Consider the following 56,614-nt stretch of genomic DNA (forward strand, 5'->3'; position numbering starts at 1 on the left):
TTACCCCAATAGATCCTACAAAGCTAGCAGGATTAGCGATGATCATATCAGCTCCCACTGCACTTAAGTAGCTTCCACTTGCTATAGTTCCACCTGCATAGACTATCACAGGCTTTTTAGCTTTAAGATCTTGTATGGCTAAGGCTATTTCCATACTTGGCGCAAAAGCTCCACCAGGGCTATCTATAAAAAGCAAAACCCCTTTTATAGCTTTATCATCTTTGACTTTGTAAATTTGTTCTAAAAGATTGCTCGCATCGCTAATTTCACCTTTAAGATTAATTTGCGCTAAGTTTGCATTAGAAAGCTTGGCATTATCCCCGCTTGGAGTAAGGATCAAAAATACGATAAACAAAAACACAAAGGTTTTAAAATAAGTGTTGATATAAGAGATGATTTTTCCAATTCCTTTAAAAAATGATTTTATAATTTGCATTCTTTCCCTTCTATAAAAAGTTTTAACACTTCTTTGCTTTGTAAGATAAACTGCAAAGGAAGTTGCTTTAAATTTGTGCTATATGGCAAAGCAAAAAGACTAAAATCAGCTATTTTACCTTTTTGAATTTGGCCTAGGTTTAAATTTAAAGCTTTTGCGGCTTTGTTTGTTGCCATTAAAAGCAATATTTTAGCAAAATTTTCTAACTCTAAATCATCATGTATAAGTAAATTTGCTCTCATTTCATCAAGCATACTTAAAGAGGTATTTGAACTTAAACCATCAGTTCCTAGGTGGATATTAACACCATTTTTTAAAGCAGATTTTAATTTAAAAGTGTTTTTACTCAAAAGTCTGTTTGAAAAAGCACAATGCGTGATCGAGTGTAAATTTTTATCTAGTAAATTCCATTCTTTAAAATACACACAATGTGTAAATAAAGTTCTTTGGTCTTTAAAAAGCTCTAAAAAGCTTTGTGGGGTGTAAAATGGCATAGGATTTTTGCTAAATTTAGCCAAGCTCTTTTTAAATCCACCTTTTTTTAACCTTAGCCAGTTGTTTTCATGATTGCTTTCAAGAAAATGCGTACTTAGTAAATGATTATTTTCTCTAGCAAGTTTTATAGCAAATTTGGCAAGTTCTGGGTGGGTTGAGTAGGGCGCATGCACTGAAATAGCAGGGATAAATTTAGAAGTTTTAAAACGCATGCTTTTTTCATAACGAGTTAAAAATTCCTCTTTTTTAGCTTGGATAAAATTTGCATTTGAACCTAAAATTTCATTAAAAAATACCACTCTAGCTTGTGAATTGACACAAGGGCTTAAATCACTCCCAAAGCTTGAAATTTCTCCTATGGTAGCAGTGCCACTTTTTAGCATTTTATGGATATTTTGTGAGATTAATTTTTCTTTGGATTTTTCGTTTAATTGCTCGCGGTTATTAAAAACGCTATCAAGCCATTTTAAAAAGTCTCCAAAGACTAAATTTCCATTATTTGCACTAAATTCTAAATGCGTGTGTGGATTGATAAAAGCAGGTAAAAGTAAGGTATCTTTTGGAGTTGGTATAAGCTTAGCTTGTGGATGGGATTTTTGTAAATTTTCTAAGCTATCAATTTCTAAAATATTATCATCAAAAAGAACTGCTTTGTCTTCTAAAATATTAAAATTATCATCGCAAGTTAAGATGATTTTAGGTGCTATTATAAACATTTTACCTCCTTTAAAAAGGGAAATTGTAGCTAAAATTTAGCTTTAAAATGCTATAATATAGTAAATTTTACTAAATAAAGGTTAGATTATGAAAGTTATGGTGATACAAGGACCAAACATCAATATGCTTGGTGTGAGAGAAACTCATATTTATGGCAATATGAAAATGGAAGATATCCATGAGCAAATGAAACAAGCTGCAAAACAAGCTAATGTAGAGATTGAATTTTTTCAAAGTAATTTTGAAGGTGAGTTAGTTGATAAAATTCAAGAATGCTTAGGTAGTGTAGATGGAGTGATTATTAACGCAGCTGCTTATGCACACACTTCTATAGCAATCCGCGATGCGATTGCAGCGATTAATATGCCTGTGATTGAAGTGCATATTAGCAATACTTATAGAAGAGAAGAATTCAGACAAAAAAGCATGATAGCACCAGTTTGTGCAGGTAGTGTGGTAGGTTTTGGTCCTTTTGGTTATCATATGGCTTTAATGGGACTTTTTCAAATTTTTGATCAAATCAATGCATATAAAGCAGCTCAAGCAAAAGCACAACAAGCAAATCAATGAATTTTATCTTAAAAAACGAAAATGCACTTTTTTATGAGTGTGGATATTCTTGTGATAATGCTTTGTTTTTAAAACTTGAAGATGAAGCATTTTTTATCACTGATGCAAGATATAGCTTTGAAGCTAGCGAAATGATAAAAAATGCTAAGGTAGTTTTAGCACAAGATCTTTTTGCTAGCACTAGAGAGCTTTTAGAAAAAGCAGGAATTGATAGAATATGTTTTGATCCAAAAGACTTTAGTTATTTTGAATTTAAAGAACTTAGTAAAAGTGCAAATATCGTTTTTGAAGAAAAATTAGACTTGAGTAAAAATAAACGCATTATAAAAAATGCTAAAGAATTACAGCTTTTGCAAAAGGCTGTAAATTTTGGCAAAGAATGCTTTGAAGAATTTGCTAAATTTATCAGCCAAGAAGGCTATGGAAAAAGCGAAAAAGAATTACATTTTAAAGCATGTGAAATTTTTCAAAAAAAAGGTGCTTTAGGACTTTCTTTTTCACCTATTGTGGCTATTAATGAAAATGCGGCTAAAGCACATGCTTTACCTAGTGATAAATGTTTAGAATATGGAGATTTGTTATTAGTTGATGCGGGTGTGGTTTATCAAAGGTATTGTTCTGATCGCACAAGAACGGCTTGTTTTGATGAAAATGGCATAGTTTTTGATAAAAATAAGCCAAATTTTAAAGACAAAGAAATTATGCAAATTTATGAAGTGGTTAAACAAGCTCAGCTTCAAGCCATAGAAAAAGCACGCGTTGGTATGAGATCAAGTGAGCTTGATTTTATCGCAAGAGAAGTGATTAAAAACGCAGGTTTTGAAAAAGAATTTATTCATAGTTTAGGACATGGAGTGGGGCTTGATATACATGAGTTGCCAAATATTAGTCCAAGAAGTGATTATGAGCTAAAAGAAGGTATGGTATTTACCATTGAACCTGGAATTTATATCAAAGATAAACTTGGTATTAGAATAGAAGACATGGTCTATCTTGATAAAGAAAAGGCAGTGGTGTTATAATTTGCTGATTAAAGGAGCTAGAAGGTTAGAAAAAATTCGTTTTTTTCCTTTTTATTCAAAGGCAGTTAAAAAAGGAAAATACATAGCCATTATAGGACTTGGAAGCAATATAGAAGATGAAAAAAAACGCTTTCGGAGTTTATTTAGGCTTTTAATGCAAGATAAACGTTTGCAAGTATTGCAAACATCGCCATTTTTGATTAATAAAGCTTTTGGATTTGAAGAGCAAAAAGACTTTACTAATGCAGTGATGGTTGTAAGTACAAGTTTGCACGCAAGAGCACTTTTAAAAGTTTTGTTTTTTTATGAGTTTAAATTCAAAAGAAAAAGAACTTTTAAAAATGCTCCTAGAACGCTTGATTTGGATTTGTTGTATTTTTCAAAAAAAGCGCGTAAAGATGAGTATTGCACAGTGCCTCATGTGGGGGTAAATGATAGAATTAGCGTAACTTTGCCTTTGGGCTTGTTAAGATAAGGAAAAATATGGGACAATTGATTCATACTTTTACAGTTGAAAGCACAGATGAGATTATACCTAAGGTTAAGCAAGATTATGGCGATAAAGCTTTGATAGTAACTAATAAGCAAATTCGTCCAAAAACCATCAATCAAAAGCCTTTGTATGAGGTTATAGTAGCGATTGAAGAAGCTGATTATGAAGAGCATTTAAAACAAAATAATTTACCTATGTCACCAAAGAAAAAACCAAATACAGCAAGTTTTCCTGAGGCTAAAATTCAAGCTCCAAAACTTGAAGATGAAAAAAAAGAAGAAGATGTAGTGCTTGATTTTTCTTCAAAAGCTAAGCAAAAACCTATTAATCCTTATTTAAATACAAGCAAAAAAGATGATAATTTTTTAAATTTAAAAAATAAACTTTCTCAGGTTAGTTCAGAAATTAGCAAGGTTTCAAACTATCAAGATTTTTCTATGCCAAATCCAAATTATGATAAAAAAATTGAAGCCTTTGAAAAGCAAATGAATAAGCTTAATGATAAAATGAATTTGCTTGTGGATATGATGTGGGATGATAAGGCAGATTTACGCAAAGAATTAGCTATACCACCTGAGTTTGCAAGTATTTATAAGCAAGCTAAGGCAAGTGGCATGCAAGAAGCGCATTTAGAAGCGATTATGAAAGCGACTATTGAAAATATGCCAAGCACTATGAAAGCAAATCAAGAAGCAGTGCAAAGATATTTTTACTCACTTTTGCGTAATATGCTTCCATGTCGTTTAGAAAGTGAAATTAAAAAACAAAAAATCATGATGTTAGTAGGCCCAACAGGAGTGGGTAAAACTACTACTTTAGCTAAACTTGCTTTTCGCTATGCTTATGGAGATAGACGCTATAAAACCGGTATTATAACTCTTGATACTTATAGAATAGGCGCAGTAGAGCAACTTTTCCAATATGCTAAGATGATGAAACTTCCTATTATTGATAGTATAGAGCCAAATGACTTAGATGATGCGATTAGAAGTTTAAATACTTGTGAGGTTATTTTAGTAGATACAACCGGAAATTCACAGTATGATAAAGCAAAACTTGAAAAAACAAAAGAATTTTTATCGCATTCTAATGCGCAAATTGATGTAAATTTGGTACTTTCAGCAAATACAAAATATGAAGATTTATTAGAAACTTATAATAATTTTTCATTTTTAAATATAGACACTTTAATCATTACCAAATTTGATGAAACAAAAGTATTTGGAAATGTATTTTCTTTACTTTATGAAACTAGCACTCCGATGAGCTTTTTTTCCATAGGTCAAGAAGTGCCTGATGATATAGAAGTGGCTAATAGTGACTTTTTAGTGCGTTGTGTGTTAGAAGGTTTTAGAAGGGATAAAAATGAGTAATCAAGCAGAAAAATTAAAAGATCTAGTAAAAAATGAAAACTCAAATGTAAAACATACTCATTTTATCGCAGTTACTAGCGGTAAAGGTGGGGTTGGAAAAAGTACTTTTAGTGCAAATTTGGGCAACATCCTAGCTAAAAATGGTTATAAAGTAGGGCTTTTTGATGCAGATATTGGGCTTGCAAATTTAGATGTGATTTTAAATGTGCGTGTGGAAAAAAACCTTTTACATGTTTTAAAGGGTGAATGCTCGCTAGAAGATATTTTAATAGAAGTAAAACCAAATTTATGGCTTATCCCGGGTGAAAGTGGCGATGAAATTTTAAAATATAATGATAAAAATATTTACGAGAGATTTTTAAATCAAACAAGCATTTTAGATGATTTAGACTTTTTAATCATTGATACAGGAGCAGGTATAGGTGGCAATATAGGAAATTTCTTAGAAATGTCTGATGAGGTTATTGTCATCACTGTGCCTGATCCTGCTGCGATTACCGATGCTTATGCTACTATAAAAACCACTTCAAAAACTAAAGAAAATTTATTAATGGTATTTAATGTAGTTAGGAATGAAAATGAGGCTTTGAGAATTTTTGATAATATTAAAAAAGTAGCAGATATTAACATTAAGCATAATTTAAATTTAGAATTTTTAGGATTTTTAGGTCAAAGTAAAGATATTAGTTCTAGTATTAAAAAAAGAACTTTATTTAGTGATGATGACACTAATGCAAGTGATGAGCTCAAAGCCATAGCTTCTAAGCTTTTGTATAGGTTGGAACAAAAAGTGCTTAATAATGTGGGAGATAAAAGCATTATGAGTTTTTTCAAAAAGCTTTTGGATCGTTTTTAGATTGAGGGAAAAAGATGAGACCAGAGAATTTTGTTGCTTTTTTTACTGTTTGTGGTTTTTTTATAGGATTAATGTTTACCATAGTTAATATAGAAGATGCAGTAGAGATAGTTGTATATACTTGTTTGATTACTTTTGTATTTTATGTGTTAATCCATATAGTAATTATGATTTTTGTAGATGTTAATAAAATTAGCGGTAGAAGCTTTAATAAAGAAAAATACGAAAATGAAAATAATAGTTTTATAGCAGAATTAGCCGCAAGAGAAAAGAAAATGGATTACTTGCTTGAAAAACTTCAAGAAGAGCGTGAAGACCTTAAAAAGCTTGAAAGCTCTTCAAAAAGAAAAGTAAAACATGCAGCCGCATAATGCCTATGCTTCTACGCTAAAAAAAGAGCAAGATGACTTAGTTATCTCTTATATGCCAGCATTAAGAGCTATGGCTTTTAGACTTAAAGAGCGTTTGCCTGCTAGCATTGATGTAAATGATTTAATCAGTATCGGTGTAGAGGAAATGATCAAACTCTCACGCCGTTATGATAAAGAACAAAATGATAATTTCTGGGGCTTTGCAAGAAAAAGAGTGAATGGAGCTATGCTTGATTATCTAAGAAGCCTTGATGTAATGAGTAGAAGCAATAGAAAAATTATCAAAGATATTGATGCTATTATAGATGAGTTTTATCAAGAAAATGAAAAAGAACCCGATGATGAGTATTTAGCACAAAGACTAAATTTAGAAGTAGAAAAGGTAAAAGAAGCAAGAGCAGCTCATGCTATATCGCTTGTTATGCCTTTGGATGAACAGCTAAATTGCTTTAATGATAGCAATATCATAGAACAAATAGAAAAAGAAGAATTAATCGAAAAAATCAATGCAGTTTTGGAAGAATTTAAAGAAAGAGAAAAGCTTGTAATACAGCTTTATTATTATGAAGAATTAAATTTAAAAGAAATTGCAGAGATTTTAGAGATTAGCGAGTCAAGAATTTCACAAATTCATAAGCGTTTGCTTAAGAAGATTAGAGAAAGGCTAGTTTAATGGCTGAGATACTTTCCCAAGAAGAAATTGATGCTCTTTTAGAAGTTGTTGATGATGATAGCGATGAGAGTACAGCTTCTTCGAAATTAGAAGAGCTAGAAGATAAAAGAGATATAGTAGTATATGATTTTAAGCGTCCAAATAGGGTTTCTAAAGAACAACTTCGTTCTATTAAAGGGATTCATGATAAATTAGCAAGAAATCTTGCTTCACAAATTTCATCTATGATGAGAAGTATAGTTGAGATTAAATTACATTCAGTGGATCAAATGACTTATGGTGAGTTTTTGATGTCTTTGCCTTCGCCAACAAGCTTTAACGTTTTTTCGATTAAGCCTTTAGATGGAAACTGCGTTTTAGAGATTAATCCAAGCATTGCTTTTCCTATGATAGATAGACTTTTAGGTGGTCAAGGAGAGAGTTTTGACACCTTAAGAGAGCTTACAGAAATCGAGCTCAATTTGCTTGATTCTATTTTGCGTATTATTATGCAAAGACTAAAAGAAAGCTGGATGAATGTTACTGAAATTTATCCAAGTGTTGAAGCAAAAGAATCAAGTCCAAATGTTGTGCAAATAGTTTCTCAAAATGAAATTGTTATTATGGTGGTAATGGAGATTATCATCGGAAATTCAAGCGGTATGGTAAATATTTGCTATCCGGTTGTGCATTTGGAAAGTATTTTGAGTCGTTTGGCAAATCGTGATATTATGATGGGTGAAACTTCGGCTAAAAAATCAAGAAATAAAGAACTTAAAACCTTGATCGGTCGTGCTGAGGTAATTTATGAAGCTATGCTTGGTAAGACTTTTATCAATGTAAATGAATTTTTAGATTTAAAACAAGGAGATATTTTAAAGCTTGATAGAAGTGCAGATGATAAAGCTATAGTAGCTATTGATAAAAAAGAAGTATTTTTAGCTCAAGTGGGGCTTCATAGATTTAGAAAGTCAATTAAAATCTTAGAACTTATCAAAACTGATAAAGATGAGATTAAAGAAATGCTTGAAAAATATGAAGATGAAAGAAGAGCAAAAGCAAATTCGTATGATGATAATGAAGAACTAGAAGAGGAAGACGATGATCAATGATTTTTTAGGCATATTCGTCAATGAATGTGTAAGTACAATAGAAGGTTTAACAGGAAAAAGTGCTGAATTTAGTGAGTATTATGAGTATGATGTAAATTCTCAAGATTCTATGACTCCACCACTAGTTAGTGCTACTTTTAGCGTTAATAATGAAATGAAAATTAAAATCCTAGCCAGTGCAGTTTTAATGAGTGCAATTGGTGAGTGGATGATGGGAGAAGAAGAAATCTCCAAAAACAGTGAGCTTAATGAAGATGAAATGGATGCTGCTAAAGAAGCTATACAAAATATCATCTCAGCATTTTCTACAACCTTAGGCGCGCAAAAAGAAATTCCAAAAATGGAGTTTAGCCTAGAAAATTGTGAATTTGTTGCAGATAGTTTAGAACTTGGTGGTTTTCATAAACTATATTTATATAATGTAAAAATAGCTGATTTAGAAGAAAAAATTTCTTTGGTTTTTGATGAAAAAATTTATAAGATTTTAACCAAAACTGACTTAGAAGAAATTGTAGCAACAAATGAAGATCATACGCAAGATCATAAGGCCTTGGCTAATGTAGAAGAGCTAAGAAATATCGGTTTGATCATGGATGTGCGTTTACCTATAAGAGTGCGTATAGGTAGTAAAAAAATGCTTTTAAAAGATGTTTTAACTATGGATATAGGTTCGGTTATCGAGCTTGATCAATTAGCAAATGATCCTTTAGAAATTTTAATAGGTGATAAAAAAATCGCTTATGGGGAAGTGGTTATCGTAGATGGAAACTTTGGAGTGCAAATTACTGAGATAGGCTCTAAAAAAGAAAGATTAGAACAACTAAGATGAAAGAATGTATTATTGAGGACGTTGCTCATCTTAAAGAATTAGAAAAAATTCAAAAAGGCATAACTTTTTTTGGTTCTGCACGCTTAAAAGAAGATAATGAGTATTGTATTTTGGCTTCAAAATTAGCCCAAAAGTTAGCAGATCTTGGTTATAGTATCATCAGTGGTGGTGGCGGTGGTATTATGCAAGCTGCAAATTATGGGGCTATGCAAAGTCAAGCTTCACATTTAAAGTCTTTTGGATTTAATATACATTTACCATTTGAGCAAAAAGCAAATGACTTTTTAGAGTATAATATCACTTTTAAGAGCTTAGCCATTCGCAAAATGGCTCTTATTCAAAAGAGTCTAGCTTTTGTGATTTTCCCAGGCGGCTTTGGAACATTAGATGAATTTTTTGAAATTCTTACTCTTAAACAACTTAGTTTTAAAAAGGATGTTCCTATTATTTTAGTTGGGCAAAAATTTTGGCAACCTCTTGATGAATTTATCAAAACTTCTTTGCTAGAACTTGGAACTATATCTAAAAATGATGAGTTAAAGTATAGTATAAGTGATGATTTGGATGAAATTATAAGAATGATAAAGGAAAAAGATGAAAATTCTTGTTGCGATGAGTGGGGGTGTAGATAGTACTGTAACTGCTTATAAATTAAAACAAGCAGGACATGAGATCATAGGTTGTTATATGAAGCTTCATGGAAAAGCTAATTATCATGAAGAAAATATACAAAAAGTTGAAAAAGTTGCTAAATTTTTAGACATTAAATATCATATTTTAGACTTACAAGAAGACTTTAAAAATCAAGTTTATATGCCTTTTGTTAATACTTACAAAGAAGGAAAGACGCCAAATCCTTGTGCTTTGTGTAATCGTTTTATCAAGCTTGGCAAGCTTTTAGAATTTGCTAAGAGTTTGGGTTGTGAAAAATTAGCCACAGGTCATTATGCAAGGATAGAAAATGGTTTGATTAAAACTGCAGTTGATGAGAGTAAGGATCAAAGCTATTTTTTAGCAAATGCAGAGAAAGAGGCTTTAGGGTATTTGATTTTTCCTCTTGGAGAGATGAAAAAAGAAGATGTGAAAAAATTTGCTTCTACAATCGATGTTTTAAAATCTTTTGCAACACAAAAGGAAAGTTCTGAGATTTGTTTTGTAGAAGATACTTATGTGCAAGTTTTAGATCAGTTTATGGATACTAAAATTCCAGGTATTGTAAGAGATAGTAGTGGAAAAGAAGTAGGAAAACACGAAGGTTATATGCACTATACCATAGGTAAAAGAAGAGGTTTTGAAGTGCGTGGGGCTCATGAGCCACATTTTGTATTAAAAATTGATCCTAAGAAAAATGAAATCATAGTGGGTAAAAAAGAAGAGCTTAAGATAAGTGAATTTAAACTTGATAATATTAATTTATTTATCGATGCTAAAGAGTTAGATTGTGAAGTAAAAATACGCTATAGATCAAGATCAACCCCATGTAAAGTTTTGATTAATGAAGATAAAAGTGCAAAAATCATCTTACAAGAGTCTGTTTATGGGCTTGCTAGCGGACAAATGGCAGTATTTTACGATAAAGATTTAGTGCTTGCAAGTGGATTTATAAATTAATGCTAAAGGTTTTTCCTTTGGCGTTCACCCTTTATACTAACTTTTTTTAAAAATTAAAATTATTTTATTGTAATAAAAAATAAGAAAATTGTGGTTGAGGTTTTTCTAAGATAGATTAAGCAAATCTTGTCTTAGAAAAATTATATTGCATTTGATAGGTTGATCTTATTCAGTCATATCAACAATTGCTCCACTATTTTGACATCTTTCTTTATTCCATTTTCTTGTATCACACATGCCATAAACTATTTCATGTTTATTCAAATCGCCATTTTTATAGTTGATATAAACAACATCTCCATATTCTATTTCGCCTCTTGCAACTTCTTTAGCTAATTCATCTTGAGTCGGTTTTATCTCTTCAAAATCTTCAGCTACTTCAGGGTGTTTTTCTTTTAAAGCATTTAAATCAACATCTTTAAGGCTTTTTATCACAACATTAGAGCCATAATCTTTTTTTAAAGTTTTAATGAATAAATCATAACCACCTTTAGAACCTCTACTTGAATCATATTTATAATCTACTCCATTAGCACATGCTATAAAAGAAATTAATGCTAAAGCGCCAAACATTGTTTTTTTAATCATTTTTTATCCTTTTTGTTTTAGTTTGTGAAGTTTATCATAAATGAAGTTAAATCAAAAAATTACGAATTAAAATATCTCCATAATACTTATATCAAACCATAAAAGATCAAATTTAAGTAAAATTCCATAAATCACAGCACTAAATAATCCTGCGAAAATTCCTGCTAAAACATCATCTAGCATTACACCTAAACCGCCTTTGGTTTTTTTGTCAATTTTACCTATGATAGAAGGTTTTGTAATATCAAAAAATCTAAACAAAACAAAAGAAAGCAAAAAAGTAAAAACACTTTGTCCACAAATTGCCAAAGCTAAAAACACTCCTACAACTTCATCTATTACAATATGCTTATCATCATGTATACCTGTTTGTTTTTCGTATTGATCGATGATTTTTATAGAGATTAAAAAAAGCAAAATTGCAAGTAAGATCAAGGTTCCTATACCCAAATACCTTAAAATAAAAAAAGCAGGAATTAACGCTGCTATTGTGCCAAAAGTTCCTGGGGCTTTATTGACACTACCTGAATAAAAAAAAGTTAAAAATAATTTTTGCATGATTACACCATATATGACATTTGATGGAGTTTTATAAGTTGCTCATAAAATTCTTTATCGCCTCTATATTCTAAAATACCATGCGTAGGGAAAAGATTGCTATAGATATTTTGTTTATTATGGAAACGATTTGGAAAAAGCTCTGATAAAATCAAAGCAGAAATTTCTCTTCTTATAAAAACTGCTGGTGGAATGATACCAAGTCTGAGTAAATTTTTTAAAGAATCGCCATGATATTTCATATGATGATGAGCTCCATGTGGGCATGATTTGGTACTTACTATCATTTTACACTCATCACAAAATACAAATTCAGGAAGTATAGTTACTTCTATATTGTAATCTTTTGCAAAATCATCAAGTACAGTAAAGGCTCTGTTTTGATTAAAATACATTCCAAGCCCTGCGTGATTTTGTCCTACAAAAAGTTTATTACAATCAAAACTTTTAGCCAAAGCACACTCAAGCACCGGATTTAAATGCGAGGCAAAAATTTTGATATTATGTAAAGGTATGAGTAAAACTCTAGAGGATGGTAAATAATTTTGCGCAAAAACATCAAAGCAACGCTTTTTAAGTTTTAGATTTAAACCATTACTTTCATAAGATTCTATAAGGAAAATAATTACTAGATCAGATTGCTCTATAGCCCATCTTAAAATTCTTTCATGCGCTCTATGAAAAGGATCAAAGCTTGAAACAATAGCAGTGATATTAGAAGGGTTTAATCTTTTTTTGATTTTTTCAAAATCTTCTTTTATAGCCTTGATACGATTGTGATAAATTTCAAATTCACCACTAATGCAAATTTCTCCAAAATCATCAATCAAGCATGTATTAGGTGTAAAAATATCATTAATATTTTTATCGTTTTTAAATTTACTTTCTAAGATGATGTGGCCTACTATTTGATCATTGCATACAAAATCTATTTTGTCTTTAACTTTGGCATTTTCTATGATTTTTTTGTTTTCATTGTGTGGAGCAAAAGTTAAGGCATAGGGAAATTTATATCCGTTTATTGCTTCATTTTTTAAAAATTCATCTCTTTCTTGTTCGTTCATCAATTTTGTAAAAGAACCAAAAATTCCTTCTTTAATGAAACATAAAACTTCGTATTCTTCTTCTGAGATTATAATGCTATTTTTTCTTTGTAATGCCATATTTTTTCCTTTTTTCCCATAAAGATTTTCTTGAAATTCCTAATTTTTTGGATAAATCCGTATCAGGAAAGATATTTTGATAACTAATGATAATATGCTTAACATAATCATCAATGGTTAAAATTCCATTACTTTCAAAACTTTTTTCATCTTCACCTAGCTCTAAAATTTGAAAATTGCTATGCTCAATATTCGTACTTGTATGTATAATAACAGCCTTTTTTAAAGCAAGGTTTAACACCTTTTCTTTTTCTAAAGGCTTTAGGGTCTGAAAATTAACCAAATAATACAAAGAATTGTCTTTGAAAATTTTATCTAAATTTTGCTGGTGTGAAAGATCTATATAAACATTTGCGATGTTGTGCTCATTAGTATAATTAAATACAAAATGATCAGCAAAAATTTGATTATTAGTTTTTAAAATCAAAGGTAATTTGAATTTTTTATAATCAAAAGTTGGTAGTTTTGCTGTTTCAAATTTATGTTTTAAATATGCTTGATAGGTGCTATTTAGCATAGTGATTTTTTTAAATTCTTGAAAATGCTTAATCTTGCGCATTAATTCTTCTATCATGAAAGGTTTTTGTATGTAATCACTAGCACCAGATTTTAAAGGAGCTAAAACAGTATCTGAACTTATGTAAGATATGAGTAAAATAATGATTTTATGCTTAAAAATTTCTATAATATGTTCAAAATTAGCCATACTAGTAGAAAGCAAAATGATTTCATAATCATGATGAGTCAGCTCATTAACATTTGCGATAATATCACAATCATAACCTATAGAATTAAGCTTTGATCCTATGCTTTGGGCTAAATAAAATTCATTTTCTACTATTAAAACTTTCATAATTTCATCCAATCAAAATATTTTAAATTTACACTTGCTAAAACAGCAATCCCTTCTTTCCTTCCTACAAAACCTAGATGTTCTGTAGTGGTAGCTTTGATATTGATTTTATTTGGTGTGGTTTTTAATGTTTTAGCGATATTAAAAGCAATAGCTTCTTTAAAATCTTTCATTTTAGGTGTTTGGGCTATGATGGTAATATCAGCATTTACAAGCTCAAAACCATAATTTTGCACTAAAATATAAGCACTTTGTAATAAAAGCATAGAATCAGCGTTTTTATACTGCATATCATTATCTGGGAAAAGTTCACCAATATCTCCAAGCCCTGCTGCACCCAAAAGCGCATCAATTAGCGCATGAGCTAGCACATCTCCATCAGAATGAGCTTTTAAACCCATATTTTCATGCACTTTTACTCCACCTAAAAGTAAGGCTCTTTGCTCTCCAAATTCATGCACATCAAAGCCATTTCCATTAAAAATATCCCAAGATGGTTTTGGTAAATTTAAGCTTTTCAAATCTTCTTTAAAGGTGATTTTTTTAGCTAACTCATCACCTTGCACATACCAAATTTTACCACCAATAGCTTGTATAGCTGTGCTATCATCAGTGAAGTTTGAGCTTTGTTCTAAAGCTTTTTTTAACATACTTGTGCGCGAAAGTTGAGGGGTTTGTATGAGTTTGATTTTATCTCTATCAATAGCTTCTTGAGCATAAATTGTAGTATCGCTTACTTTTAAAACAGGTGTAATACAATCAGCTTTGTCATGATTTTCTATGATATTGTTAAAAAGATTTTTAGAAATCAAAACCCTTGCAACATCACTAACTAAAACATATTCACTCTCAATCATACTTAAAGCATTGAGTAAAGATTGTGCTCTAGTTACACCACCTTGGACAAATTTATATTCAGGGGCAAATTTTTTCATATAAGAAATATTACCAGAAGTAACAACTATTTGTTTAAAAGGATAAAAAGAACTTAAATTTTTAGTAGCATAAAGCCATAAAGGTTGTTCGCCTAGTCGTAAAAACTGCTTTTTTACCGGAGCATTAAATCTTGATGATTCTCCAGCAGATAGCATAATCAAGGAAATATCTAACATTTGTTACACCCTAATTTCTTATTAATGTTACGATATTATACACCATAAAAGCCAAAATTTATATTTATGTTAGTAGAATTAATCATTTTAAATAATAAGGAGAAAAATTGAAGGAAAAAATCGAAGAAAGACTAAAACAAGTTATATATCCAGGCTTTAAAAAAGATATAGTTAGTTTTGGTTTTGTAAAAAAAATTGAATCAAACGAAAATCAAGCTCATATAGTAGTTGAAATTGTTTCAGCTAATGCTCAAATCGCACAAGAGCTTAGACTAAACATCGCAAATGCTTTAAAAGATTTAAATTTAGAGCTTAATTTAGAAATCATTCAACCAAAAATTCCTGAAGAAAAAAGCAATTCAAGAAGTGGTAAAAATATCGCTCCACAAATTAAAAATTTCCTTATGATTTCAAGCGGTAAAGGTGGGGTAGGTAAAAGTACTACAACTTTAAATTTAGCGATTTCTTTAGCTAAAATGGGCAAAAGAGTAGGGCTTTTGGACGCAGATATTTATGGGCCAAATATACCAAGAATGCTAGGTGAGAGTAAAAGCAAGCCTGAAATTGTAGGTCAAAAAATTCGTCCTATTTTATCTCATGGGGTTTATATGATGAGTATGGGTGTGCTAATAGAAGAAGGTAAAGGTTTGATGTGGCGTGGTTCTATGATTATGAAAGCAATTGAGCAACTTTTAGCTGATGTGCTTTGGCCTGAACTTGATGTATTATTGCTTGATATGCCTCCAGGAACTGGTGATGCACAAATTACCCTAGCTCAAAGTGTGCCAGTGAGTGCAGGTGTGTGTGTAAGTACTCCTCAAGTAGTGTCTTTAGATGATAGCAAAAGAGCGCTAGATATGTTTGAAAAATTACACATTCCTGTTGCGGGTATTATAGAAAATATGAGTGGCTTTTTATGTCCTGATAATGGCAAAGAATATGATATCTTTGGTAAAGGCACCACAGAAGAAATGGCAAAAGCTTATAAATGTGAAGTTTTGGCTCAAATTCCTATCGAAATGAGTGTAAGAGAAGGTGGAGATAGTGGTAAGCCTGTAAGTTTTTATATGCCTGAGAGTGTAAGTTCAAAAAGATATTTGCAAGCTGCTGAAAAAATTTGGGAATTTATAGAAAAAGTTAATCAAGAAGGTAAAGTAGATAATTCAGCTATTCAACCTGTAATGAATGGCAAAAGTGCGTGCTCGCAATAAGGAGAAAATATGCCAATAGAAAGTAAAGAAGAATTTTTAAATTTAATCAAGCAAATCGAACAAAGGATTAATTATAAAAAGCCTAAAGCTTTTGCTATAGCAAGGCTTGATCTAAGTCAAGTTGATCCTAGTAAAAAACTTCAAGCCAATTTTGGTGTGATTAATTTTGAGCAAAATTATGCTGCTGCAGCTGTTATGTTCGAAGCTTTTTTTAGAAGAGGGGTTGATGTTGACTTTAACGAAAGTGAGTTTGTGGCTACTTTGATTAAAGAAGATTTGGATTTTGCACTTGAATGTTTTGCGCCATTTTTGCAAGAGCAAGGCCATAAAAATATAGAAGCAATCAAAGCAGCAAAGGAAAATTTTAGAGAAAATGCTTTTTCTTTTGTTTGTATTTTTGAAGATGAGGCACCAAAAAGTTTAGAAAGTGTGTATTTAAAACTTTATTTGCTTTCCAATAAAAAAGTACCTTTAAGAAGTTTAAATTTAACAGGCGCTTTTGGGATTTTACCAAATGTTGCATGGAGCGATAATAAGCCTATTGATTTAGACTTTTTAAGAGAAAATGAGATTGATTTAAAAATGAGTGGAAGGTATCCAAGGATTGATTATGTAGATAAATTTCCAAGATTTTTAGCTCATGTTATTCCTGAGGATAATACTAGAATTTTAGAAAGCTCTAAAGTAAGAATGGGTGCGGTTTTAGCTGCAGGCACTACTATAATGCCAGGGGCTGCTTATGTGAATTTTAATGCAGGTACAACTGGAGCTTGTATGGTAGAAGGACGTATTAGTTCTTCAGCTGTTGTTGGCGAAGGTAGTGATGTAGGAGGCGGTGCTTCTATACTTGGTGTTTTAAGTGGTACAAGTGGTAATGCTATTAGCATCGGTAAAGCTTGTCTTTTGGGTGCAAATTCGGTTACTGGAATTCCTTTAGGGGATAATTGTATCGTTGATGCGGGTATTGCTGTTTTAGAAGGGACTAAATTTGCTTTAAAAAATAAAGAAGAACTTCAAAAAATCAATCCTGATTTTAAATTTGATAAAGATATATACAAAGGTTTAGAATTAGCAGGATTAAATGGTTTACATTTTAGACAAGATTCTCAAAGTGGAGTGATGATAGTAGCTTTTAATAAAAAGGCTGTAAAACTTAATGAAGATTTGCATTAATTCTTAGCCCTTGTGGGTTAAGAATTTTAATAATTCATGTAGTTTATAAATACACATGCTGGGATGATGTTTAATGCTTCCTGTGTGTAGTAAAATCTCCTTGCTATCTTTTTTATAAAGCTTTTGCACAAAATTAAAATTCCACCATTTGTAAGTTTTGAAATTTAAATTATGGGTGGTATTTATATGAAAATTTATATAAGAAAGATTTTGAAAGTTTTGGTTTAAACCAGGTGCTTGAAAGGCATAGACTTCTTTTACCACGCTAGGAAAGGTTCTTGCAAAAGCTTGAGCTAGATATCCTCCTAAAGAATGTCCTATAATGATGAGATTTTTATCAATGGTATATTTTTGTTTGAGTTGATTATAAAAATACTGCATGGATTGAATTTGACCTTTTGGAGTTTTGTTAAGTAAAATCAAAAAATCACTATAAAGATCTTTAAAATCAAAACACAAAGGATTTAAATCACTCCCTGCAAAGGCTAAAATATAGTTTTTTCTTTTTTTATCATAAATAAAACTAGCCCTAAAACCCATTTTAGATTGAGGGTGTGTTTCGTTGATGTGTTCAAGTATTTCATAATTTTTTACAAATTTTAAAGCTAAAAATGCATTGTTTAAACCACCTACGGGGATTTTTTCTTTTTTATAAAAAGGATTAGTTAAAGCTTTTATAATGGCTTTGTGTTTTTGCAAGCCTTCTTTTTTTAAGCTTTGATTTAAATATGCATTAGCACAATAAGCTACCAAACTATAATCATATAATTTTTGCAATAAATCGATATTTTTTTCAAAATGAGTACGAAGTTTTAATAAGAGTAGTTTTTCTTGGGAAGTTAAATTTGTTTTTTGACTTAAAGCAATAAAGCTTTGCAAGTCAAAAAACATTATAAATTCTTACATAGAGCAAGTATTTTGGATAGTTGAGTTAAGCATCCAAAGAACTTTTTCATATTTTGCAATATTCTCTTGAGCAAATGCTGCTGTTGTAGTATCACTTGCTTTTTCAGCTTCTTCATTTAGCTTTTTAAATTCAGCCAAAAGATACTTATAATCTTCTCTAATAAGTTCTAAAACTTCTACTGGAGTAAAGCAATCTTTTTGAGCCTTAGGTGCTTTTGCATTTTCTAGTAATGTTTTTGAGCAAACGATAGCTTTTTCTCCTAGTTGTAAAGCTCTCTCAGCGCAATCATCAAAAAGCTCTGCCATTTCTTCATAAGCTTTTTCTGTATATTCGTGAATTGAGAAAAATTGTAAACCTTTTACATTCCAGTGATAATTATGAAATTTAATCCATAAACTATGAGCATCCGCTTGTAATTGTAATAATTGTTTTGTTACTGACATGTTATCTCCTTTTTTTATTTTTAAAATTATAACATAAAATTCTTAAATAATAATAATTATTATCTAATAAATTTTAATGTTAGTAATTATTATATTTTCATTATACTCTTTTTTTACAATAAAGCAAATTTATTTACTTAACATATTTTTGAGTATTAATTTTCCTACCTCTACACCAGGTTGATCATAAGTATTAATTCCAAGCATAATGCCACATGCAGAAGTAAATAACTCATAATAATACATCAAATACCCACAATGATAAGCATCTAATTTTTCAAGTTCTATGATATCAACGCTTAAATTTTCAGCAATTAATGCATGCATGGTTGCATCACATTGCGCGTTTAAAAGATCATGCAAATTAACCTCATTAGTAAAATCACAATTTTGCAAATGATTAAAGCTTATGTTTGGGATACTAGGAGATTTTTGACTATCTTTGATTTTTAAAAAAGTAACAGTTTTATCTTTAGGTCCATCCATGATAAGTTGTAAAAAGCTATGCTGATCTCTAGCGCCAATTAAAGCAATAGGAGTTAAACCGATGCGTTTAAAGCCTTGTTTTTTACCTAGACTTTCAGCAATTAGTTGAATATACCATTCATTAAAACCTTTAAAAGCATCTCCATAAGAAAAAAGCACATTAATATGCGCACTTTTATGCGTGCAATAATGATAAGCCTTTTGCAAAATTTGATCACATTTTTTTTCAAAAAAATCCACATAACAAGCTTTTGCACCTTCTAATAAGGCTTTAGTATCATACCCACAAAAGCTCAAGGGAACAATACCAATAGCAGATAAAACACTAAATCTACCACCGACATTTTTAGGTATAAAAAAGCATTTTATGTTTAATTCTTCACCTAGTTTATGAAGTTTTGATTCAAAATCAGTAATAAACACAAAGTTTTCGTGTAAATTTTCATTTTTAAAATCAAAATGAGCAATGATGAGTTTAAATAAAGAAATCACCTCTATGGTTGTACCTGATTTGCTTGCTATAATGAAAAGTGTTTTTTGGGGATTTATTTTTTGCATAGTTTGGGTAAAAGTATGCGAGGAAGTATTGTCAATAATAAAAAGTTTTTTTTCTTCTATTTGATCAAATAAAAGCTCTTTTAAAGCTTTAACTCCACAACTTGATCCACCCATACCTACTAAAACGATATTTTCTATATGTGTTTTAGTAGCGATAAATTCTTTACTTTCTTTGATTAAATCAAAGCTTGTATCTACTAAGTGATAATACCCTATATCGCCACTTTCTAACTCATCATTCATTCTATTTGCATAAGCGGTGATTTTTTTAAAATCTTGGGTTTTAAAAAATAAAGTATTATTTAGCATTTTTACTTTTCTCATAAAAATAATTTGTCGCTTCCACAAAGCCTTCTACGCTTCCACAATCAAATCTTTTTCCTTTAAATTTATAAGCTAAAACCATATTATTAGTTGCTTGTGAAAGTAAGGCATCAGTTAGTTGAATTTCTCCATTTTTACCTGCTTTGGTATTTTCTAAAATGCCAAAAATATCAGGCGTTAAAATGTATCTTCCTATGATAGCTAAGTTACTTGGAGCATCTTTTGGATCGGGTTTTTCTACCATAGAATTTACCATGATTAAATCCTCCTCCACAGCATTTCCTGCTATAACCCCATAGTTTGAAACTTGATCAGCTTCAACTTCCATCACAGCTATAACAGAGCAGCGGTATTTTTCATAAATTTTTACCATTTGAGCTAGGACATTTACCCCATCTTCATTTACGCATAAATCATCTGCTAAAATTACCCCAAAAGCTTCATCTTGCACTAAAGGCTTTGCTTTTAAAACCGCATCTCCTAAGCCTTTCATTTCATTTTGTCTTGTAAAAGTAAAGGTACAACGATCTATGAGTGTTCTTATTTCACTTAAAAGATATTCTTTTTTAGTGCCTGCAATTTGGTGTTCAAGTTCATAAGAAATATCAAAATAATCTTCCAAAGCTCTTTTTCCACGCCCTGTAACAAAACCCATAGTTTCCATACCAGCTTCTAAAGCTTCATCCACACCATAGTGAATTAAAGGTTTTGTCAAAATTGGTAGCATTTCTTTAGGTAGGGTTTTTGTAGCAGGTAAAAATCTAGTACCATAACCTGCTGCAGGAAAAATACAAGTTTGAAGCATAGTTTATCCTTAAATTTTTATAAGTTGTTTTGATTATAATTTTATTTAAATATTATAACTAATTTAAGGAAAAAATGAAAACCATTGATCAAATTTATCAAGCAAAAATAGAAATCAAAAAATCAACTTTTTTGTCTTTTTTATGTCCTTTTGAAGATTTTCAAACTTTAATGCAAAAGCTAAGAAATGAGCATTTAAAAGCCGTGCATTTTGTATATGCTTATCGGTATTTAAATGAATTTGATCAAATCATAGAAGATAAAAGCGATGATGGTGAGCCAAAAGGAACTTCTGCAATGCCTTGTTTGAATGTCTTAAGAGGGGCTTTGCTTGTTAATTGCGCGGTGATTGTGGTGCGTTATTTTGGAGGGATTAAACTTGGTACAGGTGGTCTTGTAAGAGCTTATAGTGAAGCTACAAATGAAGCTATTTTAAATGCAACGCTTTTAGAATTTGAAGCTAAAAATATTTTAAATTTAAACATTCCTTTTCATCTTTATGCAAGATTTGAGCATTTTTTAAATAAAAATAACATTTCTTATGAAAAAAAATTTCAAGAAAATGTTGAACTGGTTTTAAGCGTTAATGCAAAAGAAGAGGAGGAATTTAAAAAATTTGCAAAAGAGTTTGAATTTAGCGGACTTGTTTGGAAGTAAGCGTTTGCTTACTTCATTTTTATAAAGAACTTAAAAGATCTTTTACCATATCTTTTTGTGGTTCTTGTTTGTCTTCTATATTAGCTTGCATAGGAGTTTCGTTTTGTCCTCTAAAACGATAATTATAAATATTTGACATATTTGAGCTAAAAATTCCTGTGCTAAATTGATCTTGACTCATAGCTTTTGAAAAAAGCTCATCAAGTTTTATACTTTGCTCGTTTAAATTTTCACTATTGTTTTGACTAAGTAAAGACATAAAGTCTTCATTAGCTCCTTGAGTGCTTTTATAAGCACTACTTTGACCATATCCATACTCTTTAACCGATAAATTATCATGGTTAACTTGCATGCTTTCTCCTTTCAAAATATTACAAGGAAAAAACAAGCAAAAATCATTCCTTAATCGCCATGAGTTGGGTAGTATTCAGCTTCTATTTCATTGTTTTTAATAAACTCTTCTCTAGCTTTATTACAGCGTTCATCTCTTAGTTTTCTATAAGCATTTCTACTTTCTAATTCTTTAGAAGTTAAAGGGCGATCTTCTAAAAATGAAATGTGAAAATAAGTATCATCTTCTTTGCTGAATTTTTCATAAAATTCAACATAGTCAAAATAATCTTTTTCACTTTGAAAATCAATACTTTCTTCTACATAAATAGTTGGGCCAAAACCTCTGTGATTTTGAGTAAAATGTCCAAAACCAGCTGCATATTTTATCTTAAACGAATTCATTCTAAACCTCCTAAAAATTCGTCATAACTTCCTTTAAAGTCTGTTAGTTTTCCATCTTCTAAAAACCATATACGATTAGCAAAAGCACTAATTAGTTCTCTATCGTGGCTTATGCATATCACACAACCTTTGAAATTATACAAGGCTTCGCCTAATGCAATGATACTTTCAAGATCTAAATGATTATCCGGTTCATCTAAAAGCAAGAAATTTCCGCGTTCTAACATTAATTTTGAAAGCATTAAGCGGTGTTTTTCACCCCCGCTTAAACTAGAAGCCATTTTTTCTTGATCGCTTCCGCTAAAGAGCATTCTACCAAGACATTTGCGAATTTCATCCAAATCTTTGAATTTTTCACTCATTAGCCATTCATAAAGTTTCAAATCTTCATTAATTAAATTCGTTGTATCTTGTGAAAAATATCCCATTTCTATGGTGGCACCAAGGTGAATATGACCACTATCAGGTTCTAATTTTGATGCGATGATTTTAGCTAAAGTGCTTTTTCCAACACCATTTGCGCCAATTAAGGCTATTTTATCACCTTTTTCTAATTTTAATTCTAAATTTTCAAATAAAGTTTTATCATAAGCCTTGCTAATACCTTTTAATTCTAAAACTTCATTTCCTATTTCTCTATTTGTTCTAAAAACTATACTAGGATCACGCCTGCTTGAAGTTTTAATCTCTTCTAGTTCAAGTTTTTCTAAAGCTTTAGCCCTACTTGTAGCTTGTTTGGCTTTTGAAGCATTAGCGCTAAAACGGCGTATGAAATTTTCTAATTCTTCTCTTTCTTTTAAAGTTTTATCGCGTTTGAGTTCAGCTTGTTTAGCAAGTAAGGTTGAAGCCATATACCAATCATCATAATTTCCAGCAAAATCACGTATTTGTTTAAAATCTACATCTAAAATTCTTGTACAAACTTTATTTAAAAAATGTCTATCATGGCTAATTACTACTAAAGTTCCCTCATGTCTTAAAAGCTCATTTTCAAGCCAAGAAATAGCTTCTAAATCAAGGTTGTTTGTAGGCTCATCTAAAAATAATACATCAGCACCTAAAAATAATACTTGAGCTAATAAAACTTTAAATTTATCCGCACTTTGTAAAGTACTCATGAGAGCATTAAAATCTTTTATATTTAAAGAACTAAGAATTTTTTCACATCTAAGCTCGCAATCATAGTTTGGATCTTCTTCTGCTGTTATGATTTCAAGCTCGCTTAATCTATCATTGATTTCATCGGTAAATTCTTCACTCATATAAAGTTTTTCTTTTTCTTTTAGTGCATCGTATAATCTTTTATTTGCACACATTACCGCATCTTTGATAGTGTAATTTTCAAAAGCAAATTGATCTTGTCCTAACACTGCGATTTTTAAATTTGGATCTATACAAATTTCTCCACTGCTTGATTCTATTTCACCTGAGAGAATTTTTAAAAAGGTTGATTTTCCTGCGCCATTTGCGCCTATAAGTCCATATCTTTCACCACGGTTTAATTTTAAATTTACATCTTCAAATAAAAGCTGGTTCGCAAAACGCATAGTGAGATTTTTTACTTCTACCATTAATATCCTTAAAATATTTTTGCTATAATTTTAACAAAAAAAGGTTTATTATTTTGGATTTTTCGTATTTATTGTTAAAAACATTGCCTAGTATGACTTTGGTTTTTAATATCTTAGCTTTATTTTTAGCTTATTTTTTTAAGCAAAATAAGATTTTTTTCTTACTTTTGTTGATTTTATGTGCTAGAGCTTTATCTTTAGTAGCAAGTGAGTATCAAGCGCATTTGTTTATCTCGGTATTTTTGCCTTTTTCTTTTGTACTTTTTGTATTTTTACAAGATAGCAAACTTGTTTTTGAAAGAATTAATCTCATTAAATTTGCATATTTAGCCTTTATGGGTTTTGTAGCGTTAATACTTAGTACAAGTACTAATTTTAATGCAAGCATTACAAGCGAAATTTTTGGTCTTTCGATACAATTTTTTAAGCCTATTAGTGAGTTAAGTTTTTGTGTGTTTTGGGCGGGAATGATATTTTTATTATTTTCGTATTTTAAAAACAATGATTTTCATTTCTTACTTGCTTATATGGGCTTGAGTGTGCAGTTTTTATTTTACAATAGTGTTGATTTGGGTTATTATGAATTTGCTTCTTTAGTGTTGATAGGATTTTTAGCATATAAAGCTTATAAAATAGCCTTTTTTGACACTTTAACCAATTTGCCAAATTCAAAAGCCTTAAGAAGATATGCCCAAGGGCTTGAAAATTTTCATTTAGCCTTGATTGAAGTAAAAAATATCAATGAAATTTATCATCAAAAAGGCTCAAAAATGGGCGAGTTTGTAATGTATGAGTTTGCTAGGATTTTAAAAAAAGCTTTACACGCTAGGGTTTTTAAAGATGATAAGGATTATTTTATCATTGTATTTGAAAATGAAAATATAGCTTTTGTTCAAAGTAAGCTTCAAATGCTTGAAAATTTTATGCAAAAATATAGTTTTGAATTGAAAGAGCAAAATGCAAAATTAGAAATTAAACTTTGTTTATCAAGCAAAAATGAAAACATAGAAGAAAGTTTAAAACAAGCAAAATTAGAACTTAGAAGGCAAAAGGATTAAAATGTTAGATTTGATTTTTAGAGAGTATGATATAAGAGGGCTTTACCCAAGTGAGTTGAATGAAAAAAGTGTAAAAGCTATAGGTTATGCCTTGGGTTTAGAAATGAAAGCAAGAGGTTGTGAGAAAGTAAGCGTAGGTTATGATGCAAGATATAGTGCAAATGAACTTTTTAACTATTTAATCAGTGGTTTAAATAAAGCTAATATGCAAGTTTTCAATATAGGCTTAGCACCAACTCCTATGGGTTATTTTAGCTTGTTTTTCGATGAAATTTTTGATGCAAACATCATGATAACAGGCTCGCACAACCCAAAAGAATACAATGGCTTTAAAATCACGATTAACAAAGAAAGTTTTTTTGGTGCTGATTTGAAAAAACTTTCTTTAAAAGTGCAAGAGTATTTAGAACTTGAAATCAATGATGATTTAAGATATGAAAATTATGATGTTAAAAGCTTATATATAGACTTTTTAGCTAAGCATTTTTCACATCTTAAGGGCTATAAAGAAAAAATCATTATTGATTGTGCAAATGGAGCCACTGGAGTGATTATAAAGCCTTTGGTGGAAAAATTAAATCTTAATGCACAAATTTTATTTGAAAATCCTGATGGAAATTTCTCAAATCATGCACCTGATCCAACAGAGCTTGAAAATTTACACGCATTGCAAGTTGCGCTAAAAGAAAATGAAAATGCAAAAATGGGCTTTGCTTTTGATGGAGATGGAGATCGTTTAGTAGTCGCAAGTAAAGATTATGTGTTTAAGGGCGATGAGCTTTGCTATTTATTTGCTAAAAATATAAAAAATCCTAGAGTTTTAGGTGAAGTAAAATGTTCTAAAAATCTTTTCGATGAGGTAGCTAAATTTGGTTTTATCATGATGGGTAAGACTGGGCATTCTAATATTAAAAAAATGATGAAAGAACAAAATATCGACATAGCAGCAGAGCTTAGTGGGCATATTTTCTTTAAAGATAGATATTTTGGTTATGATGATGGAATTTATGCATTTTTAAGAACTTTAGAGCTTTTAGTAAATGGTTTTGATATAGAAAAATTAGTTAAAGAATTGCCAAAACTTTATGCAAGTGAAGAGATTAAGCTTAAAGTTAGTGAGGAAAATAAATTCCAAATCATAGAAAAATTTAAAGAAAAAGTAAAAGCAAACGCTTTTGAAAATGTGCTTGATTGCAATGAAATTGACGGAGTTAGAATTACCTTTAAAGAAGGCTGGGCGCTTTTGCGTGCTTCTAATACAAGTCCATATCTTATCATGCGCACCGAAGCTACAAGCGCTGAATTTAAAGACTTTTTAGAAGCAAGAGTAAAAGAACTTTTTGAAGAAATCATAAAAGAGCTTGCATAAGTTCTTTTGCATCAATATTTTTTGTGTATAAATATGCTCTTAAGAGTTTAGGGATTTTTGCTTTTCTATAAATTTCTTTAAATTCTTTCGGCATTTTCTCACAACTTATAAAAGGAAAAATCAATACTTTTTCTTGTATATAAACAATGCCTATTTTATGTGAAATCACTCCATCGCCTTTTAAAGCTTCTTGTCTTTGTTTGGCGCTTAAAAGTACTCCAAGTTTTTTAAAGCATTTTGCGATTAAACTTTCATCTTTATGAGTGATGTAAATATTTTTAAATTCACAAATATTTTCTTCTTTTAAGTCTTTTTCTAGGTATTTAAAGCTTTTTTTTACTCCATTTGGATAAAGCTTTAAAAACTCATTAGCAAAATTTTTGCGTATGAAATTTCTAAAATATTTTTCATCATCATTACTCTCATCATGAAAATAAGTGATATTGTTTTCTTTTAGGTAGTTTGAAATTTCTTCTTTTGGAATTTCAAGCAAGGGTCTTATGATGGTAAAATATTTTCTTTTTTCAATATCTTTAAAACCAAGTAATTCTCTAAGCCCTGCACCTTTAGAAAATTGCATTAAAAACCATTCTAGTTTATCATTTAAATGATGAGCTAGTAAAAGATTATCATAAGAGTGATTTTTGCAAAGCTCTTCAAAAAACTCATAACGCAAAGCTCTTGCGCAAGCTTCGAAATTTTTTGTTATTTTGGGTGCGGTTTTGATATAAATTTTTTTATGAAAACGCTTGGCTAATTCTTTAGCACTTTGTTCTTCTTTATCGCTATTTTTGCGAGTTTTGTAGTTTATAAAAGCAAGGTCAAAATCTATGTTTTTTTCGAAAAGCATGAAAAATAAAGCACTAGAATCACTCCCGTGAGAAAACGCTAAAAGATTTCTCCCTTGCTTTAAATGATTTAAATATTTGCTATCAATCATCAAGCTTTCTTAAAGCTTTTGCAATGAGTTTTTTATCTAAGCTCTGTGTGATTTCACACTCATAAAGCTCACCCATTTCTAAATCGCCACAATCACTTTCATTGATGAGAATTTCTCCATCTATATCTCTATCCCAACGCAAATCTTTTGCACCGATGAAAAATTCTCCTTCAGAACTTTGACCTTCACAAAATGCTAAGATTTTTTTACCAATTTGTTGATTAAAGCTTTTTTCTATGCATTCATCAACAATTTTTTCTATCACTTTTAATCTTGCATTGATGATTTTACTAGGAATTTGTTCCATGTCAAAAGCTGCAGTATCTTCTTCTTTAGAATAAGCAAAAACACTAATTCTATCAAAACCAAATTCTTTTATAAAAGCGCATAATTCTTCAAAATCCTCATCGCTCTCTCCAGGGTGTCCTACTATAAAACCTGTGCGTAAAAATGAATTTGGAGCTTGTTTCATTAAATTTAAAAGCTCGATTAATTTAGCTTTATTAGCTCCGCGTTTCATGATTTTAAGCATATTATCGCTGATGTGTTGTAAAGGCATGTCAAAATAATTTACAAAAACTTTTGATTGAATGATTTTTTCTATCACTTCTTTACTAATGCTTGTTGGATATAGATATAAAATTCTAGCAGCCTTTACACCTTGGATATTTTCTATAGCCTCAATAAGCTTTAAAAGTCCATCTTTTTGACCTTGATCAAATAAATACGAACTTGTATCTTGAGCGATAAAAGAAAAGTCTTTATAGCCTTTTTTAACAAGTTCTTTTACTTCATTTACAATACTTTCTAAGCTTCTTGATTTAAGCTTGCCTTTAAAGCTTGGTATGGCGCAAAATGAACATTTTTGATTACATCCTTCAGCTATTTTGATAAAAGCATGATAGTTTGATCCTGTGATCACACGATTTGTATTTTTATCTTGCAAGTAAGTAGAATTTGAAAAAAGGTTAGTTTTTTTAAGTATCATTTCATCAATTTTTTCATAATTTCCCACACCGGTAAAAAGATCAACTTCAGGTAGTTCTTTCATTAATTCCTCGCGGTAGCGTTGCATTAAACATCCTGTTACAACTAACAATGAATCTTTTTTTCTTTGCTCGTGTAAGTCTAAAATCGCATTTATGCTTTCTTTTTTAGCACTATCTATAAAGCCACAGGTATTTACAATCAAAACATCAGCTATGCTTGGCTCATCGCAAATTTCATAATCACTTAATCTTCCAAGCATGATTTCACTATCAACTAAATTTTTATTACAACCTAAAGACATTAAAAAAAGTTTTGGCATATTTCTCACTTTAAATGTTTTATTTTTTTGCTAAAATTATAAGATTAAATTATATCAAAAATTAGAAAGAAAATTTTTATGGATAATTACGAATACAGCGAACTTTTAAAAAAATTAAAAAACAAAGTTGGAAATATCGCTTCTATCATCAAGCCTGAAGAGATAAAAGCAAGATTAAAAGAAATAGAAAATTTAGAAAATTCTCCTTCTTTTTGGAGTGATGTAAAACAAGCAGGAGTGATAGGTAAAGAAAAAACTAAAATTTCAAATTTACTTAAAAATTATGAAAATGCAAACAATGCTTTAAATGATGCAAGTGAGCTTTTTGATCTTGCTAATAGTGAAAATGATTTAGATACTATAGAAGCTTTATTTGAAGATGCAAATAAGCTAGAAGATCTTATCGTAAATCTTGAAATTTCTATGCTTTTAAGCGGGGAAAATGATGGTAAAAACGCCATAGTTTCCATTCATCCAGGAGCAGGTGGAACGGAGAGTAATGACTGGGCTAGCATGCTTTATAGGATGTATTTGAGATTTTGCGAAAGAGAAGGTTTTAAAGTAGAAACACTTGACTTTCAAGAAGGCGAAGAAGCAGGGCTTAAAGATGTTAGCTTTTTAGTAAAAGGTGAAAATGCTTATGGGTATTTAAAAGCTGAAAATGGCATTCATCGTTTAGTAAGAACTTCTCCATTTGATAGTGCAGGACGCCGTCATACGAGTTTTTCTAGTGTGATGGTTTCTCCTGAACTTGATGATGATATAGAAATAGAAATTGAAGAAAAAGATATAAGGATTGATTATTATAGAGCAAGCGGAGCAGGTGGACAACATGTTAATAAAACTGAATCAGCAGTGCGCATAACTCATATGCCAAGTGGTATAGTAGTGCAATGTCAAAACGATAGAAGCCAACACAAAAACAAAGCCACAGCCTTTAAAATGCTAAAATCACGCCTTTATGAGCTTGAGCTTATGAAACAACAAGATGAAGCAAATTCAAGCGAAAAAAGTGAGATAGGCTGGGGTCATCAAATCCGCTCTTATGTGCTTTTTCCTTATCAACAAGTCAAAGACACACGCTCAAATGAAGCTTTTTCGCAGGTTGATAATATCTTAGATGGGGATATTAAAAAAATCATAGAAGGTGTTTTAATAGCGCAAAAAGCACAAGATTAATACTACAAAAGGATATTAAATGGAAAAAATTCTAGTTTGTGTGGATGTTTTAGAGCCTTGTAGGGAAAGTTTGCATTATGGAGTGTATTTAGCTAAAGAGCTAGATCTACCTTTAATGTTTTTATATACCATAGAACCAAATTTTACTAATGCTGAATTAGCTTGTAGTTTTGGTATAGGTGCTAGTGGGTGTGTGATTGAAGATTTAGTAGAAGAGCAAAGCCAAAAAAATGAAAATCTTTGCAAAAAAGGGCAAAGAATTTTAGAAGAATTTTGTGCTTATGCAAAAGAACAAGGCGTAAAAGAATGTTTTAGCGTGCAAAGAGATGGAGACTTAGAAGAAGTTTTAAAAGAATATAATGATCAAATAAGATTAGCCATAGCAGGTTTAAAAGGCGGTGGTAAGAAAAATAAAATAGGCATTCATACAGAAGAATTAGTAAGAGCTTTAAATGTGCCTATTTTGCTTGTAAATTCTGCTTTTAAAGAGATTAAAAGTGTGATGATGGCTTATGATGGGAGTAATTTGGCTAAAAAAGCCATAGAGCAAGCCATTAAAAGACCTATTTTCAAAGAAGCAAAACGTTATGTAGTAAATGTATCTAAAGATGAAAAAGCTTCTTATGAGTTATTAACTCAAGTAAGTCAAATTTTTAAAGAAGCAAATTTAAATGTGCAAACTCAGCATTTAAATGGAGAGATTACTCAAGCTTTATTTGATTTTGGTGAGCAAAATGATATAGATTTATTGATTATGGGAGCTTATTCACATCACTGGTTAAAAAGTATTTTATTTGGTAGTTTGACAAATGATATTTTAACTAAGGCTAAAAAACCCTTATTGCTGATTCGCTAATGTTGCACCATAGACTTTTAAATCATTATATTAGCATTTATCACAAAAGTACCAAACAATTTCTTTTTGTTTGGACTTTGCTTGCTATGGTGCCTTTGTTTTGTAGTTTTTTATTTGATGAACTTGCTATTTATGCAACAGGTAAAATTACTTCTGAAATTTTATTTTTAATTTTAAATATTATTCCTATTATGGTGGCTATAGCATTGATGGTTTTTTTGTTTATTAGTATTTGGGCTGCTTTTAGTGGAAAGATTAATATTAAAGAAAAATTTTTTATTATTTTATATGCATATGTTTTGATATGGTTTGCGTATGGGAATTTGTATTATTTTTCTTGTGATGTAGATAATTATAATAGAATGTTAATTGCTACTCAAAAAAATGAAAATTTAGATATTGCGGATTTGCAAGAAAAAGTTATAGAAGTGCAATTTCAAACACCTATAAGAGGAATTCATAATTTTTGGTCTTTAAATGATGAGTTAAAACCTCAAATTCAAAATAGAATAAAAGGTTTGGTTGATTGTTATTATTTTAGCGGAGTTACTATGCTAACGATAGGCTTTGGTGATGTAACGCCGGTTAGTTCTTTGCTAAGATTATTTAGCGTATTTCAAGGATTTTTAGGGCAGGTTATTGTTGTGATTGCTATGGGGCTTTGGATTAACCAAGTAGGTAAGCAATAGCTTACCTTATAATTAATATTTTATAGCGTATTGATTTTGTATTTCTTCATGTCCTAGTATTTTTTGGATATTGCAATTTTTATTAATATCTAATTTTTTAACATCATAGTGAAAATTAGTACAATTATGCAATAAAAATGCCATTGTTTTAGCATTATGTACATCCCATCTTGATAAATCTTGATCAAATTGTTTGCAATTTTCAAACATATGTGCCATTGTAATGGCATTATGCACATCCCAATTTTCTACTTTATGGTTAAATTTAAGACAATTACAAAACATATATTTAGTATCTTTTACATTTGACATATTCCAAGAAGATAAGTCTTGATCAAAAGATTCACAATCAAAAAACATTCCTTCCATGTTTTCAACATTTTTAACATTCCATTTAGAAATATCATGATTAAAACTTTTGCAGCAATAAAACATATAAGACATATCTTTAACATTTGATACATCCCATTTTTCTATACCATCAAAGTTAGTTCTAGTGGAATAATAGAATAAATAAGACATATCCGTAATTAAGCTTATATCGATTTCATCTAAGGCAATAAGCTCTTCTCTAACAAGAGCAACTAATTCACATTTAGTTTTAGGCGTAAACATGTTAGCTCCTTTTTGGATGTTTATTACAATATAATTATAATATTATTTAAATATAAAGTAGTAAAAATAAATATTAAATTAATAAAAAAGTATAAAATACTATAATATGTTTCATAATGAAACATATTATAAATTTAATAGGAAAATTAAGCTAATTGATATAAAGATTAACCATATAAAAAGCAACAATGCCATTAAAAATGGTTTAAAACCTGCATTTTTTAAAACATTTTTATGGATATTTACTCCCAAAGCTACCATGGCCATAGAAAGTAAAAGCGTGTCTATGGTTTGTATGCTTGGTTTTATATAATTAAGCGCAAAATCTGTATTTAATATTTCAAGTGAGCTAATACCACAAGCAAATAAAAACCACAAAGCAAAATAAGGAATATTTGCTTTAATGGAAATTTTTTCATTATTTTTGTTTAGAAATTTCAATGAAAAAAGACCTAAGAAAATCAAAAAAGGCACTAGCATTAAAACACGCATCATTTTTTCTATGACAGCACCATCTCCTGCTTGCACAGCTTCACCTGCTGCAACAGCATGTGCAACTTCATGCAAGCTTGCTCCCATGAAATACCCCATTTGCTTTAAACTAAAAAAATCAAACCAGCCTAAATTCCAAGCCAAAGGATATAAAAACATCCCCAAAGTTCCAAACACAACCACAGTGCAAACTGCCACGCCAACTTTAGCAGAGCCACCTTTAACAATGCTTTCACTAGCCATCACAGCAGCTGCTCCACAAATGCTTGAGCCACTACTTATAAGTATGCTTTCTTTAAGATCAAGTTTAAATAATTTTCCCAGTAAAAGTCCCATAAAAAAGGTAGAAAATACCACTAAAAATGCTAGCAAAATCCCATTTAATCCAACTTTTTCTAAATCATTAAAAGTAATTCTAAAACCATAAAGTATAATCCCAAGTCTTAAAATTTCTTTTGTTGCTATGCCTAAAACTCCTGATTTTTTGAGTAAATTTGCATTTTGATGTGCTAAATTTCCTATTAAAGCTCCCAAAATCACAGCTACGATTAAAGCTGAAATTCCAAGATTTTTAAAAAAATTAAGCTCAGAAATAGCAAAAGCACAAAAAGCAAGAGTAAAAAGCAGTAAAAAAGCTTCAAATTTTCTATGTTTATATATATTTTTATGCATGAGTTTTCCTTTTTTTGTTTTTTTGTAATCTTAATGATTTTTTTGTGATAAGTAAAATTAATTTTATTTGATATAATGATTAAAAATATTTATCAAAAGAGTACTTATGACTTTTAAACAAATAAAATATTTTCAAGCCTTGTGTAGAAATTTAAACTTAAGAGCTTGTGCTAAAGAATTAAATATAACCCAATCTGCTTTGTCTTTAGCTATATTTGAACTTGAAAAAAGTTTAAACACCAAGCTTTTTGATAGAAATGCTAAATTTTTAAGCTTAAATGAAAAAGGAAAGGTTTTTTTAAAACAAATCACTCCTTTAATTTTAGAATTTGAGCGCATAGAAAAAGCAATGCAAGATGATCAAAGCTATGAAATAAGTATGAAAGTGAGTCAAAATGTAGGCACTTATTTACTAGGATCTTTTTTAGATCAAAAGGCAGAAAATATCAAGTTAAATTTGTCCTTGGATAATAGCCAAAATATCATCAAAGATATTTTAGATAAAGAAATCGATATAGGTTTGATTGAAGGGATTTGCAAAGATAAGGATATAAAAAAGATTAAAATTTGTGATGATGAGCTTATTGTAGTGAGTAAAAATGACTTAAAAAAAGAATTTTTCATAGATGAGTTAAAGGATTTTAAATGGCTAAGTCGCGAGCAAGGTTCAGGTGCAAAAGAAGTGTTTTTAAATGCTTTACCTAAAGATGTAAAGCTTAATTTGGTTTATGAGTTAAACTCAACTGCTATGATAAAAGAGTTAGTTAAAAAAGGTAAATTTTTAGCAGTTTTACCTAAATTTAGTGTTAAAGAAGAGCTTGAAGCTAAAAGTTTATTTGAAATAAGATTAAAAAATTTTAGAATTTCAAGAGAGCTTTGCTTGATTTATCATAAAAATAAAGAACCAAGCAATAAGTTTATAAATTTATGTGAGTTTTTAAAACTTTGCATTCAAAAAGATTTAGCTTAATTCTTGAATACATTTTTTAAAAAGCTCTCCTCTTTCTTCATAAGACTTAAACTGATCTAAGCTTGCACAAGCAGGGCTTAGTAGGGCTACTTCATCATTAGTTAAGTTTTGATTGATTTTTTCTACCGCTTTAGGTAAAAACTCACAAAAATGTGCTTTTAAATTAGCATTTTTAGCATAATCAAGTATTTTATTGGTGCTTTTTCCTATGGCATAAAGCTCTATATTAAGCTCTTTCATAAAAGCAAATAAAGCACTTAAATTCACTCCCTTATCATCCCCACCTATGATAAGATGAATTTTTTTATCCTTATAGCGTTTAAGAGCAGCTAAACTAGCATCCAGGTTAGTCGCTTTGGTATCATTTACCCAAAGTCTATTTTTATGATCAAATATTTCTTCAAGTTTGTTTTTTTCTATCTTAAACTCGTTTAAAAGCTCATAAGAGCAACGATCTAGTATAATTTTTTCTATACTTAAGGCAATAAGTGCATCAAGTAAAAATGGGGTTTTAAAATGAATTTTTTCTAAGTCAATTTGCATTTTTTTAGCTAAATCTTGCTCATCTTCATAGCTTATAACATAAGCATGAGTTGGATAAGCCTCATACTTTTTAGGTAAAATTACTACATCATTTTCATTCATTCTTTCAAGCACGCTAAGCTTGGCTTGCTCATAATTTTCAAAGCTTTTATGCCAAGAAATATGATCAGGTGTGATAGGTAAAAGTGCATAAATTTCAGGTTTAGCTACTTTGGTGTAAAAAAGCGAAAAAGATGAACTTTCCAAAATCCATAATTTAGCACTAATATCCATTTGTGCTAAAGGAGTTCCTATGTTTGCTCCCATTTGTACGTTAATGTGTTTTAAAAGATGGTGTGTCATTTGGGTGGTGGTGGTTTTGCCATTTGTTCCGCTTATCCAAACACTTTTTGGCATGCCATCATAAAAAAAATCATACTCGCTACTTAAATTTCTTGCTTGCTGTATGAGAGAATGATCATTTGGAAAGCCAGGACTTGGAATTTCTAAGTCACTTTTTAAAGGATCAAATTCACAAGGTGGTAAAAGTGTATTATTAAATTCATCTTTACTTATACTTGCAAAATGATCATCATAAATATCGCAATTTCCAAAACGCTGTGCAAAAGCTTTAGTTGTTTTTCCGTATCCAAAAAGTGAAATTTTCATTATCTTAACTTTATACTAATTAATGCAATGATATTTGCAAGTAAGGCTATCATCCAAAAACGCACGATGATTTTATTTTCCACCCAACCTATTTTTTCAAAATGATGATGAATGGGTGCCATTTTAAAAACTCTTTTATTAAAGATTTTAAAACTTCCTACTTGTAAAATCACTGAAATAGTTTCTAAAACAAATACAAAACCTATAAGCAAAAGTAAAATTTCATTTTTACTTACTATACCAAGATAACCTAAAAAAGCTCCTATACTTAAACTCCCACTATCTCCCATAAAAACTTGCGCAGGATAGCAGTTATACCACAAAAATCCCATAAGCGCACCAACTAAAGCCGCGCTTATTACCACAAGTTCTCCTAGGCCTTGAATTTTAGGTAAAAATAAATAAGAGCTATAAATAGCATTTCCGCTTAAATACAAAAAAGCACCAAGGCTTAAAAGAGAAAATATAGAAGGCACAGTTGCAAGCCCATCAAGTCCATCGGTTAAATTCACAGCATTAGAGCTTGATACAATGACTAAAATCCATAAAAACAACATAAACATACCACCATCAAAAATAGCATGCTTGTAAAAAGGTAAATAAAATTCAGTATTTATATCAAATAAATATAATAATCCAATACAAATAAAAGCAGCACTAAATTGTCCTAGAAGTTTCATTTTTGGGCTTAGCCCTGCATGATTGTCTTTTTTTAAAATTTTCCCTAAATCATCCACTAAACCTATAGTGCAAAATAATACCAAACATAATAATCCAACAATTACAAAACTATTATTTAAATCAGCACTTAAAACACTTGCTATGATAGTAGCAAAGATAAAAACAAGCCCACCCATAGTAGGGGTGTGAGATTTAGCTTGGTGTGATTGTGGAGCGTATTCATAAATAGGTTGATTTGCTTTTTTATTTTGAGCCCATTTGATAAATTTTGGCATTAAATACAAACTCAAAAATAAAGCGATAAAAAATGCAAAACCAGCACGCACGCTAATATAAGAAAAAAACATATAATTTGTATATTCTGTAAGATAAAGCAAAATTTTAACCTTGTATTTGTTTTTTAAAAGCATAATTTTAGTAAAATCACATAAATAAATTATAAAAAAGAGTAAAAAATGAGTCAAAAATGTATTTTGATAATCACAGATGGTATAGGACATAATACAAATTCAAACTATAATGCTTTTTTTCATGCTAAAAAGCCAACTTATGATAAGCTTTTTGAAAATACCCCTAATGTTTTGATAAAAACAAGCGGTTTAGCAGTTGGCCTACCTGAAGGTCAAATGGGTAATAGCGAAGTAGGGCATATGTGTATAGGTAGTGGACGCATAATCTATCAAAATTTAGTTAAGATAAATAAAGCCATAGAAAATGATACTTTAAAAGATAATAAGGCTTTAAAAGAGTTATTACAAAAATGCAAAAGAGTGCATATTATAGGGCTTTATAGTGATGGTGGGGTGCATTCTATGCATACACATTTTAATGCGCTTTTAAAAATTTGTAAGCAAGAAAATAAAGAAGTTTTTGCGCATGTAATTAGTGATGGTAGGGATTGTCCTCCAAATTCAGGTTTAGAATTTATAAAATCTTTACAGGAATTTTGCGAAAAAGAAGGGATTAATTTTGCTTCTTTATCGGGAAGATTTTATGCTATGGATAGAGATAAGCGCTATGATAGGGTTAAGTCTTATTATGATGCTTTATTTGCTAAGGCACAAAAGTGTGATGATTTTGTGCAATTTATACAAAAAAGCTATGATGAAAATATTACAGATGAGTTTTTAACCCCAGTTATTAGTCAAAACTTTGATGGGATTAAGGCTGAAGATGGTGTGATTTTTATCAATTTTAGAAATGATAGAATGCGTCAATTAGTTGCTTCTTTAACCCAAGAAAGTTTTAATGAATTTCCAAAAGAAGTGCTTATAAAAAATGCTATTACTATGAGTTTGTATGATGAGAGTTTTAAACTGCCTGTGATGTTTGAAAAAGAAGAATTAAATAATACCTTAGCTTCTGTGATAGCTAATGCAAATTTAAGCCAACTTCACACAGCTGAGACAGAAAAATACGCTCATGTAACCTTTTTCTTTAATGGGGGAAAAGAAGAATTAGAGTGTAATGAAACAAGAGTTTTAATCCCAAGTCCTAAGGTAAAAACATACGATGAAAAACCTCAAATGAGTGCTAAAGAGGTCGCAGATGAGGTGATTAAGGGTATAGAAAATGGTATGGATTTTATCGTAGTAAATTTTGCAAATGGTGATATGGTAGGACATACGGGTGATTTTGAAGCTGCAGTTAGTGCGGTTGAATGTGTGGATGAGTGTTTGGGTAGGGTTATTGCTAAAGCAAGAGAGCATGATTATGCTTTCATTATTACTTCAGATCACGGAAATTGTGAAGCAATGAGGGATGAAAAAGAAAATATGCTCACTAATCACACGACCTTTGATGTTTTTGCTTTTGTGGAAGCTAAAGGAGTAGAAAAGCTTAAAGAAGGCATGGGGCTTAGTAATATAGCACCAAGCGTGCTTAAAATTTTAAACTTACCTATCCCAAAAGAAATGGATGAGGCTTTATTTTAATTTAAAGGAGAACAATGAAATTTAGTGGAAAAAATGTTTTAATAACAGGTGCAAGTAAAGGTATAGGTGCAGCAATAGCTAAAGAATTAGCAAGTCATGGTTTAAAAGTTTGGATTAATTATAGAAGTAAGCCTGAACTTGCTGATGCGTTAAAAGAAGAGATAGAAAAAAGTGGTGGCACTGCAGCTGTGATTAAATTTGATGCAAGTGTCGAAGAAGAATTTATCAGTGCTATTGCAACTATAGTAGAAAGTGATGGTGAGCTTAGTTACTTAGTTAATAATGCAGGTATTACTAATGATAAACTAGCGCTTAGAATGAGTATGGATGATTTTTCTTCAGTGATTAATGCTAATTTAAATTCAAGCTTTTTAGGTTGTAGAGAGGCATTAAAAACTATGAGTAAAAAGCGTTTTGGCGCGGTTGTAAATATCGCTTCTATAGTTGGAGAAATGGGAAATGCAGGCCAAACTAATTATAGTGCTAGTAAAGGCGGTATGATAGCACTAACAAAATCTTTTGCTAAAGAAGGTGCAGCAAGAAATATAAGATATAACTGCATTACCCCAGGTTTTATAAAAAGTGATATGACTGAAGTTTTAAGTGATGAAATAAAACAAAATTATATTAATAATATCCCTTTAAAGCGCTTTGCGGATGCAAGTGAGGTAGCTCAAGCCGTGGCGTTTTTATTAAGCGATCATTCTTCTTATATCACAGGAGAAATTTTAAAAGTCAATGGCGGGCTTTATATGTAAAAGCAAGGTTTTAACCTTGCTTAGTTTCTATAGCCACTACTGCTATAGCAAAACCCCCATCATGTGCTACGCTTACACTTGCTGATTTTATATTAAATTCTTGCATGACTTTTTGAGAAAAACTAATATGTGGAGCATTTTTATTATCTTTAGAGATGATGATGTCAAAAAAAGAACATTCTTTAGAAATTCCAACCCCCAAAGCCTTAGAAGCAGCTTCTTTAATAGCCCAAAATCCGGCTAGAGTGTTGGTATTTTTTATATAACTTTGCTCTTGCTTGGATAAAAATTTATCCAAGAAAAGCGTTTTATGTCTTTCATAAATTTTTTCTATGCGAGAGCATACGACTATGTCACAGCCTATCATTAAGATACTACAAAGTCAGTAAAATAAATATTTTTGATAAAACCATCAGTTAAAACCTCATTGATTTTACCGGTTAATTCATCTTTTAATCTTTCTTTACCCTTTGTGGTGCTTACTTCTTCAAAGGTTTTTGAAGTTAAAGTTCTAATGATAATATCTCTAATAATAGCAACTTTTTTATCAAGTTCTGGGGTTAGAGTTTCAACATTTTGTTCAAGTTGAATGGTGCATTTTACATATCTTGATCCACCATCACTTAACAAATTTAGTGTAAAAGGTGCTAAAGGATACATTACCCCAATATTTGCATAGTCACTCCCTCTAGCTGCTACTGCATTTGTTTTCTTAGGAGCTTGTGCAACTTGTGCGCTTTCTTCAGCTTGTGGAGCAGGATTTTCTTCAGAACCACCGCTAAACATTAAATAAGCAATCGCTCCTACAATCACAAGTAAAAATACAAATAAAAATACAACGATAATAATTACTAAAGTATTGCCACCTTTTTTCTTTGATTCGCCTTGTTCATCCATCATATCATCAGCCATATTTTTCCTTTTATTAAATTTAAAGTGTTATTGTATCAAAAATTACAATTTTTTTAAATTATGATTATTTAATCTTTTGTAAATGTCTATAAACACTAGGCTCAGAAATACCTAAAAGTTCAGCAACCTTAGGAATAACACCTTTTACATTAAACACACCTTTTTCATATAAACTAGCTATCATTTTTTGCTTTTCTTTTGGTTTTAAGCTTTTATTTTTAAAACTTTCTATATCCATACCCGAAATATCTTCGACAATTTCTTCTAAATCAAGTTTAATATATTCTTTGTTTTCTTGCTCAGGGTTTTCATAAGCATTATCATAAATATTTCCAAGATTTAAAATTTCATCAGATATTTTTTTAAACGCTGAGGTATCATGATTAATACAAAGCAAACCTTCGAGTTTTTCATCTTTTTTAATAAAAAAAGTAGAGCCTGACATTGCTTGTGAGCTTTTAGCTGAAGTTTTATAATGTGTTATGTAATCACGCTCTAAATAGATTTTATTTTTAATCATTTCAATGGCAAAACCAGTTAGAGGTGAGTTTATAGTTCTTTTGCTAATATGGTTATTAGCAATTTCTGCTATATTAGCTCCATCTTCGCTTACATCGTGCAAGACTATTTCATAATTTCTACCCAAGGCTTCTGCAAGAAATTTAACTAATTTAATATAATAAGTTCTTGTTTCTTTATCCATAAGCTCTCCTTTTTTTATTAATTTTGTAGTAAAAATATTTAAAATAAGAATGCTTATTCTTATTTTTTAACAATTTTATTACAAAATAAAAATATTTATGCTTAAAAAAAGATTATTTTTTTAAAAATAAGAATTTTATAATCATTTTTTAAATAATGATAATTTTTATCGTTTAATTTTATTTTAATAATATAGGAATATAATTTATCAAATAATAAAAATTATTATTTAAAAAGGAGACACAATGAAAAAACTAACAAATGATTTTGGAAATATCATAGCTGATAATCAAAATTCACTAAGTGCAGGTGCTAAAGGTCCACTTTTAATGCAAGATTATATTTTGCTTGAAAAACTTGCTCATCAAAATAGAGAAAGAATTCCAGAAAGAACAGTACATGCAAAAGGAAGTGGTGCTTATGGAGAACTTAAAATTACTAAAGATATTTCTCAATATACCAAAGCAAAAGTTTTACAGCTTGGAGAAAATACGCCTTTATTTATAAGATTTTCAACCGTTGCAGGTGAAGCAGGTGCAGCTGATGCAGAAAGAGATGTAAGGGGTTTTGCGATTAAATTTTATACCAAAGAAGGAAATTGGGATTTAGTAGGTAATAATACTCCGACATTTTTTATAAGAGATGCGTATAAATTTCCTGATTTTATCCATACTCAAAAAAGAGATCCAAGAACTCATTTAAGAAGTAATAATGCTGCATGGGATTTTTGGAGCCTTTGTCCTGAAAGCTTACACCAGGTTACTATTTTAATGAGCGATAGAGGAATTCCTGCAAGTTATCGTCATATGCATGGTTTTGGAAGTCACACTTATAGTTTGATTAATGATAAAAATGAAAGATTTTGGGTGAAATTTCATTTTAAAACCAAGCAAGGTATTAAAAATTTAACCAACGAAGAAGCGGCGAATTTAATAGCAAATGATAGAGAAAGTCATCAAAGAGATTTATATGAGGCTATTGAAAAAGGAGATTTTCCAAAATGGACTTTCCAAATTCAAGTTTTAAAAGAAGATGAGGTAGAAAAACTAGGTTTTAATCCTTTTGATTTAACTAAAGTTTGGCCACATAGCATTGTGCCTTTAATAGAAGTAGGTGAATTAGTACTTAATAAAAATGTACAAAATTACTTTAACGAAGTAGAACAAGCTGCATTTAGTCCAAGTAATATCGTTCCTGGTATTGGTTTTAGTCCTGATAAAATGTTGCAAGCTAGAATCTTTTCTTATCCTGATGCACACAGATATCGCATAGGAACAAATTATCATTTATTGCCAGTTAATCGTGCAAAAAGTGAAGTAAATACTTATAATGTAGCAGGAGCTATGAATTTTGACACTTATAAAAATGGCGCAGCTTACTATGAGCCAAATAGTTATGATGATAGTCCAAAAGAAGATAAAAGCTATCTTGAGCCTGACTTATCACTTGAAGGTAGTGCGCAAAGATATGCTCCACTTGATGATGATTTTTATACTCAACCAAGAGCTTTGTTTGATATAATGAACCAAGATCAAAAAGAGCAGTTATTTAAAAATATCGCTACTTCTATGAGTGGGGTTGATAAAAAAATTATTGCTAGAGCATTAAGTCATTTTGAAAAAATTTCAAGTGAATATGCAAATGGTGTTAAAAAAACTTTGAAAATGTAATTTTTACTTGCCACTTTAAAAGTGGCAAACTAAAGATTATAAAAGGAAAAATATGTTTAGCAACGAAGAAGAAAAAAGAATTCAAGAACTTTGTACTATGGCTTTTGATTATGCAAGAAAAAATGATTTGCAAAATTTAAAGATTATAATAGAAGCAGGTTTGAGTGTGAATTTAAAAAATCATAAAGGCGATAGTCTTTTAATGCTTGCAAGTTATCATAATGCTTATGAATGTGCTAAGTTTTTACTAGAAAATAATGCTAGGGTAGATGAGAAAAATGACAGAGGACAAACTCCATTAGCAGGGGTGTGTTTTAAAGGATATTTGCCTATGTGTAAGCTTTTGGTAGAACATGGAGCAAATATTGATGAAAACAACGGTCTTGGTATGACACCTTTTACTTTTGCACTAATGTTTGGGCATAGAGATATAGTAGAATTTTTAACAAAGCATTCTAAAAAAAGCTTTCTTAAAAAAATAGCTTTTGGTATGTTAAAAATTTTTAAAAGAAAGAAAAGTTAAACTCTTTGAAAAAATAAAAATTATAAAATTATCCTTTTATTTGTAAATAGAAGGATAAATATGTCACAAAAAGCAGAGAAATTATGGGGTGGACGTTTTGATTTACCTACAAATAAATTAGTTGAAGAATACACTGCTTCATTATTAGTTGAGCCAAGACTTGCTCCTTTTGATATACAAGGAAGTATAATTCATTGCACTATGCTTGCAAAACAAGGCATTATAAAAGAAGATGAAGCAAAAACTATCACCAAGGGTTTAGAACAAGTTAGAGAAGAAATTCAAAATGGAACCTTTGTTTTTGATATAGCTGATGAGGATATTCATATGGCTGTAGAAAAAAGAATGACACAAATTGTAGGCCCAGTAGGTGGAAAACTTCACACTGCAAGAAGTAGAAACGACCAAACTACGCTTGATTCAAAAATGCATATGAGAGCAGTTATAAAAGAAATTCTAAATCAAATTATTGCTTTAGAGGAAGAAATCATCAATCAAGCTCAAAAAAATATCAAAGCTATTATGCCAGGCTATACACATTTACAAACTGGTCAGCCGGTGCTTTTTTCACATTGGATCATGGCATATTTTTGGATGTTAAGTAGGGATTATTCTCGTTTTGAAGATTTATATAAAAGAATGGATGAGTGTCCTTTAGGAGCAGCTGCACTTGGTGGAACCACATTTAATATAGACAGGCATTTTTGTGCCAAAGAATTAGGTTTTGCAAAACCAACAGAAAATAGCATTGATAGCGTTAGTGATAGAGATCATATGGTTGAATTTACTTCTGTGGCTGCAATGTGCTTTATGCACCTTAGTCGTTTTTGTGAAGAGCTTATACTTTTTTCAAGTCAAGATTTTAAATTTATAGAATTAAGTGATGATTTTTGTACAGGCTCAAGCATAATGCCTCAAAAGAAAAATCCTGATGTGGCTGAAAAAATGCGTGGTAAGACAGGTAGAATGTATGGTAATGTTATGGCAATGCTAACTATTATGAAAGGTATTCCACTTGCTTATAATACTGACATGAGTGAAGATAAGGCTCAAGTTTATGATTCTATGGATACTTTAATGGCAAGTTTGAAAATCATAACTCCTATGATAGAAAAAATGCAAGTAAATGCTAATAATACAAGAGCAGCTGCTGCAAAAGGTTTTTCAAATGCCACAGATATGGCTGATTATTTAGTAAGAAAAAATATACCATTTAGAGAAGCTCATAGTATAGTTGGCGGGGCTGTGAATTATTGTATTAAACATGGAAAAATGCTTGAAGAACTTAGCATGGAGGAATTTCATCAATTTAATGAAAATATCCAAGAAGATATTTATGAGGCAATTGCTTTAGAAACTTGTATAGACGCAAGAGTATCTTATGGTGGTACAGGAACTAAAGTAGTATTAGAACAAATTAAACACGCAAAAGAGCTTTTAGAGCAATATAAGGCACAAGATTAATGGATATTATTTTTATATTAGAATTTTTCATCATTTTTTCTATGATAGCTATAGGTGGTAGATATGGTGGTATAGGACTTGGGGTTGCAGGTGGGCTTGGTATGTGTATTTTGGTTTTGGTCTTTGGTATGCAACCAGCTTCACTTCCTGTGAGTGTTGTGTTTATTATACTTGCTGTGATTACTTGTGTGAGTGTTTTACAAAGCGCAGGTGGGCTTGATTTACTAGTAAAAATAGCAGAAAAAATTTTAAAGAAAAAACCTCAAGCTATTGTTTTTATGGGACCTTTGATTAGCTCTGCTTTTACGATTTTTTGCGGTACTACCTATGTGGCTTTTTCTGTTTATCCAGTGATTGCTGAAGTGGCAGCTGATGCTAAAATTCGTCCCGAAAGAGCGCTTTCGGTTTCAGTTGTAGCAGCAGGTATTGGTGTTATAGCTTCACCTATGAGTGCAGCTACTGCTGCTATGGTGGCTGTTTTAGCTTTTAGTGGTACAACAATAGTGCAAATTTTAATGGTAAGTTTGCCAGCCTTTTTTATAGGTGTGTTTCTTGCTTGTTTGAGTGTTTTAAAAAGAGGAAAAGAGCTTGAGCAAGATGAGGAATTTCAAAAAAGAGTAAGAGCGGGAGAATATCATTTTTTAAGTGAAGATTTGCAAAACAAAGATAGCGAACATGATCCTATGGCTAGAAGGTCTTTGTATATTTTTGCTTTAGGGATTTTAACTATTATTTTCTTTGGTACTTTTACAAATTTATTGCCTCATTATGAGCTTGCAGATGGTAAAATAGAAAGACTTTCTACTCCAAATTTAATCCAAATGATCATGCTTGCAACGGCTTGTTTGATTATGCTTTTTGCTAAAGTTCCTGCTAATAAGCTTGGTGAAACTTCGGTATTTAGATCAGGACTTATAGGAGTTGTAGGGGTTTTTGGTATAGCTTGGATGACAGGAACATTTTTTGAAGCTTATAAGCCTTTATTTAGTGATTCTTTATCGCATATTGTAGAGGATTATCCGTATTTATTTGGAGTGGCTTTATTTGCCTTTTCTATGGTGATTTTTTCTCCTTCAGCAACAGTAGCTGCTTTGATGCCTTTGGGTGTGAGTTTGGGAATTCCTCCTCAAATTCTTATTGTGCTTTATCCTTGTGTGAGCGGAGATTTTATAGTCCCAGGAGCTAATCAAATAGCATGTGTGGCTTTTGATAGAACAGGCACAACAAAAATAGGTAAATTTGTGATCAATCACTCTTATTTAAGACCAGGTTTTGTTTTAATTATTAGTGCGACTATTGCAGGTTATTTTATCTCTAAGCTTGTATTTTAGCTTAGAGATTGTTTTTAAGTTTTTGTAAATACCTATAGACACTAGGTTCTGATATATTAAGCGACTTAGCAACTATAGGTATGCTTCCTTTGATGTTAAAAATTCCTTTCGAATGAAGCTTTTTAATAATCTCATCTTTTTGCTCAGTGCTTAAGCTATATCCTGAATTTAAATATTTTAAGTCTATATTTTCAGCTAAAATATCTTCTATAGAGTGACTAAGTGTTTCTATATTACTCACATTGTGCAAATTTATATTGTTTTGATTATGAATATCTAATAAATCACTAAAATCATTGATTTTTTCAAGTTCTATGATTTTACTAATAGCATTTCTAAGCTCTGTGGTATCGTGATTTATACATAAAATTCCCACGATTTTCTTTTGATTTTTTATAAAAAAAGTTGATCCAGTAACAATCTTAGACTTTCCAACCTTTGCTTTATAATCACATAAAAAATCTTTGTTTAAATACTCTTTTTCTTGTACAAGTTCACTTGCAAAAGAAGTTAATGGAGAATTAATGGTTCTTCCACTAATGTGATTATTTGCAATGGCTGCAATATATGAACCCTCAGGTGCAATCACATGAAAAACTATTTCATATTGATCTCCAAGTACTTGCCCTAAAAACTGGGTAAGTTTGATAAATAATTCTTTTTGTTGCTCATCCATGATCTAGACCTTTTTGTTGTTTTTTGTTATTTTACATAATATTTTCATCAAAGTTGTTAATAATTATAACAATAAAAAAAATTATTATTATGATAAAAAAATATTGACAATTTATTATTATGATGATAATATTATATTATGATTTAATTTAAACACAAGGAGTATACATGGCAAATTATCCAAAGGCTATAGGACCATATTCAGCTTATAGAGAAGCTAATGGTTTGTTATTTATTTCAGGACAACTTCCTATTAATCCAGAAAGTGGAAATATAGAAAGTGAAGATGTAAAAGAACAAACAAGACAATCATTGTTAAATATTAAGGCTATATTAGAAGAAAATAATCTTTATTTTAACAATGTGGTTAAAACGACTTGCTTTTTAGCAAATATTGATGATTTTGTGGTTTTCAATGAGGTTTATTCTGAATTTTTCGCAGCTCCATATCCTGCAAGAAGTGCTTTTGCGGTAAAAGATCTTCCTAAGGGTGCTAAAGTGGAGATAGAGGTTATTGCTTATAAAGGATAGAGCATGTTGGGTTTATTTTTTGCAGGATGTTCTGTATTTTTACTTGTATTTATGCTCTATAAAAAAATCAACGCCCATATGGCGTTGCTTTTAAGTGGTTTATTCTTGCTATCTCTAGCAGGAATTTTTGGACTTTCTCCTATCATTAGTGAAAAGCAATCTTTGCATTTAGGACTTTTTGATATTTTCCAAGTTGTTAATACAAATATGTCAAGCACTCTAGCAGGGCTTGGACTTACTTTGATGTGTATAGCGGGATTTTCTGCTTATATGGATCATGTGGGCGCAAGTTATGCTTTATTTAAAGTGTTTGAAAGACCTTTAAAGGCAGTAAAATCGCCTTATGTTCTATTGTTAGTTTCATATTTTGTAATCCAGTTTTTAGTGCTTTTTATACCTTCACATGCAGGTTTGGCGCTTTTACTTATGGTTACAATGTATCCTATTTTAGTGCGCTCAGGCGTTTCTAAGCTTTCTGCGCTTTCAGTTATCGCTATTTGTCAATACATTGACCATGGTCCAGGTAGTGGTAATGTGATTTTAGCTGCAAAAACAGCTGAAATTGATCCTGCGGTGTATTTTGTGCATTATCAGCTTCCTACAACTGTACCTATTATTATTGCTGTGGGTATTGCGATTTATTTTTGCTCAAAATATTTTGATAAAAAAGAAAATTTTGTTTTTAATCGTGATGAGATAGAAAAAGAGTTATCAGAAAATGATAGCAAAAAAGAAGAGGTGAAAAAACCACCTAGAATCTATGCGATTTTACCTGTTATACCTTTAGTGTTAATTTTGGGTTTTAGCAGTGTTTTAGATAGCATTATGGTATTAATGGGATTTGCTACCATGGAAGAAGTTAAAGCCGCTTCATCTACTGCTATTAAAATGAATGTGCCAGTTGCAATGATGATTTCAACCTTTATTGCAATTATTTTTGAAATCATTCGTTATAGAAGTTTGATTGATACTTTAAATTCTATTATGGTATTTTTCAAAGGTATGGGGCATTTGTTTGTAATCACAGTTTCTTTGATCGTTTGTGGTCAAGTTTTTGCAAACGGACTTTTATCAGTTGGCTTTGTAGATACTTTAATAGGTTTTGCAAAAGATGCAGGTTTTGGAGTGCTTGCTATTATTATAGCAGTTTCTATTTTGCTTGCTGTATGTGCATTTTTAATGGGTTCAGGAAATGCAGCATTTTTTTCTTTTGCGCCACTTATTCCAAATATAGCAAAATCTTTTGGGGTTGAAACCATAGCTATGATAGCACCTATTCAAATCATGACAGGTTTTGGTAGATGTGTTTCGCCTATCGCACCTGCTATTTTGGCAATTTCGGCTATAGCTAAAGTAAATCCACTACAAGTTGTGAAAAGAACGGCTATTCCTATGCTTGTAGCTGCTATTGTTAATGTGATTATGACTTATATTTATCTATAAAAAGGAGTACAAAATGAACAACAAAACTAAATTAATCCACCTAGGAAGAGGCGATCAAAATGCTGAAGTAAGATCAGTTAATCCAACCTTAATGCGTGCATCAACTATACTTTTTAAAGATCATGCAACTTGGCAAAAATACCGTGAGTTAAGAAAAACAGATCGTGTTTTAAGTTATGGTGCTAGAGGAACAGCAACTAATTTTGAACTTGAAAAACTAATTTGTGCGCTTGAGGGAGGCCATAGAGCGCAACTTTTCCCAACAGGACTTGCAGCGCTGGCTATGGTGCTTTTAAATTATGCTAGCAAAGATGCTCATTTTTTAATCACTGATGCTATTTATGGACCTGTTAGAACAATTTGTGATTTATTTTTAACTAAAATGGGTGTAGAAATTGACTTTTTAAAAGCCGATGCTTCTGATGTAGAAGAAAAGATCAAACCAAACACAAAATTAATCCTTTGTGAAAGCCCAGGTTCTATACTTTATGAAATCATAGATTTGCCAAAACTTTGTGAAATTGCACACAAACATAACATACCAGTAGCGATTGATAATACTTATTCAAGTGGGTATTTTTTAAATCCGCTTGAGCTTGGTGTGGATATTTCAGTGATTGCCGCAACTAAATATCTAAGTGGGCATTCAGATGTAACCATGGGTATAGTAGTGATTAATGAAAAAGAATGGAAAAATTTTGACAAATTACCAGAAGCTTTAGGATTTACTACAAGTCCTGATGATGCTTATTTAGTGCTTCGTGGTATGAGAACTTTAGATGTAAGAATGAAAGCACATGAAAAAAGTGCAGATGAGGTAGTAGAGTTTTTACAAAGCAGAAAAGAAGTTAAAACAATCTTTTATCCAAAATTAAAAACTCATCCAAACCATGAAGTTTTTATGCGTGATCATAAAGGCGCTAATGGTATGGTAACGATTGAATTTGCAGATGGTATTTCAAAAGAACAAGCCATTGGGTTTGTAGATAATTTAGAGTATTTTTCAATTGGTGCAAGCTGGGGTGGATATGAGAGTTTAGCTACTGTTACTACTCCACCAAGAACTGCAACAGATTGGAGTGCTAGAGGGCCTTTTGTGAGATTTCATATAGGTCTTGAAGATAGTAAGGATTTGATTGCTGATTTAAAACAAGCATTTGAAAAAATAAATTTTAAAGGATAAAACATGGGTGTGAGTGTATTTGATATGAGGTTGCTTCAAGATTCTTGGAGCACTCCTGCAATGAGAGCTATTTTTAGTGAAGAAAATAGAATTCAAAAATGGCTTGATGTAGAAGCTGCCTTGGCAAAAGCTCAAGCAAAACTTGGCATTATCCCTAATGAAGCAGCTGTAGAAATAGCTAAAAAAGCGCATTATAAATTTATGGATATGGATTTTATTTTTGCTGAGTTTAAAAAGACCAAACACCCTTTAGTGCCTACTGTGCGTGGTTTAGAAAAAGCTTGTGAAAATGGTCTTGGTGAATATGTACATTTTGGTGTAACAACGCAAGATATCATTGATACAGGCATAGTTTTACAATTTAAAGAAGCTATGGCTTTAATCAAGCAAGATTTAAAAGATATAGCTAAAAATTTAGCAAAAATCGCAAAAGAGCATAAAAACACTGCAATGATGGGAAGAACCTTAGCTTTACAAGCTTTACCTATAACTTTTGGACACAAAGTTGCAATTTGGCTTAGTGAGCTTAATCGCCACTATGAAAGAATTATTGAACTTGAAAAAAGATTATATGTAGGATTAATCGTAGGTGCAGTAGGAACTAAAGCAAGTTTAAGTGACAAGGCTAATGAAGTAGAAAAACTTACTTTAGAAAGCTTAGGTTTAGAAGTTCCTGATATCTCATGGCAACCAGCAAGAGATCGTTTTATAGAGCTTGGTTATGTTTTAGGTAATATCAATGCAACCTTTAACAAAATTGCACATCAGCTTTTAATCTTAGCTCATAACGAAATCGATGAAATTGCTGAGCCTTTTGGAAAAGGTCAAGTGGGAAGCTCTACTATGCCTCATAAAAGAAATCCTGCAGTAAGTGAAAATGCAGTGACTGTAAGTAATGCTCTAAGAGCTAATATTGCAATTTTAAGCGATATAGAAAGACATGAACATGAAAGAGATGGTCAAGTTTGGAAAATGGAATGGAAGCTTTTGCCAGAAGCGTTTTTAATGCTTTCAGTGGTATTGGCAAATATGAAATTTGTCTTTGATGATTTAGAAGTTAAAAAAGACAAAATGCTAAAAAATCTTGATACGCTTAATGGCTTTGTGTTAGCAGAACGTGTAATGTTTGCTTTAAGCGATCACTATGGTAAGCAACATGCACATGAAATTGTTTATGAAAATGCTATGAGAGGTATAGAAAATCATAAAACTTTCAAAGAAGTTTTACTTGAAGATGAGCGCGTGAGTAAGGTTTTAAGTGAAAAAGATATTGATGTTTTAATGGATGCTACAACTTATGTAGGTTATGCACCAAAATTAGTTGATGAGTTCTTAGAAAAAATCGCTAATGCACCAATTCTAAAGTAGGAAAAAATGTATTTAAGTGAAAAACTAGCCGAATTTATCGTAAATTTAGACTATGAAGCTATCCCTAGTGAAGTAAAACAAAGAGCAAAAGAGCTTATGCTTGATGCACTAGGAACAGCCCTAGCTGCTAAAAATGAAGCTTGTGTTTTAAATGCAACTAAGGCTTTTGAAGCTTTAAGCGTAAATCCTAGTGAAAAAATTTGGAGTGAAGATAAAAAGCTTGATGTAATTTATGCTGCGATGGTAAATGCTATTGCAGCGCATGCCCTTGATTTTGATGATACTCATACTGAAGCTATTTTGCACGCTAGTGCTATTTTAACTCCGCTTTGTTTAACTTATGGATTTAGCGTAAGTAAAGATGGAAAAAAAGTTTTAAAAGCTTTTATAGTTGGTTGGGAAATTGCTGCTAGAGTGGGTATAGCAAGCAAAGGAAGTTTCCATAAACGCGGCTTTCATACTACAGCTATAGCAGGAATTTTTGGTAGTGTGGCTGCAAGTTGTGTTTTACTTGGTTTAAACAAAGAACAAATCATCAATGCGCTAGGTTTAGCAGGAAGTTTTGCAAGTGGGGTAAATGAGTTTTTATCTAATGGTTCTAATTCTAAAGTTTTACACATAGCTAATGCTTTGAAAAATGGAATTTTAGTAGCAAATTGCGCAAAAGCTAATATGAGCGGTCCTTTGAGTATATTTGAAGGAAGGGATAATATCTTTAGAACTTTTGGCTTAGAAGATGAGTGTGATAAAAATGAACTTTGTAAGGGCTTGAATGAAATTTGGCAAGTAATGCAAGTTTCGTTAAAACCTTATCCAAGTTGTCATTTTGCACATGGGCTTATTGATTGTGCTATGAGTTTAAGAAATGATGGCTTAAAAGCACAAGATATCAAAAGTATACATTGTTTTGTAGATGAGGTGCCAATTTCATTTATCTGTGATCCAATAGAAGCAAAATACACTCCACAAAGTGCTTATGCTGCTAAATTTTCCATGCCTTTTTTAATGGCTTTGGCATTTTTTGACGGTAAGATCACTTTAAAATCTTATGAACATTTAAATAGAGCTGAACTAATAGAATTTGCTAAAAAAATTAGCTATGAAAAGAAAAAATCTAGCGGTTTCCCTAAATACTTTCCAGGACATTTAGAAGCTGTTTTAAATGATGGAAGAGTAATTAAAAAAGATGTACTGATTAATAAAGGAAATTTTGATAATCCTTTAAGTTTTGATGAATTAAAAGATAAATTTCTTTCTAATGCTAGCATAGCACTTTCTTTAGAAAAGGCTGAGGAATTAGTCAAAAAGCTTCAAAATTTAGAAAATCTAAATGATTTTGATTTCTAGCAATCTCATTTTTTGAGATTGCTTATTATTTTAAAAAAGAAATAATTTAATTTTTTATATAATGTTTTATCTTAGTTTTTGTAAGGAAAAACATGACTTTAGATACATTAAAAGATAATGAAGAAGCTATTATAGTAGGCTTTGAAGCAGATAAACAACTCCAAGCAAGACTTTTTAGTTTTGGTTTTGCAAAAAACAAAAAAGTTAAAAAAATTCGCTCTTCTATTGCAAATTCTACTATTATGGTAGAACTTGATACAACTTGCGTGATTTTACGCTCAAGTGAAGCAAAAATAATACAAATTTCAAAAGAGTTTTAATGAAAGAAATCATCGTTGCTTTAGTGGGTCAGCCAAATGTCGGTAAAAGTTTATTAATTAACGCACTTTGCAAAGCTAATATGAAAGTTGGTAATTTTAGCGGTGTTACAGTTGAAAAAGCTGAAGCTAGATTAATTTATAAAAATTATGAGTTTAAATTTATAGATTTACCAGGAACTTATGCATTAGATGGTTATAGCGAAGAAGAAAAAATTACAAAAGATTTTTTAAAAAAGGGTAAATTTGATCTTGTAGTAAATGTGCTTGATTCTACAAATTTAGAGCGTAATTTGATTTTGAGTGCATCTTTAATAGAAGCTAAAATCAAAATGATTATGGCTTTAAATATGCAAGATGAAGCTAAAAATGAAGGTTTTAGCATAGATTTTAAAATTTTGTCCCAACTTCTAAATACACCTTGTCTTGGCGTGTGTGCTAAAACTAAAGAAAATCTAAATGCACTTTTGGATTTAATCATTTTAACCCATGAAGCTAAATTTGAAGCCAAAGAGCGTGTTTATAGTGATATCATAGAAGAAGAACTTGCAAAAATAAGTGAATTTTTAAATCAAAATGAAATTACTTATTTAGATTTTTCTACAAAAGATTTAGCACTTGCTTTACTTAAAAATGAAGCCAATATAGTCATTTCACACGCTTTGAGAAAAATACTTGATGAAGCTTTAGAAAAAATTTACATGGCATATCACAGTAAAGATATGGAAAGTATTTTTAAAGAAGAGCTAATTGCTTTTGCAAATGGTATATGTGCTAAGGTTTTAAGTAAGGGTGTTAAGTATAAAAATCATACCAAAGAAATAGATTCTATTTTAATCAATAAATTTTTAGGAATTCCTATATTTTTGTTTTTTATGTGGGCTTTATTTCAACTAACCTTTACTTTAGGTCAAATCCCTATGGATTATATAGAAATGTTTTTTGCTAATTTAGGTGATATGGTAAAAAATAATATTAGCAATGAATTTATCGCTTCAGCCTTAGCTGATGGTGTTTTAGGTGGGGTTGGTGCGGTTATAACTTTTTTACCAAATATTATGATTTTATTTTTTGGTATAGCCTTGCTTGAAACAACTGGATATATGGCTAGGGTTGCATTTTTATTAGATGGAATTTTATACAAATTTGGCTTACATGGTAAAAGTTTTATCCCTTTAATCACGGGTTTTGGCTGTTCAGTACCTGCATTTATGGCTACAAGAACTTTAAAAAATAAAAAAGATAGATTATTAACTCTTTTTATTATTAATTTTATGAGTTGTGGTGCAAGACTTCCTGTATATGTGCTTTTTGTTGGAGTGTTTTTTCCTGCTGATGTAGCGGGAAATTATCTTTTTGGGATTTATCTTTTGGGTGCGTTTTTGGGTTTGATTGCAGCTAAAATTTTAAGAATGAGTGCTTTTAAAGGACAAGATGAACCCTTTGTAATGGAAATGCCAAAATATAGAATGCCAAATTGGAATTTGGTATGGTTTATGGTGTTTAACAAAGCCAAAATGTATTTAAAAAAAGCAGGAACATTTATTTTGATAGCTTCTTTGCTTATTTGGTTTGCGAGTAATTTTCCTGCACAAGAAAATAATACTCAAGATGCTTTAACTCAAGAGCTTCAGATAGAAAATAGTTATCTTGGACAATTTGGTAAAGCAATAGAGCCTATTTTTGCACCACTTGGCTTTGATTGGAAACTTAGTGTATCTTTGGTAAGTGGTTTAGCTGCTAAAGAAGTGATGATTTCTACTATGGGTGTGCTTTATTCTTTAGGTGATGAAGTTGATGAGACAAGTTTAAATTTACAAGAAGCCATAAAAGAAAATATCCCTTTTAGCACAGCAGTAGCTTTTATACTTTTTGTTATGATTTATAATCCTTGTTTTGCAGCAACTATAGTTTTTGCTAAAGAAGCAGGAAATAAAAAATATGCATGGTATCTTTTTATATTTACATCTTTATGTGCGTATTTGGTTGCTTTTGTAGGGATTAATATTGCTAAATTGATAATTTAATCATCTTTATGATGATTAAATTTCCATTTTTTGCTCTAAAGAGTGTTGCCAAAAGGCTGTTTCAAGTCTTACGGTAGTATAAAAAATTTCGTTTAACTTTTTAAATTTTTCTTCGCTAATGCTATTTGCATAAGAATTAAAAAAGTCTTTAAATTCTTTGATTTCATCTTGAAATTCTTTACCCGCATAGGTTAAAATCCATTCTTTGTAAGGATGATTTTCTAAGCTTTGTTTATTAAGCCCTTTATAAATTTCTTCTCCTATATATGCATAGCCTATAGCACAAGCACTCAAAGCACACAGCATATCCAAATAATCTCCATTTTGTCCCACGCTTAGTAAGTATCTTGTATAGGCAATATTAGTTAAACTTTCATCTTTATGGTTAAGTTTTTCTACATCAATACCTAGCTTTAAAATACTTCTATGAAGCTCTAATTCTCCTTCTAAAGTGTAGTTTTGATTTTTAATAGCAAATTGAATTTCTTTAGCATTATTTGCATTTAAAGCAAGCAGAGCATAACATTTTGCATAATTATTTAAAAAGATATAATCTTGTTTAAGATAAAACAAAAATACATCTTTTTCTAAAGTGCCATTTTGAAGTTTTTTTACAAATTCATGATAGATATATTGCTCCCAAGTTTTTTTATTTTCTTTTATAAGTTTATCTAAAAGCATTAATTTCCTTTGTTAAAAATTAAGCTTTTATTTAAACACAGATAATTAAATTTTTTCGTAATAATCTTTAATTTTTAACTTTTTAAACAAGAAATTTATTTTTTTATTGTAAAATGTGGTTTAATTTTTTAAACTAGGAGATAAAAATGGCAATTTTTGATGATGTAAAAAAAGTAGTTGTTGAGCAACTTAGTGTTGATGAAGATGCAGTTAAAATGGAATCTAAAATCATTGAAGATTTAGGTGCAGATTCTTTAGATGTTGTTGAATTAGTTATGGCTTTAGAAGAAAAATTTGATGTAGAAATTCCAGACAGTGATGCTGAAAAACTAGTAAAAATCGAAGATGTTGTTAATTATATAGAAAATCTTCAAAAATAAAATTAATTTTTAATAAGGAGTGCGGTTTGAAACGCGTTGTAGTAACAGGTATAGGAATGATCAATGCTCTTGGCTTAGACAAAGATAGCTCATTTAAAGCAATTTGTGATGGTAAAAGTGGCGTTGATAAAATCACTCTTTTTGATACCACTGATTTTCCAGTGCAAATTGCTGCTGAAGTAAAAAATTTTGACCCTTTAAGTGTTTGTGATGCTAAAGAGGTTAAAAAAATAGATCGTTTTATACAACTTGGTATTAAAGCAGCAAGAGAAGCTATGGAAGATGCTAAATTTGATGAAACTTTAAATAAAGAAGAATTTGGTGTAGTTTCAGCAGCTGGTATAGGTGGTTTACCAAATATAGAAAAAAATTCCGTTACTTGCGCACAGCGTGGACCACGTAAAATTACTCCTTTTTTCATACCTTCAGCTTTGGTTAATATGCTTGGCGGGATTATTTCAATCGAGCATGGATTACAAGGACCAAATATCTCATGCGTAACTGCTTGTGCAGCGGGGACTCATGCTATAGGCGAAGCTTATAAAAGCATAGCTTTAGGCAATGCAGATAAAATGCTTGTAGTAGGTGCTGAAGCAGCCATTTGTGCTGTGGGTATAGGTGGCTTTGCTGCTATGAAAGCTCTTTCTACTAGAAATGATGATCCAGCCAAAGCTTCAAGACCATTTGATAAAGAAAGGGATGGTTTTGTGATGGGTGAGGGTGCCGGTGCTTTAGTGTTTGAAGAGTATGAGGCTGCTAAAAAGCGTGGAGCTAAAATTTATGCTGAGTTAGTAGGTTTTGGCGAAAGTGCGGACGCACATCATATCACTTCGCCTACTTTAGAAGGGCCATTGCATGCTATGAAAAAAGCTTTAAAAATGGCAGGAAACCCAAAAGTAGATTATATTAATGCGCACGGAACTTCTACTCCGGTAAATGATAAAAATGAAACGGCAGCTATTAAAGAACTTTTCAAAGATCAAATTCCTTTAGTTAGTTCTACAAAAGGTCAAACAGGACATTGCTTAGGTGCTGCTGGAGCTATTGAAGCTGTTATTTCTTTAATGGCACTTGATCAAGGTATATTACCGCCAACTATCAATCAAATCGTAGCAGATGAAAATTGCGATCTTGATTATATACCAAATACTGCAAGAAAAAGCGAAGTTAATGTTGTAATGAGTAATTCTTTTGGTTTTGGTGGAACAAATGGTTGTGTGATTTTCAAAAAAGTAGATTAATATGGCTTCATATTTAGATTTTGAAAAAAATATTCAGCAAATTGATGAAGATTTGGCAAATGCTAAAATCAAAGGCGATGATGAAGCAGTAAAAATTTTAGAAAAAAACCTTGAAAAAGAAACTCAAAAAGTTTATAAAAATTTAAGCGACTACCAACGCTTACAGCTTGCAAGACATCCTGATCGTCCTTATGCGCTTGATTATATTCAAGCTATATTAAGTGATGCTTATGAAATTCATGGTGATCGTGCTTTTAGAGATGATCCTGCTATTGTGTGTTATGCGGGCTATATAGGTGGTAAAAAAGTTATTGTTATAGGTGAGCAAAAAGGTAGAGGTACTAAAGATAAACTTCATAGAAATTTTGGTATGCCTCATCCTGAAGGTTATAGAAAAGCTCTAAGAGTAGCAAAAATGGCTGAAAA

Annotated in this window: 61 protein-coding genes (2 of these 61 only partly in view); 36 read left to right on the top strand and 25 right to left on the bottom strand. The window is 30.7% G+C overall.

The features are described 5' to 3' along the window. Both sppA and mqnF read right to left on the bottom strand, forming a co-directional pair. Positions 1-436 carry the start of a signal peptide peptidase SppA gene (gene sppA, locus CAMP5118_RS02830; RefSeq protein ID WP_337216556.1) on the bottom strand. The gene continues 458 nt to the left of window position 1, outside the view, so the window shows 436 of its 894 coding nt (coding positions 1-436); it begins with the start codon at positions 434-436; its stop codon lies off the left edge, out of view. Beyond that, a complete protein-coding gene (gene mqnF, locus CAMP5118_RS02835) occupies positions 424-1,647 on the bottom strand; it encodes an aminofutalosine deaminase family hydrolase (protein WP_337216557.1) in 1,224 nt (407 codons plus the stop codon). Before mqnF ends, sppA begins: the two co-directional genes overlap by 13 nt. A gap of 88 nt (positions 1,648-1,735) precedes the next feature. On the opposite strand from mqnF, the gene aroQ reads away from it, so the two are divergent. The 11 genes from aroQ to mnmA are packed head-to-tail and all read left to right on the top strand — an operon-like array spanning position 1,736 to position 10,537. Further along, positions 1,736-2,218 (top strand): type II 3-dehydroquinate dehydratase, encoded by a 483-nt coding sequence (gene aroQ / locus CAMP5118_RS02840; RefSeq protein ID WP_039625266.1) that lies wholly within the window; start codon positions 1,736-1,738, stop codon positions 2,216-2,218. Then, positions 2,215-3,240, top strand: coding sequence for a M24 family metallopeptidase (locus CAMP5118_RS02845; protein ID WP_337216558.1), 1,026 nt, complete (start codon positions 2,215-2,217; stop codon positions 3,238-3,240). Before aroQ ends, CAMP5118_RS02845 begins: the two co-directional genes overlap by 4 nt. 1 nt (position 3,241) lies before the next feature. Then, positions 3,242-3,715, top strand: coding sequence for a 2-amino-4-hydroxy-6-hydroxymethyldihydropteridine diphosphokinase (gene folK, locus CAMP5118_RS02850; protein ID WP_257941879.1), 474 nt, complete (start codon positions 3,242-3,244; stop codon positions 3,713-3,715). A gap of 8 nt (positions 3,716-3,723) precedes the next feature. Further along, positions 3,724-5,106 (top strand): flagellar biosynthesis protein FlhF, encoded by a 1,383-nt coding sequence (gene flhF, locus CAMP5118_RS02855; RefSeq protein ID WP_337216559.1) that lies wholly within the window; start codon positions 3,724-3,726, stop codon positions 5,104-5,106. Then, positions 5,099-5,962, top strand: coding sequence for a flagella biosynthesis ATPase FlhG (gene flhG, locus CAMP5118_RS02860; protein ID WP_133319628.1), 864 nt, complete (start codon positions 5,099-5,101; stop codon positions 5,960-5,962). The genes flhF and flhG overlap by 8 nt, the downstream gene beginning before the upstream one ends. 14 nt (positions 5,963-5,976) lie before the next feature. Next, positions 5,977-6,333 (top strand): hypothetical protein, encoded by a 357-nt coding sequence (locus CAMP5118_RS02865; protein WP_039617428.1) that lies wholly within the window; start codon positions 5,977-5,979, stop codon positions 6,331-6,333. Continuing rightward, positions 6,320-7,006, top strand: a complete 687-nt coding sequence (locus CAMP5118_RS02870; protein WP_039627867.1) for an RNA polymerase sigma factor FliA — start codon at positions 6,320-6,322, stop codon at positions 7,004-7,006. The genes CAMP5118_RS02865 and CAMP5118_RS02870 overlap by 14 nt, the downstream gene beginning before the upstream one ends. Then, a complete protein-coding gene (gene fliM, locus CAMP5118_RS02875) occupies positions 7,006-8,097 on the top strand; it encodes a flagellar motor switch protein FliM (RefSeq protein ID WP_263678428.1) in 1,092 nt (363 codons plus the stop codon). The genes CAMP5118_RS02870 and fliM overlap by 1 nt, the downstream gene beginning before the upstream one ends. After that, a complete protein-coding gene (gene fliY / locus CAMP5118_RS02880; protein WP_039617433.1) occupies positions 8,087-8,926 on the top strand; it encodes a flagellar motor switch protein FliY in 840 nt (279 codons plus the stop codon). Before fliM ends, fliY begins: the two co-directional genes overlap by 11 nt. Next, positions 8,923-9,558 (top strand): TIGR00730 family Rossman fold protein, encoded by a 636-nt coding sequence (locus CAMP5118_RS02885; RefSeq protein WP_263678429.1) that lies wholly within the window; start codon positions 8,923-8,925, stop codon positions 9,556-9,558. Before fliY ends, CAMP5118_RS02885 begins: the two co-directional genes overlap by 4 nt. Further along, the gene (gene mnmA / locus CAMP5118_RS02890; RefSeq protein ID WP_263678430.1) at positions 9,521-10,537 is read left to right on the top strand and encodes a tRNA 2-thiouridine(34) synthase MnmA; all 1,017 of its coding nucleotides are present in this window, start codon (positions 9,521-9,523) and stop codon (positions 10,535-10,537) included. Before CAMP5118_RS02885 ends, mnmA begins: the two co-directional genes overlap by 38 nt. 165 nt (positions 10,538-10,702) lie before the next feature. Here mnmA and CAMP5118_RS02895 read toward each other — a convergent pair whose 3' ends face one another. From CAMP5118_RS02895 to CAMP5118_RS02915, 5 genes are all read right to left on the bottom strand, one after another. Next, positions 10,703-11,125: a hypothetical protein gene (locus CAMP5118_RS02895; RefSeq protein ID WP_214134781.1), complete on the bottom strand. Its 423-nt coding sequence runs from the start codon at positions 11,123-11,125 to the stop codon at positions 10,703-10,705. Between the two features lie 66 nt (positions 11,126-11,191). After that, positions 11,192-11,683 (bottom strand): phosphatidylglycerophosphatase A family protein, encoded by a 492-nt coding sequence (locus CAMP5118_RS02900; RefSeq protein ID WP_133319620.1) that lies wholly within the window; start codon positions 11,681-11,683, stop codon positions 11,192-11,194. 2 nt (positions 11,684-11,685) lie between these two features. Next, positions 11,686-12,846 (bottom strand): sulfate adenylyltransferase, encoded by a 1,161-nt coding sequence (locus tag CAMP5118_RS02905; protein WP_263678432.1) that lies wholly within the window; start codon positions 12,844-12,846, stop codon positions 11,686-11,688. After that, positions 12,824-13,699: a response regulator transcription factor gene (locus CAMP5118_RS02910; protein ID WP_039667971.1), complete on the bottom strand. Its 876-nt coding sequence runs from the start codon at positions 13,697-13,699 to the stop codon at positions 12,824-12,826. The genes CAMP5118_RS02905 and CAMP5118_RS02910 overlap by 23 nt, the downstream gene beginning before the upstream one ends. Beyond that, positions 13,696-14,811 carry a bifunctional 2-C-methyl-D-erythritol 4-phosphate cytidylyltransferase/2-C-methyl-D-erythritol 2,4-cyclodiphosphate synthase gene (locus CAMP5118_RS02915; RefSeq protein WP_263678433.1) on the bottom strand — a complete coding sequence of 372 codons (1,116 nt, stop codon included), beginning with the start codon at positions 14,809-14,811 and terminating at the stop codon, positions 13,696-13,698. Before CAMP5118_RS02915 ends, CAMP5118_RS02910 begins: the two co-directional genes overlap by 4 nt. 107 nt (positions 14,812-14,918) lie before the next feature. Between CAMP5118_RS02915 and CAMP5118_RS02920 the strand changes: the two genes are divergently transcribed. Next, complete coding sequence (locus tag CAMP5118_RS02920; RefSeq protein ID WP_039627878.1) at positions 14,919-16,022, top strand: Mrp/NBP35 family ATP-binding protein; 1,104 nt, start codon at positions 14,919-14,921, stop codon at positions 16,020-16,022. A gap of 9 nt (positions 16,023-16,031) precedes the next feature. Further along, positions 16,032-17,195: a 2,3,4,5-tetrahydropyridine-2,6-carboxylate N-succinyltransferase gene (locus tag CAMP5118_RS02925; RefSeq protein WP_257910393.1), complete on the top strand. Its 1,164-nt coding sequence runs from the start codon at positions 16,032-16,034 to the stop codon at positions 17,193-17,195. Between the two features lie 3 nt (positions 17,196-17,198). Here CAMP5118_RS02925 and CAMP5118_RS02930 read toward each other — a convergent pair whose 3' ends face one another. The 4 genes from CAMP5118_RS02930 to galU form a co-directional block, all read right to left on the bottom strand. Further along, on the bottom strand, positions 17,199-18,086 hold the full coding sequence (locus tag CAMP5118_RS02930; RefSeq protein WP_337216560.1) for an alpha/beta fold hydrolase: 888 nt from the start codon (positions 18,084-18,086) through the stop codon (positions 17,199-17,201). Positions 18,087-18,095: 9 nt separating this feature from the next. Continuing rightward, positions 18,096-18,545: a Dps family protein gene (locus CAMP5118_RS02935; RefSeq protein ID WP_039667974.1), complete on the bottom strand. Its 450-nt coding sequence runs from the start codon at positions 18,543-18,545 to the stop codon at positions 18,096-18,098. 129 nt (positions 18,546-18,674) lie between these two features. Beyond that, the gene (locus CAMP5118_RS02940) at positions 18,675-19,898 is read right to left on the bottom strand and encodes a glucose-6-phosphate isomerase (protein WP_263678435.1); all 1,224 of its coding nucleotides are present in this window, start codon (positions 19,896-19,898) and stop codon (positions 18,675-18,677) included. After that, positions 19,888-20,718, bottom strand: coding sequence for a UTP--glucose-1-phosphate uridylyltransferase GalU (gene galU, locus CAMP5118_RS02945; RefSeq protein WP_039667975.1), 831 nt, complete (start codon positions 20,716-20,718; stop codon positions 19,888-19,890). The genes CAMP5118_RS02940 and galU overlap by 11 nt, the downstream gene beginning before the upstream one ends. A 74-nt stretch (positions 20,719-20,792) precedes the next feature. Between galU and CAMP5118_RS02950 the strand changes: the two genes are divergently transcribed. Next, the gene (locus CAMP5118_RS02950) at positions 20,793-21,374 is read left to right on the top strand and encodes an IMPACT family protein (protein ID WP_263678436.1); all 582 of its coding nucleotides are present in this window, start codon (positions 20,793-20,795) and stop codon (positions 21,372-21,374) included. Positions 21,375-21,393: 19 nt separating this feature from the next. On the opposite strand, the gene CAMP5118_RS02955 is transcribed toward CAMP5118_RS02950, so the two are convergent. Genes CAMP5118_RS02955 through CAMP5118_RS02965 form a run of 3 tightly spaced genes read right to left on the bottom strand, consistent with a single transcriptional unit; the run spans position 21,394 to position 23,680 of the window. Next, positions 21,394-21,726: a hypothetical protein gene (locus tag CAMP5118_RS02955; RefSeq protein WP_214099013.1), complete on the bottom strand. Its 333-nt coding sequence runs from the start codon at positions 21,724-21,726 to the stop codon at positions 21,394-21,396. Positions 21,727-21,776: 50 nt separating this feature from the next. Beyond that, positions 21,777-22,109, bottom strand: a complete 333-nt coding sequence (locus CAMP5118_RS02960; RefSeq protein ID WP_257936421.1) for a hypothetical protein — start codon at positions 22,107-22,109, stop codon at positions 21,777-21,779. Further along, the gene (locus tag CAMP5118_RS02965; RefSeq protein WP_047207957.1) at positions 22,106-23,680 is read right to left on the bottom strand and encodes an ABC-F family ATP-binding cassette domain-containing protein; all 1,575 of its coding nucleotides are present in this window, start codon (positions 23,678-23,680) and stop codon (positions 22,106-22,108) included. Before CAMP5118_RS02965 ends, CAMP5118_RS02960 begins: the two co-directional genes overlap by 4 nt. Positions 23,681-23,733: 53 nt before the next feature. Here CAMP5118_RS02965 and CAMP5118_RS02970 point away from each other — a divergent pair, with 53 nt between their 5' ends. Beyond that, positions 23,734-24,738: a diguanylate cyclase domain-containing protein gene (locus CAMP5118_RS02970; protein WP_337216561.1), complete on the top strand. Its 1,005-nt coding sequence runs from the start codon at positions 23,734-23,736 to the stop codon at positions 24,736-24,738. Between the two features lies 1 nt (position 24,739). Continuing rightward, positions 24,740-26,107 (top strand): phosphomannomutase/phosphoglucomutase, encoded by a 1,368-nt coding sequence (locus CAMP5118_RS02975; RefSeq protein ID WP_337216562.1) that lies wholly within the window; start codon positions 24,740-24,742, stop codon positions 26,105-26,107. Here CAMP5118_RS02975 and tilS read toward each other — a convergent pair. Together tilS and rimO are read right to left on the bottom strand one after the other, a co-directional pair. After that, entirely contained in the window at positions 26,088-27,050 is a 963-nt protein-coding gene (tilS, locus tag CAMP5118_RS02980) for a tRNA lysidine(34) synthetase TilS (protein ID WP_337216563.1), read from the bottom strand. The two genes, CAMP5118_RS02975 and tilS, sit on opposite strands and share 20 nt — an antisense overlap. Beyond that, a complete protein-coding gene (rimO, locus tag CAMP5118_RS02985; RefSeq protein WP_337216564.1) occupies positions 27,040-28,356 on the bottom strand; it encodes a 30S ribosomal protein S12 methylthiotransferase RimO in 1,317 nt (438 codons plus the stop codon). The genes tilS and rimO overlap by 11 nt, the downstream gene beginning before the upstream one ends. Positions 28,357-28,434: 78 nt before the next feature. Here rimO and prfB point away from each other — a divergent pair, with 78 nt between their 5' ends. From prfB to CAMP5118_RS03000, 3 genes are read left to right on the top strand one after another with little or no spacing between them, the layout of a single operon-like run. Next, on the top strand, positions 28,435-29,535 hold the full coding sequence (prfB, locus tag CAMP5118_RS02990) for a peptide chain release factor 2 (protein WP_039617474.1): 1,101 nt from the start codon (positions 28,435-28,437) through the stop codon (positions 29,533-29,535). Between the two features lie 19 nt (positions 29,536-29,554). Next, positions 29,555-30,391 (top strand): universal stress protein, encoded by an 837-nt coding sequence (locus tag CAMP5118_RS02995; RefSeq protein WP_337216565.1) that lies wholly within the window; start codon positions 29,555-29,557, stop codon positions 30,389-30,391. After that, on the top strand, positions 30,391-31,080 hold the full coding sequence (locus tag CAMP5118_RS03000; protein WP_337216566.1) for a potassium channel family protein: 690 nt from the start codon (positions 30,391-30,393) through the stop codon (positions 31,078-31,080). Before CAMP5118_RS02995 ends, CAMP5118_RS03000 begins: the two co-directional genes overlap by 1 nt. Before the next feature lie 12 nt (positions 31,081-31,092). Here the strand turns inward: CAMP5118_RS03000 and CAMP5118_RS03005 are convergent, their stop codons facing one another. Continuing rightward, positions 31,093-31,695, bottom strand: a complete 603-nt coding sequence (locus CAMP5118_RS03005; protein ID WP_337216567.1) for a BspA family leucine-rich repeat surface protein — start codon at positions 31,693-31,695, stop codon at positions 31,093-31,095. Positions 31,696-31,821: 126 nt separating this feature from the next. Then, positions 31,822-32,859, bottom strand: a complete 1,038-nt coding sequence (locus tag CAMP5118_RS03010) for a YeiH family protein (RefSeq protein WP_337216568.1) — start codon at positions 32,857-32,859, stop codon at positions 31,822-31,824. A gap of 106 nt (positions 32,860-32,965) precedes the next feature. On the opposite strand from CAMP5118_RS03010, the gene CAMP5118_RS03015 reads away from it, so the two are divergent. Further along, positions 32,966-33,829: a LysR family transcriptional regulator gene (locus CAMP5118_RS03015; protein ID WP_337216569.1), complete on the top strand. Its 864-nt coding sequence runs from the start codon at positions 32,966-32,968 to the stop codon at positions 33,827-33,829. On the opposite strand, the gene murD is transcribed toward CAMP5118_RS03015, so the two are convergent. Both murD and mraY read right to left on the bottom strand, forming a co-directional pair. Further along, positions 33,821-35,020, bottom strand: coding sequence for a UDP-N-acetylmuramoyl-L-alanine--D-glutamate ligase (murD, locus tag CAMP5118_RS03020; RefSeq protein WP_337216570.1), 1,200 nt, complete (start codon positions 35,018-35,020; stop codon positions 33,821-33,823). The genes CAMP5118_RS03015 and murD overlap by 9 nt on opposite strands. After that, the gene (mraY, locus tag CAMP5118_RS03025; RefSeq protein ID WP_442863223.1) at positions 35,020-36,111 is read right to left on the bottom strand and encodes a phospho-N-acetylmuramoyl-pentapeptide-transferase; all 1,092 of its coding nucleotides are present in this window, start codon (positions 36,109-36,111) and stop codon (positions 35,020-35,022) included. The genes murD and mraY overlap by 1 nt, the downstream gene beginning before the upstream one ends. Positions 36,112-36,156: 45 nt before the next feature. On the opposite strand from mraY, the gene gpmI reads away from it, so the two are divergent. After that, positions 36,157-37,635: a 2,3-bisphosphoglycerate-independent phosphoglycerate mutase gene (gene gpmI / locus CAMP5118_RS03030; RefSeq protein WP_337216572.1), complete on the top strand. Its 1,479-nt coding sequence runs from the start codon at positions 36,157-36,159 to the stop codon at positions 37,633-37,635. A 14-nt stretch (positions 37,636-37,649) separates the two neighbouring features. Then, positions 37,650-38,393 (top strand): 3-oxoacyl-ACP reductase FabG, encoded by a 744-nt coding sequence (fabG, locus tag CAMP5118_RS03035; RefSeq protein ID WP_263678455.1) that lies wholly within the window; start codon positions 37,650-37,652, stop codon positions 38,391-38,393. A gap of 10 nt (positions 38,394-38,403) precedes the next feature. On the opposite strand, the gene acpS is transcribed toward fabG, so the two are convergent. The 3 genes from acpS to CAMP5118_RS03050 all read right to left on the bottom strand — a co-directional run bounded on the left by acpS (position 38,404) and on the right by CAMP5118_RS03050 (position 40,008). Then, positions 38,404-38,760, bottom strand: coding sequence for a holo-ACP synthase (gene acpS, locus CAMP5118_RS03040; protein ID WP_214099858.1), 357 nt, complete (start codon positions 38,758-38,760; stop codon positions 38,404-38,406). Beyond that, complete coding sequence (fliL, locus tag CAMP5118_RS03045; RefSeq protein ID WP_404842191.1) at positions 38,760-39,305, bottom strand: flagellar basal body-associated protein FliL; 546 nt, start codon at positions 39,303-39,305, stop codon at positions 38,760-38,762. Before fliL ends, acpS begins: the two co-directional genes overlap by 1 nt. 64 nt (positions 39,306-39,369) lie before the next feature. Continuing rightward, positions 39,370-40,008 (bottom strand): helix-turn-helix transcriptional regulator, encoded by a 639-nt coding sequence (locus tag CAMP5118_RS03050; protein ID WP_257403836.1) that lies wholly within the window; start codon positions 40,006-40,008, stop codon positions 39,370-39,372. Positions 40,009-40,252: 244 nt separating this feature from the next. Between CAMP5118_RS03050 and CAMP5118_RS03055 the strand changes: the two genes are divergently transcribed. The 4 genes from CAMP5118_RS03055 to CAMP5118_RS03070 are packed head-to-tail and all read left to right on the top strand — an operon-like array spanning position 40,253 to position 44,995. After that, entirely contained in the window at positions 40,253-41,677 is a 1,425-nt protein-coding gene (locus CAMP5118_RS03055; protein ID WP_263678456.1) for a catalase, read from the top strand. A 52-nt stretch (positions 41,678-41,729) separates the two neighbouring features. Continuing rightward, positions 41,730-42,200, top strand: coding sequence for an ankyrin repeat domain-containing protein (locus CAMP5118_RS03060; protein WP_337216573.1), 471 nt, complete (start codon positions 41,730-41,732; stop codon positions 42,198-42,200). Between the two features lie 60 nt (positions 42,201-42,260). Continuing rightward, positions 42,261-43,664, top strand: coding sequence for an argininosuccinate lyase (gene argH / locus CAMP5118_RS03065; protein ID WP_337216574.1), 1,404 nt, complete (start codon positions 42,261-42,263; stop codon positions 43,662-43,664). Continuing rightward, a complete protein-coding gene (locus CAMP5118_RS03070; RefSeq protein WP_337216575.1) occupies positions 43,664-44,995 on the top strand; it encodes an anaerobic C4-dicarboxylate transporter family protein in 1,332 nt (443 codons plus the stop codon). Before argH ends, CAMP5118_RS03070 begins: the two co-directional genes overlap by 1 nt. 1 nt (position 44,996) lies before the next feature. Here CAMP5118_RS03070 and CAMP5118_RS03075 read toward each other — a convergent pair whose 3' ends face one another. Further along, on the bottom strand, positions 44,997-45,671 hold the full coding sequence (locus CAMP5118_RS03075) for a helix-turn-helix transcriptional regulator (RefSeq protein WP_263678461.1): 675 nt from the start codon (positions 45,669-45,671) through the stop codon (positions 44,997-44,999). 167 nt (positions 45,672-45,838) lie between these two features. Here CAMP5118_RS03075 and CAMP5118_RS03080 point away from each other — a divergent pair, with 167 nt between their 5' ends. The 7 genes from CAMP5118_RS03080 (at position 45,839) to feoB (ending at position 53,886) form a co-directional block, all read left to right on the top strand. Further along, on the top strand, positions 45,839-46,201 hold the full coding sequence (locus tag CAMP5118_RS03080; protein ID WP_263678463.1) for a Rid family detoxifying hydrolase: 363 nt from the start codon (positions 45,839-45,841) through the stop codon (positions 46,199-46,201). A gap of 3 nt (positions 46,202-46,204) precedes the next feature. Further along, on the top strand, positions 46,205-47,644 hold the full coding sequence (dcuC, locus tag CAMP5118_RS03085; RefSeq protein WP_337216576.1) for a C4-dicarboxylate transporter DcuC: 1,440 nt from the start codon (positions 46,205-46,207) through the stop codon (positions 47,642-47,644). A 13-nt stretch (positions 47,645-47,657) separates the two neighbouring features. Then, on the top strand, positions 47,658-48,827 hold the full coding sequence (locus tag CAMP5118_RS03090; protein ID WP_263678465.1) for a trans-sulfuration enzyme family protein: 1,170 nt from the start codon (positions 47,658-47,660) through the stop codon (positions 48,825-48,827). Between the two features lie 3 nt (positions 48,828-48,830). Next, a complete protein-coding gene (purB, locus tag CAMP5118_RS03095; RefSeq protein ID WP_337216577.1) occupies positions 48,831-50,195 on the top strand; it encodes an adenylosuccinate lyase in 1,365 nt (454 codons plus the stop codon). Positions 50,196-50,201: 6 nt separating this feature from the next. Further along, a complete protein-coding gene (locus CAMP5118_RS03100) occupies positions 50,202-51,542 on the top strand; it encodes an MmgE/PrpD family protein (protein ID WP_337216578.1) in 1,341 nt (446 codons plus the stop codon). Positions 51,543-51,634: 92 nt separating this feature from the next. Continuing rightward, entirely contained in the window at positions 51,635-51,862 is a 228-nt protein-coding gene (locus tag CAMP5118_RS03105; protein ID WP_039625344.1) for a FeoA family protein, read from the top strand. Next, positions 51,862-53,886 carry a ferrous iron transport protein B gene (gene feoB, locus CAMP5118_RS03110; protein ID WP_337216579.1) on the top strand — a complete coding sequence of 675 codons (2,025 nt, stop codon included), beginning with the start codon at positions 51,862-51,864 and terminating at the stop codon, positions 53,884-53,886. The genes CAMP5118_RS03105 and feoB overlap by 1 nt, the downstream gene beginning before the upstream one ends. A gap of 15 nt (positions 53,887-53,901) precedes the next feature. Here feoB and tenA read toward each other — a convergent pair whose 3' ends face one another. Further along, positions 53,902-54,567, bottom strand: coding sequence for a thiaminase II (gene tenA, locus CAMP5118_RS03115; RefSeq protein ID WP_263678471.1), 666 nt, complete (start codon positions 54,565-54,567; stop codon positions 53,902-53,904). A gap of 146 nt (positions 54,568-54,713) precedes the next feature. On the opposite strand from tenA, the gene acpP reads away from it, so the two are divergent. The 3 genes in view from acpP to CAMP5118_RS03130 are tightly spaced (at most 26 nt apart) and all read left to right on the top strand, a layout consistent with a single transcriptional unit that may run on beyond the window. Next, positions 54,714-54,947, top strand: coding sequence for an acyl carrier protein (acpP, locus tag CAMP5118_RS03120; RefSeq protein WP_039617517.1), 234 nt, complete (start codon positions 54,714-54,716; stop codon positions 54,945-54,947). 26 nt (positions 54,948-54,973) lie between these two features. Beyond that, positions 54,974-56,188 (top strand): beta-ketoacyl-ACP synthase II, encoded by a 1,215-nt coding sequence (locus CAMP5118_RS03125; protein WP_337216580.1) that lies wholly within the window; start codon positions 54,974-54,976, stop codon positions 56,186-56,188. Position 56,189: 1 nt separating this feature from the next. Next, positions 56,190-56,614 carry the 5' end (the start) of an acetyl-CoA carboxylase carboxyltransferase subunit alpha gene (locus tag CAMP5118_RS03130; protein WP_039617520.1) on the top strand. The gene runs 511 nt beyond the window's last position, so the window shows 425 of its 936 coding nt (coding positions 1-425); the start codon lies at positions 56,190-56,192; the stop codon falls past the right edge of the window.

Source organism: Campylobacter sp. LMG 7929, assembly GCF_024723595.1.
Taxonomy (GTDB): domain Bacteria; phylum Campylobacterota; class Campylobacteria; order Campylobacterales; family Campylobacteraceae; genus Campylobacter_D.

Coding starts and splice junctions, on each gene's coding strand:
- murD (WP_337216570.1), bottom strand. CDS start 35,020: ATGAAAATTTCACTTTTTGGATACGGAAAAACAACTAAAGCTTTTGCA.
- CAMP5118_RS02865 (WP_039617428.1), top strand. CDS start 5,977: ATGAGACCAGAGAATTTTGTTGCTTTTTTTACTGTTTGTGGTTTTTTT.
- mqnF (WP_337216557.1), bottom strand. CDS start 1,647: ATGTTTATAATAGCACCTAAAATCATCTTAACTTGCGATGATAATTTT.
- CAMP5118_RS03055 (WP_263678456.1), top strand. CDS start 40,253: ATGAAAAAACTAACAAATGATTTTGGAAATATCATAGCTGATAATCAA.
- CAMP5118_RS03100 (WP_337216578.1), top strand. CDS start 50,202: ATGTATTTAAGTGAAAAACTAGCCGAATTTATCGTAAATTTAGACTAT.
- rimO (WP_337216564.1), bottom strand. CDS start 28,356: ATGCCAAAACTTTTTTTAATGTCTTTAGGTTGTAATAAAAATTTAGTT.
- CAMP5118_RS02995 (WP_337216565.1), top strand. CDS start 29,555: ATGGAAAAAATTCTAGTTTGTGTGGATGTTTTAGAGCCTTGTAGGGAA.
- CAMP5118_RS02910 (WP_039667971.1), bottom strand. CDS start 13,699: ATGAAAGTTTTAATAGTAGAAAATGAATTTTATTTAGCCCAAAGCATA.
- CAMP5118_RS02870 (WP_039627867.1), top strand. CDS start 6,320: ATGCAGCCGCATAATGCCTATGCTTCTACGCTAAAAAAAGAGCAAGAT.
- CAMP5118_RS03080 (WP_263678463.1), top strand. CDS start 45,839: ATGGCAAATTATCCAAAGGCTATAGGACCATATTCAGCTTATAGAGAA.
- CAMP5118_RS02935 (WP_039667974.1), bottom strand. CDS start 18,545: ATGTCAGTAACAAAACAATTATTACAATTACAAGCGGATGCTCATAGT.
- CAMP5118_RS03090 (WP_263678465.1), top strand. CDS start 47,658: ATGAACAACAAAACTAAATTAATCCACCTAGGAAGAGGCGATCAAAAT.
- argH (WP_337216574.1), top strand. CDS start 42,261: ATGTCACAAAAAGCAGAGAAATTATGGGGTGGACGTTTTGATTTACCT.
- CAMP5118_RS02965 (WP_047207957.1), bottom strand. CDS start 23,680: ATGGTAGAAGTAAAAAATCTCACTATGCGTTTTGCGAACCAGCTTTTA.
- CAMP5118_RS02905 (WP_263678432.1), bottom strand. CDS start 12,846: ATGGCATTACAAAGAAAAAATAGCATTATAATCTCAGAAGAAGAATAC.
- CAMP5118_RS02900 (WP_133319620.1), bottom strand. CDS start 11,683: ATGCAAAAATTATTTTTAACTTTTTTTTATTCAGGTAGTGTCAATAAA.
- CAMP5118_RS02960 (WP_257936421.1), bottom strand. CDS start 22,109: ATGAATTCGTTTAAGATAAAATATGCAGCTGGTTTTGGACATTTTACT.
- tenA (WP_263678471.1), bottom strand. CDS start 54,567: ATGCTTTTAGATAAACTTATAAAAGAAAATAAAAAAACTTGGGAGCAA.
- mraY (WP_442863223.1), bottom strand. CDS start 36,111: ATGCTTTTAAAAAACAAATACAAGGTTAAAATTTTGCTTTATCTTACA.
- aroQ (WP_039625266.1), top strand. CDS start 1,736: ATGAAAGTTATGGTGATACAAGGACCAAACATCAATATGCTTGGTGTG.
- CAMP5118_RS02895 (WP_214134781.1), bottom strand. CDS start 11,125: ATGATTAAAAAAACAATGTTTGGCGCTTTAGCATTAATTTCTTTTATA.
- CAMP5118_RS02940 (WP_263678435.1), bottom strand. CDS start 19,898: ATGCTAAATAATACTTTATTTTTTAAAACCCAAGATTTTAAAAAAATC.
- CAMP5118_RS03075 (WP_263678461.1), bottom strand. CDS start 45,671: ATGGATGAGCAACAAAAAGAATTATTTATCAAACTTACCCAGTTTTTA.
- purB (WP_337216577.1), top strand. CDS start 48,831: ATGGGTGTGAGTGTATTTGATATGAGGTTGCTTCAAGATTCTTGGAGC.
- CAMP5118_RS02885 (WP_263678429.1), top strand. CDS start 8,923: ATGAAAGAATGTATTATTGAGGACGTTGCTCATCTTAAAGAATTAGAA.
- CAMP5118_RS02930 (WP_337216560.1), bottom strand. CDS start 18,086: ATGTTTTTTGACTTGCAAAGCTTTATTGCTTTAAGTCAAAAAACAAAT.
- acpP (WP_039617517.1), top strand. CDS start 54,714: ATGGCAATTTTTGATGATGTAAAAAAAGTAGTTGTTGAGCAACTTAGT.
- gpmI (WP_337216572.1), top strand. CDS start 36,157: ATGAGTCAAAAATGTATTTTGATAATCACAGATGGTATAGGACATAAT.
- CAMP5118_RS02915 (WP_263678433.1), bottom strand. CDS start 14,811: ATGTTAGATATTTCCTTGATTATGCTATCTGCTGGAGAATCATCAAGA.
- prfB (WP_039617474.1), top strand. CDS start 28,435: ATGGATAATTACGAATACAGCGAACTTTTAAAAAAATTAAAAAACAAA.
- fliL (WP_404842191.1), bottom strand. CDS start 39,305: ATGGCTGATGATATGATGGATGAACAAGGCGAATCAAAGAAAAAAGGT.
- CAMP5118_RS02845 (WP_337216558.1), top strand. CDS start 2,215: ATGAATTTTATCTTAAAAAACGAAAATGCACTTTTTTATGAGTGTGGA.
- CAMP5118_RS03005 (WP_337216567.1), bottom strand. CDS start 31,695: ATGTTTACGCCTAAAACTAAATGTGAATTAGTTGCTCTTGTTAGAGAA.
- CAMP5118_RS02950 (WP_263678436.1), top strand. CDS start 20,793: ATGAAAACCATTGATCAAATTTATCAAGCAAAAATAGAAATCAAAAAA.
- CAMP5118_RS03105 (WP_039625344.1), top strand. CDS start 51,635: ATGACTTTAGATACATTAAAAGATAATGAAGAAGCTATTATAGTAGGC.
- acpS (WP_214099858.1), bottom strand. CDS start 38,760: ATGATAGGCTGTGACATAGTCGTATGCTCTCGCATAGAAAAAATTTAT.
- mnmA (WP_263678430.1), top strand. CDS start 9,521: ATGAAAATTCTTGTTGCGATGAGTGGGGGTGTAGATAGTACTGTAACT.
- CAMP5118_RS02955 (WP_214099013.1), bottom strand. CDS start 21,726: ATGCAAGTTAACCATGATAATTTATCGGTTAAAGAGTATGGATATGGT.
- galU (WP_039667975.1), bottom strand. CDS start 20,718: ATGCTTCAAACTTGTATTTTTCCTGCAGCAGGTTATGGTACTAGATTT.
- CAMP5118_RS03060 (WP_337216573.1), top strand. CDS start 41,730: ATGTTTAGCAACGAAGAAGAAAAAAGAATTCAAGAACTTTGTACTATG.
- CAMP5118_RS03070 (WP_337216575.1), top strand. CDS start 43,664: ATGGATATTATTTTTATATTAGAATTTTTCATCATTTTTTCTATGATA.
- flhG (WP_133319628.1), top strand. CDS start 5,099: ATGAGTAATCAAGCAGAAAAATTAAAAGATCTAGTAAAAAATGAAAAC.
- CAMP5118_RS03050 (WP_257403836.1), bottom strand. CDS start 40,008: ATGGATAAAGAAACAAGAACTTATTATATTAAATTAGTTAAATTTCTT.
- feoB (WP_337216579.1), top strand. CDS start 51,862: ATGAAAGAAATCATCGTTGCTTTAGTGGGTCAGCCAAATGTCGGTAAA.
- fliY (WP_039617433.1), top strand. CDS start 8,087: ATGATCAATGATTTTTTAGGCATATTCGTCAATGAATGTGTAAGTACA.
- CAMP5118_RS03000 (WP_337216566.1), top strand. CDS start 30,391: ATGTTGCACCATAGACTTTTAAATCATTATATTAGCATTTATCACAAA.
- CAMP5118_RS02925 (WP_257910393.1), top strand. CDS start 16,032: ATGCCAATAGAAAGTAAAGAAGAATTTTTAAATTTAATCAAGCAAATC.
- dcuC (WP_337216576.1), top strand. CDS start 46,205: ATGTTGGGTTTATTTTTTGCAGGATGTTCTGTATTTTTACTTGTATTT.
- fabG (WP_263678455.1), top strand. CDS start 37,650: ATGAAATTTAGTGGAAAAAATGTTTTAATAACAGGTGCAAGTAAAGGT.
- CAMP5118_RS03015 (WP_337216569.1), top strand. CDS start 32,966: ATGACTTTTAAACAAATAAAATATTTTCAAGCCTTGTGTAGAAATTTA.
- CAMP5118_RS02975 (WP_337216562.1), top strand. CDS start 24,740: ATGTTAGATTTGATTTTTAGAGAGTATGATATAAGAGGGCTTTACCCA.
- fliM (WP_263678428.1), top strand. CDS start 7,006: ATGGCTGAGATACTTTCCCAAGAAGAAATTGATGCTCTTTTAGAAGTT.
- CAMP5118_RS03010 (WP_337216568.1), bottom strand. CDS start 32,859: ATGCATAAAAATATATATAAACATAGAAAATTTGAAGCTTTTTTACTG.
- flhF (WP_337216559.1), top strand. CDS start 3,724: ATGGGACAATTGATTCATACTTTTACAGTTGAAAGCACAGATGAGATT.